The organism is Pseudomonas mendocina (assembly GCF_900636545.1).
Classification (GTDB): domain Bacteria; phylum Pseudomonadota; class Gammaproteobacteria; order Pseudomonadales; family Pseudomonadaceae; genus Aquipseudomonas; species Aquipseudomonas mendocina.
In genome coordinates this window covers 5,109,091-5,166,761 of the sequence record NZ_LR134290.1, presented here as the reverse complement: position 1 = coordinate 5,166,761, position 57,671 = coordinate 5,109,091, and the positions used below count along the sequence as shown (strand labels likewise).

Annotated in this window: 47 protein-coding genes and 2 riboswitches (2 of these 49 only partly in view); of the genes, 27 read left to right on the top strand and 20 right to left on the bottom strand. The window is 65.3% G+C overall.

All coding sequences use genetic code 11. The features are described from left to right. The 3 genes from cobW to EL191_RS24195 all read left to right on the top strand — a co-directional run. Positions 1-498, top strand: partial view of a cobalamin biosynthesis protein CobW gene (gene cobW, locus EL191_RS24205; RefSeq protein WP_041975567.1) — the end only. The gene continues 552 nt to the left of window position 1, outside the view; only the last 498 of its 1,050 coding nucleotides appear in the window; its start codon lies beyond the left edge, outside the window; it ends in the stop codon at positions 496-498. A gap of 91 nt (positions 499-589) precedes the next feature. Beyond that, the gene (gene cobN / locus EL191_RS24200) at positions 590-4,339 is read left to right on the top strand and encodes a cobaltochelatase subunit CobN (protein ID WP_041975565.1); all 3,750 of its coding nucleotides are present in this window, start codon (positions 590-592) and stop codon (positions 4,337-4,339) included. 675 nt (positions 4,340-5,014) lie between these two features. Next, positions 5,015-6,625 (top strand): ATP-binding cassette domain-containing protein, encoded by a 1,611-nt coding sequence (locus EL191_RS24195; RefSeq protein WP_041975564.1) that lies wholly within the window; start codon positions 5,015-5,017, stop codon positions 6,623-6,625. 8 nt (positions 6,626-6,633) lie between these two features. Here the strand turns inward: EL191_RS24195 and EL191_RS24190 are convergent, their stop codons facing one another. Further along, on the bottom strand, positions 6,634-7,545 hold the full coding sequence (locus tag EL191_RS24190; protein ID WP_041975558.1) for a LysR family transcriptional regulator: 912 nt from the start codon (positions 7,543-7,545) through the stop codon (positions 6,634-6,636). A 115-nt stretch (positions 7,546-7,660) separates the two neighbouring features. Here EL191_RS24190 and EL191_RS24185 point away from each other — a divergent pair, with 115 nt between their 5' ends. From EL191_RS24185 to cobF, 4 genes are all read left to right on the top strand, one after another. Next, on the top strand, positions 7,661-9,199 hold the full coding sequence (locus EL191_RS24185) for an MFS transporter (RefSeq protein ID WP_041975556.1): 1,539 nt from the start codon (positions 7,661-7,663) through the stop codon (positions 9,197-9,199). Positions 9,200-9,286: 87 nt separating this feature from the next. After that, entirely contained in the window at positions 9,287-10,288 is a 1,002-nt protein-coding gene (locus EL191_RS24180) for an ATP-binding protein (protein WP_041975554.1), read from the top strand. Next, positions 10,270-10,980, top strand: coding sequence for a vWA domain-containing protein (locus EL191_RS24175; RefSeq protein ID WP_231118686.1), 711 nt, complete (start codon positions 10,270-10,272; stop codon positions 10,978-10,980). Before EL191_RS24180 ends, EL191_RS24175 begins: the two co-directional genes overlap by 19 nt. After that, positions 10,977-11,738, top strand: a complete 762-nt coding sequence (gene cobF, locus EL191_RS24170; protein WP_041975552.1) for a precorrin-6A synthase (deacetylating) — start codon at positions 10,977-10,979, stop codon at positions 11,736-11,738. The genes EL191_RS24175 and cobF overlap by 4 nt, the downstream gene beginning before the upstream one ends. A gap of 104 nt (positions 11,739-11,842) precedes the next feature. Here the strand turns inward: cobF and EL191_RS24165 are convergent, their stop codons facing one another. From EL191_RS24165 to EL191_RS24140, 6 genes are all read right to left on the bottom strand, one after another. Continuing rightward, entirely contained in the window at positions 11,843-12,349 is a 507-nt protein-coding gene (locus EL191_RS24165; RefSeq protein ID WP_041975550.1) for a GNAT family N-acetyltransferase, read from the bottom strand. A 123-nt stretch (positions 12,350-12,472) separates the two neighbouring features. Then, on the bottom strand, positions 12,473-12,934 hold the full coding sequence (locus tag EL191_RS24160; protein ID WP_041975548.1) for a GNAT family N-acetyltransferase: 462 nt from the start codon (positions 12,932-12,934) through the stop codon (positions 12,473-12,475). Positions 12,935-12,974: 40 nt separating this feature from the next. Further along, entirely contained in the window at positions 12,975-13,724 is a 750-nt protein-coding gene (locus EL191_RS24155; protein WP_041975546.1) for a DUF3592 domain-containing protein, read from the bottom strand. Positions 13,725-13,787: 63 nt separating this feature from the next. Continuing rightward, positions 13,788-15,932 carry a TonB-dependent receptor family protein gene (locus tag EL191_RS24150; protein WP_041975544.1) on the bottom strand — a complete coding sequence of 715 codons (2,145 nt, stop codon included), beginning with the start codon at positions 15,930-15,932 and terminating at the stop codon, positions 13,788-13,790. Positions 15,933-16,093: 161 nt separating this feature from the next. Continuing rightward, a complete protein-coding gene (locus tag EL191_RS24145) occupies positions 16,094-16,582 on the bottom strand; it encodes a carboxymuconolactone decarboxylase family protein (protein WP_080764233.1) in 489 nt (162 codons plus the stop codon). Between the two features lie 110 nt (positions 16,583-16,692). After that, on the bottom strand, positions 16,693-17,646 hold the full coding sequence (locus EL191_RS24140) for a helix-turn-helix domain-containing protein (protein WP_041975541.1): 954 nt from the start codon (positions 17,644-17,646) through the stop codon (positions 16,693-16,695). A gap of 146 nt (positions 17,647-17,792) precedes the next feature. Between EL191_RS24140 and EL191_RS24135 the strand changes: the two genes are divergently transcribed. Genes EL191_RS24135 through EL191_RS24125 form a run of 3 tightly spaced genes read left to right on the top strand, consistent with a single transcriptional unit; the run spans position 17,793 to position 21,676 of the window. Next, a complete protein-coding gene (locus EL191_RS24135) occupies positions 17,793-18,182 on the top strand; it encodes a hypothetical protein (protein WP_041975538.1) in 390 nt (129 codons plus the stop codon). After that, positions 18,166-19,395 (top strand): MFS transporter, encoded by a 1,230-nt coding sequence (locus EL191_RS24130; RefSeq protein WP_041975536.1) that lies wholly within the window; start codon positions 18,166-18,168, stop codon positions 19,393-19,395. Before EL191_RS24135 ends, EL191_RS24130 begins: the two co-directional genes overlap by 17 nt. A gap of 22 nt (positions 19,396-19,417) precedes the next feature. Continuing rightward, the gene (locus tag EL191_RS24125) at positions 19,418-21,676 is read left to right on the top strand and encodes a TonB-dependent receptor (protein ID WP_041975534.1); all 2,259 of its coding nucleotides are present in this window, start codon (positions 19,418-19,420) and stop codon (positions 21,674-21,676) included. 4 nt (positions 21,677-21,680) lie between these two features. Here EL191_RS24125 and EL191_RS24120 read toward each other — a convergent pair whose 3' ends face one another. Then, a complete protein-coding gene (locus EL191_RS24120) occupies positions 21,681-22,985 on the bottom strand; it encodes an MFS transporter (RefSeq protein ID WP_017363514.1) in 1,305 nt (434 codons plus the stop codon). Positions 22,986-23,239: 254 nt separating this feature from the next. On the opposite strand from EL191_RS24120, the gene EL191_RS24115 reads away from it, so the two are divergent. Beyond that, positions 23,240-23,809, top strand: a complete 570-nt coding sequence (locus EL191_RS24115; protein ID WP_041975532.1) for a flavin reductase family protein — start codon at positions 23,240-23,242, stop codon at positions 23,807-23,809. 60 nt (positions 23,810-23,869) lie between these two features. Here EL191_RS24115 and EL191_RS24110 read toward each other — a convergent pair whose 3' ends face one another. Together EL191_RS24110 and EL191_RS24105 are read right to left on the bottom strand one after the other, a co-directional pair. Further along, complete coding sequence (locus EL191_RS24110; protein ID WP_041975529.1) at positions 23,870-24,880, bottom strand: SEL1-like repeat protein; 1,011 nt, start codon at positions 24,878-24,880, stop codon at positions 23,870-23,872. A gap of 141 nt (positions 24,881-25,021) precedes the next feature. Further along, positions 25,022-25,633, bottom strand: a complete 612-nt coding sequence (locus EL191_RS24105) for a LysE family translocator (RefSeq protein WP_041975527.1) — start codon at positions 25,631-25,633, stop codon at positions 25,022-25,024. Positions 25,634-25,727: 94 nt separating this feature from the next. Between EL191_RS24105 and EL191_RS24100 the strand changes: the two genes are divergently transcribed. Further along, on the top strand, positions 25,728-26,711 hold the full coding sequence (locus EL191_RS24100; protein WP_041975524.1) for a GlxA family transcriptional regulator: 984 nt from the start codon (positions 25,728-25,730) through the stop codon (positions 26,709-26,711). Between the two features lie 6 nt (positions 26,712-26,717). On the opposite strand, the gene EL191_RS24095 is transcribed toward EL191_RS24100, so the two are convergent. From EL191_RS24095 to cobG, 6 genes are all read right to left on the bottom strand, one after another. Further along, positions 26,718-27,338, bottom strand: a complete 621-nt coding sequence (locus EL191_RS24095) for a LysE family translocator (protein ID WP_232005500.1) — start codon at positions 27,336-27,338, stop codon at positions 26,718-26,720. A 50-nt stretch (positions 27,339-27,388) separates the two neighbouring features. After that, positions 27,389-28,228, bottom strand: coding sequence for an AraC family transcriptional regulator (locus EL191_RS24090; protein WP_041975522.1), 840 nt, complete (start codon positions 28,226-28,228; stop codon positions 27,389-27,391). Between the two features lie 190 nt (positions 28,229-28,418). Beyond that, complete coding sequence (cobJ, locus tag EL191_RS24085; protein ID WP_041975519.1) at positions 28,419-30,074, bottom strand: precorrin-3B C(17)-methyltransferase; 1,656 nt, start codon at positions 30,072-30,074, stop codon at positions 28,419-28,421. A gap of 313 nt (positions 30,075-30,387) precedes the next feature. After that, complete coding sequence (locus EL191_RS24080; RefSeq protein WP_041975517.1) at positions 30,388-31,128, bottom strand: precorrin-2 C(20)-methyltransferase; 741 nt, start codon at positions 31,126-31,128, stop codon at positions 30,388-30,390. Next, positions 31,128-31,754, bottom strand: a complete 627-nt coding sequence (locus tag EL191_RS24075; protein WP_041975515.1) for a precorrin-8X methylmutase — start codon at positions 31,752-31,754, stop codon at positions 31,128-31,130. Before EL191_RS24075 ends, EL191_RS24080 begins: the two co-directional genes overlap by 1 nt. Further along, complete coding sequence (gene cobG, locus EL191_RS24070; RefSeq protein WP_013717939.1) at positions 31,747-33,060, bottom strand: precorrin-3B synthase; 1,314 nt, start codon at positions 33,058-33,060, stop codon at positions 31,747-31,749. The genes EL191_RS24075 and cobG overlap by 8 nt, the downstream gene beginning before the upstream one ends. Before the next feature lie 97 nt (positions 33,061-33,157). Continuing rightward, positions 33,158-33,403, bottom strand: a riboswitch (cobalamin riboswitch). A 56-nt stretch (positions 33,404-33,459) separates the two neighbouring features. Here cobG and EL191_RS24065 point away from each other — a divergent pair. Next, entirely contained in the window at positions 33,460-34,662 is a 1,203-nt protein-coding gene (locus tag EL191_RS24065) for a bifunctional cobalt-precorrin-7 (C(5))-methyltransferase/cobalt-precorrin-6B (C(15))-methyltransferase (protein WP_041975513.1), read from the top strand. Continuing rightward, the gene (locus EL191_RS24060) at positions 34,659-35,384 is read left to right on the top strand and encodes a cobalt-precorrin-6A reductase (protein WP_013717937.1); all 726 of its coding nucleotides are present in this window, start codon (positions 34,659-34,661) and stop codon (positions 35,382-35,384) included. Before EL191_RS24065 ends, EL191_RS24060 begins: the two co-directional genes overlap by 4 nt. Positions 35,385-35,454: 70 nt before the next feature. On the opposite strand, the gene EL191_RS24055 is transcribed toward EL191_RS24060, so the two are convergent. From EL191_RS24055 to EL191_RS24045, 3 genes are all read right to left on the bottom strand, one after another. After that, entirely contained in the window at positions 35,455-36,168 is a 714-nt protein-coding gene (locus EL191_RS24055) for a GntR family transcriptional regulator (protein ID WP_041975511.1), read from the bottom strand. A gap of 85 nt (positions 36,169-36,253) precedes the next feature. After that, entirely contained in the window at positions 36,254-36,943 is a 690-nt protein-coding gene (locus EL191_RS24050; protein WP_041975509.1) for a FadR/GntR family transcriptional regulator, read from the bottom strand. Between the two features lie 116 nt (positions 36,944-37,059). Then, complete coding sequence (locus EL191_RS24045; RefSeq protein WP_017363500.1) at positions 37,060-38,391, bottom strand: C4-dicarboxylate transporter DctA; 1,332 nt, start codon at positions 38,389-38,391, stop codon at positions 37,060-37,062. 410 nt (positions 38,392-38,801) lie between these two features. On the opposite strand from EL191_RS24045, the gene EL191_RS24040 reads away from it, so the two are divergent. From EL191_RS24040 to EL191_RS24020, 5 genes are all read left to right on the top strand, one after another. Further along, positions 38,802-39,494 (top strand): (2Fe-2S) ferredoxin domain-containing protein, encoded by a 693-nt coding sequence (locus EL191_RS24040; protein ID WP_041975507.1) that lies wholly within the window; start codon positions 38,802-38,804, stop codon positions 39,492-39,494. 265 nt (positions 39,495-39,759) lie between these two features. Continuing rightward, a riboswitch (cobalamin riboswitch) is annotated at positions 39,760-39,953 on the top strand. Between the two features lie 320 nt (positions 39,954-40,273). Next, positions 40,274-42,322: a TonB-dependent receptor gene (locus tag EL191_RS24035; protein ID WP_394298138.1), complete on the top strand. Its 2,049-nt coding sequence runs from the start codon at positions 40,274-40,276 to the stop codon at positions 42,320-42,322. Continuing rightward, positions 42,322-43,089, top strand: a complete 768-nt coding sequence (locus EL191_RS24030; RefSeq protein WP_041975502.1) for an ABC transporter ATP-binding protein — start codon at positions 42,322-42,324, stop codon at positions 43,087-43,089. Before EL191_RS24035 ends, EL191_RS24030 begins: the two co-directional genes overlap by 1 nt. After that, positions 43,089-44,060 carry an ABC transporter substrate-binding protein gene (locus EL191_RS24025; protein ID WP_041975499.1) on the top strand — a complete coding sequence of 324 codons (972 nt, stop codon included), beginning with the start codon at positions 43,089-43,091 and terminating at the stop codon, positions 44,058-44,060. The genes EL191_RS24030 and EL191_RS24025 overlap by 1 nt, the downstream gene beginning before the upstream one ends. Before the next feature lie 44 nt (positions 44,061-44,104). Continuing rightward, positions 44,105-45,064 carry a FecCD family ABC transporter permease gene (locus EL191_RS24020; protein ID WP_232005545.1) on the top strand — a complete coding sequence of 320 codons (960 nt, stop codon included), beginning with the start codon at positions 44,105-44,107 and terminating at the stop codon, positions 45,062-45,064. Between the two features lie 9 nt (positions 45,065-45,073). On the opposite strand, the gene EL191_RS24015 is transcribed toward EL191_RS24020, so the two are convergent. Continuing rightward, complete coding sequence (locus EL191_RS24015; protein WP_041975495.1) at positions 45,074-46,996, bottom strand: methyl-accepting chemotaxis protein; 1,923 nt, start codon at positions 46,994-46,996, stop codon at positions 45,074-45,076. Positions 46,997-47,491: 495 nt separating this feature from the next. On the opposite strand from EL191_RS24015, the gene cfaB reads away from it, so the two are divergent. From cfaB to EL191_RS23975, 8 genes are all read left to right on the top strand, one after another. Next, positions 47,492-48,676 carry a C17 cyclopropane fatty acid synthase CfaB gene (cfaB, locus tag EL191_RS24010; RefSeq protein WP_041975492.1) on the top strand — a complete coding sequence of 395 codons (1,185 nt, stop codon included), beginning with the start codon at positions 47,492-47,494 and terminating at the stop codon, positions 48,674-48,676. 40 nt (positions 48,677-48,716) lie between these two features. Then, a complete protein-coding gene (locus tag EL191_RS24005; protein ID WP_041975490.1) occupies positions 48,717-50,474 on the top strand; it encodes a sensor histidine kinase in 1,758 nt (585 codons plus the stop codon). A 214-nt stretch (positions 50,475-50,688) separates the two neighbouring features. Beyond that, positions 50,689-52,029: a sigma-54-dependent transcriptional regulator gene (locus EL191_RS24000; RefSeq protein ID WP_017363491.1), complete on the top strand. Its 1,341-nt coding sequence runs from the start codon at positions 50,689-50,691 to the stop codon at positions 52,027-52,029. Positions 52,030-52,529: 500 nt separating this feature from the next. Beyond that, positions 52,530-53,483, top strand: coding sequence for a TAXI family TRAP transporter solute-binding subunit (locus EL191_RS23995; protein WP_017363490.1), 954 nt, complete (start codon positions 52,530-52,532; stop codon positions 53,481-53,483). Between the two features lie 134 nt (positions 53,484-53,617). After that, positions 53,618-55,645 carry a TRAP transporter permease gene (locus EL191_RS23990; RefSeq protein ID WP_041975489.1) on the top strand — a complete coding sequence of 676 codons (2,028 nt, stop codon included), beginning with the start codon at positions 53,618-53,620 and terminating at the stop codon, positions 55,643-55,645. Further along, positions 55,642-56,049 carry a DUF1850 domain-containing protein gene (locus EL191_RS23985; RefSeq protein WP_041975486.1) on the top strand — a complete coding sequence of 136 codons (408 nt, stop codon included), beginning with the start codon at positions 55,642-55,644 and terminating at the stop codon, positions 56,047-56,049. The genes EL191_RS23990 and EL191_RS23985 overlap by 4 nt, the downstream gene beginning before the upstream one ends. A 249-nt stretch (positions 56,050-56,298) precedes the next feature. Beyond that, positions 56,299-56,817, top strand: coding sequence for a DUF3617 domain-containing protein (locus EL191_RS23980; RefSeq protein ID WP_013717921.1), 519 nt, complete (start codon positions 56,299-56,301; stop codon positions 56,815-56,817). 162 nt (positions 56,818-56,979) lie between these two features. Continuing rightward, a protein-coding gene (locus tag EL191_RS23975; RefSeq protein ID WP_041975484.1) for a TonB-dependent siderophore receptor crosses the window boundary here: on the top strand, positions 56,980-57,671 show its 5' end (the start). Its footprint extends 1,444 nt past the window's final position; only the first 692 of its 2,136 coding nucleotides appear in the window; the start codon lies at positions 56,980-56,982; the stop codon falls past the right edge of the window.

The following is a 57,671-nucleotide window of genomic DNA, read 5'->3' as shown; positions in this document are numbered from 1 at the left end:
ATCCTCAACAAGGCCGACCTGCTCGACGCCGAAGCCCTGGCGGCGGTGCGCGCCGAGGTGGCCGAGGAGCTGCCGCCAGCGGTCAAGGTGATCGAGGCCCATGGTGGTGATCTGCCATTGAGCGTGTTGCTGGGCCTGAACAGTGAAACCGAGCTGCATATCGACAGCCGTCGCACCCACCACGACGATGAAGACGAAGACCACGATCACGAAGAATTCGACTCGTTCCACGTGGAACTACCGGAAACCGAGGAGGCGCGCCTGCTGGCTGCGCTGAAGGATACAGTGACCAAGTACGGCATTCTGCGGGTCAAGGGCTTCGCCGCCATCCCTGGCAAACCCATGCGTCTGCTGGTGCAGGGTGTCGGTCAGCGCTTCGACCGCCACTTCGACCGCGCCTGGCAAGCCGACGAGCAGCGCATCAGCCGCCTGGTGGTGATCGGCCAGCAGCTCGACCGTGCTGCCATCGAGGCCGAGTTGAAGGCGGCGCTGGCCTGAGTGATTGTGGGAGGGGCTTTAGCCGCGATCCGGTTCGCGGATAGTCGCGGCTAAAGCCCCTCCCACGATTCGCGCCTCCCTCGGAGCGAACATGCATCTCCTACGCACCCAGCCCGGCGCCCAACTGCCGGCCGACAGCATCGCCGACCTTGGCCAGACGCCTGCCGAGCTGGTGATCCTGTGCACGGGGGATTCGCACTTGTCGTTGTTGGCCGAAGCCGCCCGGCAACTGCCGGATGACTACCCCAGCCTGCGCCTGACCAGCCCGGCGCAACTGAGCAATAACGCCTCGGTGGATTATTACGTCGAGCAGGTGCTGCAGCATGCCAAGGTCATTCTGATTTCGGTGCATGGTGGCGTCAGCTACTGGCGCTACGGCGTGGAGCGTCTGGTAGAGCTGGGCGCGCGCGGCGCCACGGTGATCATGGTGCCGGGTGATGACAAGCCCGACCCGGAGTTGAATGCCCTCGGCAACGTCAGCGAAGAGGACAGCCAGCGGCTCTGGCAGTACCTGCGGCAGGGCGGCTTGGACAATGCCCGCCAGTTGTTCCGCTGCATCGGCAGCCGCTGGTTAGGGCGAGACGACACATGGCAGGAGCCGCAACCGCTGCCGCGCGTCGGTCTCTATCACCCACAACGCAGTCCTGCCCAGTTAGCCGATTGGCGGGCGCAGTGGCAACCCGCCGCGCCTGTGGTGGCGCTGTTGTTCTATCGTAACCACGTGCAATCGGCGAACACCGCGTTCGTCGATACCTTCTGCGCGCACCTCGTTCGTCAGGGCCTCAACCCGCTGCCGATGGCCGTGGCCAGCCTCAAGGAGCCGGCCTGCCTGGATCAGGTGCAGGCCTGGCTGGACGAAACCAGCGCCGCGTTGATCGTCAATACCACTGGCTTCGCCCTGTCCAACCCCGAGGCGCCGCAGGCGCGGGTGTTCCGTCGTGATATCCCGGTGCTGCAAGCCATCTGCTCGCTGGACAATCAGGCGCAATGGCAGGCCAGCGCCCAGGGCCTGGGCTCGCGTGACCTGGCCATGCATGTTGTGCTGCCCGAGCTGGATGGTCGGCTGATCGGCACCGCCATCAGTTTCAAGGGCCTGGCCTGGCGCAGCGAGCGCAGCCAGAGCGATGTGGTGTGCTACCAGGCGCATGAGCCGGGGATGGCTTATATCGCGGAACTGGCGAGTAACTGGTGCCAGTTGGCGACCAAAAGCAACGATCAGAAGCGAATCGGCCTGATCCTGGCCAACTACCCGACCCGCGATGGTCGCATCGGCAACGGCGTGGGTCTGGATACGCCGGCTGCTGCCCTGAATATCCTCCGCGCGTTACAGGCACAGGGCTATCCGGTGGATAACCTGCCCGATAGCGGCACCGCACTTGTCCACAGCCTGCTCGGCGGCGTCACCAACGACCTCGACGGCCTGGACACACGGCCCTGCGCGCAAAGCCTGGCGCTGGACGATTACCTTGGGTTTTTCCACAGCCTGCCGCTGGCCAACCAGCGGGCGGTGCGCGAGCGTTGGGGCGAGCCGCAGGATGACCCGATGTTCCGCGGCGGGCGGATGATGGTCGCCGGCCTGCGCTTCGGCCTGACCTTCGTCGGCATCCAGCCGGCGCGTGGCTATCAGCTCGACGCCGCAGCGGTGTACCACGACCCCGATCTGGTGCCGCCGCACGGCTATATCGCCTTCTACGCCTGGTTGCGCACGGCCTTTGCCGCCGATGCGCTGATCCACGTCGGCAAGCACGGCAACCTGGAGTGGCTGCCGGGCAAGAGCGTCGGCCTGTCCGAGGGCTGCTGGCCGCAGGCGCTGATCGGGCCGCTGCCGAATATCTACCCCTTTATCGTCAACGATCCGGGCGAGGGCGCGCAGGCCAAACGCCGCACCCAGGCAGTGATCATCGACCACTTGATGCCGCCGCTGACCCGTGCCGAGAGCTACGGCCCGCTGCGCGATCTGGAACGCCTGGCCGACGAATACTACGACGCCAGCCAGCTCGACCAGCGCCGCGCTGTCGAGCTGCGTGGCGAGATTCTGGCCAAGGTGCGCGAGGCCAGCCTTGACCGCGAGCTAGGCCTGCAACTCAACGACGATGCCGACAGCTGGTTGCCGCAACTCGACGCCTACCTGTGCGACCTCAAGGAATCGCAGATTCGCGATGGCCTGCACGTATTTGGCGAGTCGCCCAGTGGACAACTGCGTCGCGACACCCTGCTGGCGCTGCTGCGCATTCCCCGTGGCGACGGTCAGGGCGCCAATGCCAGCCTGCTGCGAGCGTTGGCCCGTGGCCTGGAACTGGGCCTCGATCCGCTGGATTGCGACATGGGCCAGCCCTGGGATGGGCTGCGTCCACAGGCGTTGCAGGCTGTGGATAACAGCCTGTGGCGTACCGTCGGCGATACCCGTGAACGCCTGGAGCTGCTGGCACTGGAGTTGATCGTACGGCGCCTGAACGGAGAGCAAATCGACGCTTTCGGCGCCGAGGTGGCGCTGATCCTCGACGGCTTGGCCGAGCATATCGCGCCGTTGCTGGATGCCTGCGGCGACGCTGAGATGGGCGGCCTGCTGGCGGCACTGGAAGGGCGTTTCGTCCCTGCGGGGCCCAGTGGTGCGCCCAGTCGCGGGCGTCTCGATGTGCTGCCCACCGGGCGCAACTTCTTTACCGTCGACGTGCGCCATCTGCCCACGCCGACCGCCTGGCGCCTCGGCGTGCAGGCGGCTGATCGCCTGCTCGAACGCCATCTGCAGGACGAAGGCGACCACCTGCGCCAGCTAGGCCTGTCGGTGTGGGGCACGGCGACCATGCGCACTGGCGGCGACGATATCGCCCAGGCACTGGCGCTGATGGGCGTGCGTCCGGTGTGGCAGCCCGGCAGCCAGCGCGTCGAGCGCTTCGAGGTGTTGCCGCTGGAACAGCTTGGTCGACCCCGGGTGGATGTGACTCTGCGCGTATCGGGCTTCTTCCGCGATGCCTTCAGCAATTTGATCCGCCTGTTCGACGAGGCCGTGCAGGCGGTGATCGAACTGGATGAACCGGAAGATATGAACCCGCTGTCGGCGCGGGTCTGGCGCGAGTCGCTGGCGCTCAAGGATGGCGGTCTGGATGAAGCCGAAGCGCGGCGTCAGGCCGGCTGGCGGGTGTTCGGCGCCAAGCCGGGCGCATACGGCGCCGGGGTGCAGAACGCCATCGAGGAGCGCCTGTGGCAGAGCCGCGCGGATCTCGCTGAGGTCTACCTCAACTGGGGCGGCTACGCCTACGGCAGCGGCGCCGAGGGCGCGCCGGCGCGGCAGCGCTTCGTCGAGCGCCTGGAGCAGATGCAGGCGGTGCTGCACAACCAGGACAACCGCGAGCACGACATCCTCGATTCCAACGACTACTACCAGTTCCAGGGCGGCATGCTGGCGGCGGTGGAAACCCTGCGCGGGCTAAAGGTGGCCAGCTACTTCGGCGACAACAGCCAGCCGGATACGCCGCGCATTCGCAGCCTAAAGGAAGAGCTGAGCCGCGTGGTGCGTGCCCGCGCTGCCAACCCCAAGTGGATCGAGGGCATGAAGCGCCACGGCTACAAGGGCGCCTTCGAGCTGGCCGCGACCATCGACTACCTGTTCGCCTTCGACGCCACCAGCGAGCTGGTGGACGATCACCAATACGCGCTGCTGACCGATGCCTACCTGCTCGACAGGGATACCCGCGACTTTATCCAGCAGCACAACCCCGGTGCGCTCAATGATATTCTCGAACGCCTGCTGGAAGCCCAACAGCGCGGCCTGTGGGAGAACCCTGGCGAATACCGAGAGGCGCTGGAGAATCTGCTGCTCGATAGTGAGGAGGGCGTGTGAAAGAAACACTGGCCCGTTTAGGCGTATGGTGGCGCCGACCGATTACCCGACGTGAGCGAGTTCGCTCGGCCTGCATCGGTGCTATGGCTGGCATATGGATTGGCTTGTTTTCGTTCATTCTGATCGCCAGCGGCCCTACCAGCCTTGCCGGAATCGGTATCTGGATTCTGTCTGGTGTAGTAGGTAGTGCCGGACTGGCCGCTCTGTTTCCGCGAGTTCTTGGGATCGTTCTTTTCCCTCTGAGCATATGCGGCATAGGTAACTGAGCATGATCTGCTAAACCCCGTAGGGTGGGTTAGCCGTCCGGAAAGGAGGTGGAGTTATCCTCCGACGCAATGGCGGCGTAAAACACCAGTGGAGTTACCGGAGGGCACTCATGGAGGGTTACGCGGCGCGGCACCTTAAGTGTTGGTGGATAGAGCGGTTTCAAGCGCCGCTAACCCACCCTACGGTTTCAGGGGACGCCGTGGAAGGTGCTTTAGCGGCGAAAAGTTCGCGGCTGAAGCCCCTCCTACAGAACTACCCTTGCCGTCAGCCTCCCTGGCTTTTACCCTGGCCGCTCATGTCTTTTTCGGAGTCTCGTCCAATGCGTCAGTAATGCCGTCGTGTTCGCACGACCAGTGATCGATCGCGGCCTCAGCCCGCGCGTATTCACGGCATTGCCTGGAGGCATGGATGACCGGTTCCTCCCTTGTCGCGCTCGAGCGCGTTTCTTTTCGCTTTACCGACGGCGCCACGCTGTTCGAGGCGCTCAGCGAAGTTTTCGATAAACGCCACACCGGTCTGGTGGGGCGCAATGGCGTTGGCAAGAGCGTCCTCGGTCGTTTGCTGGCCGGTGAGCTACAGCCCAGTGATGGGCGCGTTATCCGCCAGGGGCGTATCGCCTATCTGCCCCAGCGCATCGTTGTCGCGTCTGGCGACCGGGTCGTCGACCTGGCTGGTTGTGCGCAGTGGTTCGATGCCTTGCAGCGGGTCATGCGCGGTGAGCCGCATGCCGATGATATCGAGGTTCTCGATGGCCGCTGGGATATGGCCGAGCGATTGGCAAGCGCGCTGCAGGACGAGGGCCTCGGCCATCTCGACCCGCAGACACCTGCCATGCAACTGAGCGGCGGCGAATGCAGCCGCGTTGCCCTGCTCGGCGCATGGCTGGCCGAGGCGGACATGCTGATTCTCGACGAGCCCGGCAACCACCTCGATCTGCTCAGCCGCCGGCGCCTTGGCCAGCGCCTGGCGAGCTGGCGCGGCGGCCTGGTGTTGATCAGCCATGACCGTGAACTGTTGGCTGGCATGCAGCGTATCGTCGAGCTGTCCGCAGCCGGCTTGCGCAGTTACGGCGGCGGCTACGCCTTCTACCAGGCCCGCCGCGAGCAAGAACGCGAGGCCGCGCAGCAGACGTTGGACAGTGCCCGTGTCGAGCGCAAGCGTGGCGAGCGTGAACTGCGCCAGCAGCAGGAACGCCAGCAACAGCGTAGTGCCAGCGGCCGCCGTCAGGGCAAGGACAGCAACCAGGCGAAAATCCTGCTCGGCATGCAGAAAAGCCGCAGCGAGAATAGCGCCGGGCGTACTGCCAAGCGCCTGGAGGATCGCCGCCAGCAGCTCGATGCGCAGGTACGCGAAGCCGCCTCGGCGCTGGTAGAGGAACAGTCGGTGATCCTGCATGGACAAACCGAGCCTCTGCCGCCAGGGCGTCGGGTGCTGTACTGGCGTGATCTGCGTGTGCCGTTCGGTGCGACGCCGTTACCGGATTTCGAGCTGTTCGGCTCGCGCCGGGTTGCCGTGCTCGGCCCCAATGGCTGCGGCAAGTCCAGCCTGCTGGCGGTGCTGGCCGGCCGCCTGGCGCCGCTGGCGGGCGAGTGCCGCGTCGAGGTGCCCTGGGCCTTGCTCGACCAGCATCTGCACGGGCTGGATGCGCAGGAGTCGGCCCTGGAGCATCTACAGCGGTTGACGCCGGGCAGCGCCGAGAGCCTGTTGCGTACACGTCTGGTGCACTTGGGGGTGGATGCCGAGACGGCGCTGCTGCCCAGCTCCAGGCTCAGCGGCGGTCAGCGCCTGAAAGTTGCGCTGGCGGGTGTGCTGGCGCGTGACCCGACGCCGCAACTGCTGTTGCTGGACGAGCCGGACAACCATATCGACCTCGACTCGCGCCTGGCCGTGGAGGCACTGCTACGGGACTACCGTGGTGCGCTGCTGGTGGTCTCCCATGACGCCGTGTTCGTCGATGCGCTGATGCCGAGCGAGCGGTTCCTATGGACTGCCGACGGTTGGCGGCATGAACGCTGCTGAGTCGCCACTCAGGTACCGGCCAGGCAACTCGGCGTGGCCGCCACCAGGGCGTCGATGGCACAGCGGGTCTTGGCCGGCATATGGGTTGCGGTCGGCCAGATGACATGGATCGGCAGGGGCTGGCAGCGATAGGCCGCCAGCACCGGTTGCAGTTGCCCGCGCAAAACGTAGTGCGCCAGCAGCCAGCTCGGCAACCAGGCCAGGCCCATGCCGGCGATGGCGGCATCGGCCACGGATTGCAGGTCATCCAGCCACAGCGCGGAGGCGATCCGCGCATGGTGCATGCGCCCCTGCTCATCGGCCAGTTGCCAGCCTGGCGAGGGCGCAGCGCTGCCGTAGCCGATGAGGCGGTGCCGGGCCAGGTCTTCTATCCGTTCGATGGGCTCGTGACGCTGTAGGTAGGCAGGTGCAGCGCCCAGGCTCATCACTTGCTCGCCCAGGCGGCGGGCGCTCAGACGGTCGCTGTCCGGTAACGCGCCGATGCGCACCGCCAGGTCGAAACCTTCCTGCAGCATGTCCACCCGGCGGTCGGAGAAGGAAATCTCCACCTCCAGCTCGGGGTGGCTGTCCAGCAGGCGCCACAGGGCTGGCGCGGCGTAGTGATGACCGAAGGCCAGCGGCACGCTGGCTTTCAGCCGCCCGCGTGGCTGCTGGCGGCCGCTTTCCAGCACGGCTTCGGCGGCTTCCAGTTCAGCCCGGGCGCGCAGGCAGTGCTCGTAATAGGCCTGGCCGTCCTCGGTCAGCCACTGGCGCCGGGTCGAGCGTTGCAGCAGGCGTGTGCCCAGGCGTGCCTCCAGCCGCGCCAGGCCCTTGCCCACGGCGGAGCGGGTAAGGTTCAGGCGCTCTGCGGCCTCGGTCAGGCTGCCACTCTCGACAATCTGCAGAAAGAGTTCGACACCGTCGAAACGTGGAATGGCCATGCTGTGATTGGTGCCTGTTGTTCCCTTGTTGGCGGAAAAACTATCACGAATGAAGAAAGAGATTCTCTTGAGAATGCTCTACAGCCGTTGTGGCAGCCTCGAAAGGAGTTTTCTCATGTCTGGTACCAACACCTCTTCGGCCGTGGTGCTCGACCCGCCGCGTGCCGGCAGGGACGGTCTGGCCCTGACCGCCATCTGCCTGGTGGCGCTGATGTTCGGCCTGGAGATTTCCAGCGTGCCGGTGATCCTGCCGACCCTCGAGCAGCAGCTCGGGACGCGCTTTCAGGATGCCCAGTGGATCATGAACGCCTACACTCTGGCCTGTACCAGCGTGCTGATGGCGGCGGGTACCCTGGCGGATCGTTTCGGTCGGCGCCGTGTGCTGGTGCTGTGCCTGTGGCTGTTCGGCCTGGCCTCGCTGGCCTGCGGCCTGGCGAGCGATGCGAGCACGCTGATCGTGGCGCGCTTCGTCCAGGGCATCGGCGCCGGAGCCATGATGATCTGCCAGTTCGCCATTCTTTCGCACCAGTTCCGCGAACCCGCGGCCCGTGCCCGCGCATTCGCCCTGTGGGGCGTGATCGCCGGTGTCGGCCTGGGCTTCGGGCCGATGGTGGGGGCGCTGATCCTGCAACTGACGGACTGGCGCTGGGTGTTTCTCGTCCATGTACCACTGACCCTGCTGACGCTGGTGCTGCTGCACCTGAGCGTGGAGGAGTCGCGTGACCCCGCCGCGCAGCGCCTGGATATCGCCGGCATGGCGAGCCTGACCCTGAGCGTTTTCGCCCTGGTCTACTTCATTACCCAGGGCACCGAGAGCGGCTTTGCCAGCCCGAGCATGCTCGGCTGGGCCGGCCTGGCGCTGCTGGGCTTGGTGTCGTTCGTGGTCATCGAGCGGCGCAGCGCGCAGCCGATGTTCGATTTCTCGGTATTTCGCATCGCGCGCTTCAATGGCGCCCTGATGGGCTCGGTGGGGATGAACCTGGGCTTCTGGCCCTTCATCATCTTCCTGCCGATCTACTTTCAGGTCGGCCTGGGCTACAGCACTCTCGCCACCGGGCTCGCCCTCCTGGCCTATACCCTGCCGGCGTTGCTGGTGCCGCCGCTGGCCGAGCGTATGGCCCTGCGCCATGGCGCCGAGCGCATCATTCCGCTGGGTCTGGGCCTGATCGGTGCAGGGTTCGTGCTGATGGCCGGTGCCAACCTGGCCAGCCAGCCCGATGCCGTGCTGATTCTCGCCGGCTGCGTGCTCGCCGGCATCGGCCTGGGGCTGACCAACTCGCCTACCACCAACACCACCACGGGGGCGGTATCGCCTGATCGCTCCGGCATGGCCTCGGGCATCGACTTCAGCGCGCGGTTGATCACCCTGGCTCTGAACATCGCCTTGATGGGCCTGGTGCTGGTACTGGGTATTGGGCAGCACCTGGCTGAAGCGTTGCCGCCGAGCACGGCTGCGCTGTGGTCTGCCTTTAGCCAGGATATCGCGGCGGGCAAGCTGGATACCCTGAGCTGGCCAGGGCAGGTTGCAGAGCAGGGCGCGGCAATCGCCCAGGCGGCGCTGCGCCATGGCACCGGTTGGGCGATGTTCTATGCGGGCCTGGGTTCTTGCGCATTCAGTTTGTTGAGCAGGTTCTTCTTTAGTCGAGGCAGGTAGCCGGCGAGTTATCCACATGCTCTCGGGGGCGCCAGTGACGGCCCGCGCTTGCTACCATGCACGCCTTGTCACTGCCGGAACCTCCCCATGACCGACATCCACTTCCCGCTCGCTGCCGTGGTGGGCGCCGATGCGCTCAAGCTGGCGCTGTGCCTGGCGGCCATCGATCCGGCCATTGGTGGTGTGCTGATCGAAGGGCCGCGCGGCATGGCCAAGTCCACCCTGGCCCGCGGCCTGGCCGATCTGCTGGAGGGTGGGCGCTTCGTCACCCTGCCGCTGGGCGCGAGCGAGGAGCGTATCGTCGGCACTTTGGATCTGGACGCGGCGCTGGGCGAGGGCCGGGCGCAGTTTTCCCCTGGCCTGTTGGCCCGTGCCGATGGCGGCGTGTTGTATGTCGATGAGGTCAACCTGCTGCCCGATCATCTGGTCGACCTGCTGCTCGATGCCGCCGCCAGCGGCGTCAACCATGTGGAACGCGACGGCATTTCCCACCGGCATGCCGCGCGCTTCGTGCTGATCGGTACCATGAACGCAGAAGAAGGCGAACTGCGCCCGCAACTGCTCGACCGCTTCGGCCTCAACCTGGCCCTCGATGGTCAGCCGCAGCCGGCCGAGCGCGCCGAGATCGTCCGTCGCCGCCTGGCCTTCGATGCTGACGCTGCTGCCTTCCTGCAGCGCTGGCAAACCGAGCAGGCTGCCCTCGCTGCCCGTTGCCAGAATGCTCGCCAGAGGCTTGCCGATATTCCGCTGGATGACGCTGCCCTGGGCGAGATCAGTCAGCGCTGCTTCGCCGCTGGCGTTGATGGCCTGCGCGCCGATCTGGTCTGGCTGCGTGCCGCCCGTGCTCATGCCGCTTGGCGTGGGGTAGCGGGAATCGAGCCTGTGGATATCGATGCGGTGGAGGACTTCGTCCTGCGCCATCGCCGTCGTCAGCAACAGCCGCCGGCTGCCACGCCGCCCGAGCAGAGCCAGGCGCCACAACAGGCATCCGAGCAAAGCCAGGGCGAAGGCCAGTGGGGCGAGCTGCCGGCGCAGCCGCAGGCCATGGGCGAGCGGCGCGTACCGCCGCGCTGGCCAAAAAAGCCCTGAGCATCCGCCCGCGCACAGCCACAGGCGCGGATGCCCGTAACCGGCCCGGACGACTTGGCGGCGGCCTGCGTGGCGCCGCCCGCAACGGTGCGGACGGGCGTATCGACTGGGCGGCGACCCTGCGCCAGGGCCGGCCGCAACGCCGCGAACAGTTGGTGCTGCGCCCGCGCAGCCAGCAGGCCGACGAGCTGTGGCTGGTGCTGGTCGATGCCTCCGCCTCGACCCGTCGGCATGGGGCTCTGAGCCTTGCCAAGGGTGTGCTCGCCGAGTTGTTCGACAGCGCCTATCGCCAGCGCGCGCGCCTGGCCGTGCTGCAGGCCGGTGGTCGTGAGGCGCAATGGCTGTGGCAGGGGCGCAAGGCCAGCGCCGAGCTGCACCGCTGGCTGCACGAGCTGGGCGCTGGTGGTGGTACGCCGTTGCTCGATGCACTGAATCAGGCGGACGACTGGCTGTTGCGTCGGCAACGAGCGAAACCGAGCGAACGCCAGCGCCTGCTGATTCTCACCGACGGCCGCTTGCGTGATCTGCCCACGTTGGCGCCCTTGCCGTGCCCCACCCTGCTGCTCGATACCGAGCGCGCGCCCATCCGCCTGGGCCGTGCCCGCCAGCTGGCGCAGGCGCTACAGGCCGACTACCAACATATCGACGACCTGGCGCCCGGCGTGCCAGGACGCACCTGGAGAATCCCATGAAAACCCTGCTGCTGGTCGGCATCGGCGCCGGCGACCCGGATTACATCACCTACCAGGCGATCAAGGCGCTGCGTCGCAGCGACGTGATCTTCCTGATGGACAAGGGCGCGGCCAAGCACAAGCTCAACGCCCTGCGTCGCGAGATCTGCGCGCGCTTTCTCGACGGCCACACGCCACGCTTCGCCGAAGGCCTGCAACCGGAGCGCGAGCGCGAGGCGGCCGACTACCGCGCCAGTGTCGACGAGCTCAACCGCGACAAGCAGGCGGTATTCGAGCAGCTTATCGACGAGCAGATGGCCGACGGCGAAACGGCGGCCTTTATGGTCTGGGGCGACCCATCGCTGTACGACAGCAGCATCCGCATCATCGAGGCCATCGCGGCGCGGCGCGGTGACTTCGTTTATGACGTGATCCCCGGCATCACCAGCCTGCAGGCGCTGACCGCACGCCACCGTATCCCGCTCAACAGCATCGGCCGCGCTGTGGAAATCACCACCGGCCGCCTGCTCGCCGAAGGCTGGCCGCAAGGCGTGGACAGCGTGGCGGTGATGCTCGACGCCAAGGACACCTACCGCCGCTTCGTCGGCCAGGGGCTGCATATCTACTGGGGCGCCTACGTCGGTACCGCCGATGAAATCCTGATTGCCGGCCCGCTGGACGAAGTAGCCGAACGTATCGCCAGCACCCGCGCTGAGGCGCGGGGGCTTAATGGGTGGATCATGGATAGTTATTTGCTGCGTAAGGAAGGTATGGCGTAGGGCTTAGGTCAGAAGCGGTGGACAAGAAGAGCGTTGTTCACCCCACCTGCAATCGTTCACACCGCGATGATGCAGCAGTATCGGAAGGTGGTTAAAAATCTGCTTCAGCTGGGTATTTCGCAGACTTCTTCCTGATAAATTAGCATCCCACGAGCCTGATAATTAGCCAGCGCTGCGGGATGATCGAAGGTGCAGGTGTGTACCCAAACGCGCTCAGTGCCCGGCCACTGCCAGGCCGATTGAATGGCATGACTGAGCAGTGAGCCACCGAAGCCACAGTCGAGAAACTGTGGAGCCAGACCGAAGTAGCGGATCTCCGCGCTGTGCCCGTCAGGACGGAACAGCTCGTAGTAACCGGCAATGGCACCCCGGTGATAGGCGACCCAGGTTCGATGTGCTGGGTTTTCCACGATGGCCTGCCACTGCGTGTCGTTCCAGCTATCCAGATCACCCCATTCCCAGGCCGAGCCAACCAAGTGGTAAAGAAATCGATTGAACGCGCCCTGTGGCTCTTCGCACTCAACGATGTGCAGGTCGCTACGCTGAGGCTTGGCCCTCAGTTGATCCTGCGAGATCATTTCCAAGTAGTACGTGGTGTACGTCTGCGCCATCAGAGCCAACTCCAAGTAACCCCTGCATGAACCCCAAACTCTTTCCCTGAGTATGGGTAGCACTAGGCTACTGTTGAACAAGGATGCTGGACAGTAGCAAGTGATTCGGAAAGCCTCGCAGCCTTATCCACACGCCTGCAGCGTTTTTTCCATCACGATGGTGCGCTCCGCCCCGTGTGATTCCTCGCGAACTTTGCGGTAGCCCAAGCCGGAATAGAAGCCTTCTGCGGTCAGCGATGACGGCACCAGAAGCCGGGAAATACCAGCGTTCAGCGCTTCGGCATGGAGTGTCTCCATCAGCCGACGACCCACACCGCTGCCCTGGTGCGATGGATCGACGAAGACCGTTCTGACCACATCGCTATCGAGGCTGGCAGTGGCGATTGGCACTCCATGTATCGAGGCGACGAAAACCCTGCGTTTGTCGAGCAGGGTAGCGACCGCTTCGGGCGTGAAGCTTTTCTCGACCTGAGCGATCACTTCGGGTGGATAGTCCTGAGCATTCGACCCACGCAACGCGGCGATCACGATACGGCTGATCACTGTCGCGTCGCCCTTTGTTGCAAGCCTGATCATGCAGTCCATGCTGTTCTCGCTCTTTCGTCGGTCAACGATCCAATCGTCCTTAACGTATTTCCATTCCTTGAGCCCCGAAGGCCTTTTCCAGATCGGGAATGTCTTCACGAGCAAGGATCTGCTGGGCGTGGTGCACTTCCTTCAACTCGAAAAGCCGAAGTATCAAGGTCGCGAGAAGTGTGTTCCGGTCTTCCAGGTTTGAGTTGCCCATAGCGAAATCGACAGCTTCGTCGAAGCAGCGTTTGTCTATTAGCGACTCAAGATGCTCGAGTAATTCTTGCATGCTGTACCACGCTACCTGCGCTCGTATGAGCCCGAACAGGCAGAACAGTGCAAAGCCGGTCATGGCCAGCCCCAGGCCCAGCAGTAAGCCTCCTTCACCACTATCTCCCGCTAATCGCGCAGAGGTTGGACGGTACGGGAGGTATTGGACGAACATCGTTTTGGGAAGTACACCTAAGCCAGCGCTGTAGCTGGTTAGGCCGCGCGCGCCGAAAACCACCTGTTCGCCGTCTGCTGTGGTGAACAGGATGTCATAGCAGTACTCATGTCCGAAGCGCGTGCCGTTGCTGCAGATGGACTCATCGACGACCTGGCCCAAGGTGACCACCCCATGCTGCCCAAACTCTCCGTTCTGAGCCACTTCATCGCTGTACAAGATCAAAAAGAAGACACCGCCTGTGGCCAGGGCGATTAATGTGACGACCACCCAGAACTCAAATGTTCCTACGAGTCCTTTACTGCAGCTTGCGCGCACTGCACTGCGAATAGCGCGCCAGTACCTCAAAATCTGGTCCATTAGTCGTCCTTGCCTCCAGGCTCATCCTGTCCTTTATAAGGCGTTTTCTACGAGCTCACCGCCTTACAACCAACTCCAAGAAACCCCGGTATACACCCCAAACCCTTCCCCTGGCGTGGAGCGCGCCACATCCGCGCCGCTGTCGTTATAGCCCGGCGTCACGGTGGCGGCATAGCGTTTGTCGGTCAGGTTGCGCAGGTCGAGCCAGGCTTGCCAGTCGTCTTTCGGCGAGGCGTAGCCGAGGGTGGCGCCGAAGGTGGCGTAGGCATCGGCGTAGTAGGAGTTGGCGTAGTCCACCGCGACCTTGGAGGCGTACTGGGTGTTGAGGCCGGCGTAGAAGCCGCTCGGGTGGTCGTAGCGCAGCTCGGCCTGGTAGTAGTGGCGTGGTAGGCCGGGCAGGCGGTTGTCGCCGAAGGCGTCGTCGTCGCGGTAGTGGAAATCGCTGAAGGTGTAAGCCTGGCGCAGGCTCAGGGCGCCGGCCGTGCCGCCTTGCCACAGCGGGCTGTTCAGGCCGGCTTCGATACCCTGGTGCACGGTGGGGCTGGCATTGGATTCGGCGAAGACGTTGTTCTCGATCTCGACGGTCAGCAGCTCGTGACGCACCTGCGAGTAGTAGTAGGTCAACTCCCACTGGCCCAGTGCGGACTCGCCGCTGCCGCCTACCTCGAAGGTGGTGGCGGTCTGGTTGTCCATCGAGATCGGTGCGCGCTGGCGAGAGGCGTACGGCTGGTTATTGGCCGGGAAGCGTAGTGGCGAACTCCAGATCATCGACCAGGCATGTGGCGGTTCCACCGAGCGGCTGATATTGCCGTACAGCTGCACCTCAGGGTTGAGCTGGTAGCGCAGGCCGATACGCGGTGCGTAGTCCCAAGTGCTTTCGTCGAGCTTGTCGTCGGTGGCTGGCCAGGTCACCTGCACTTCGCGGCGGGTATGGATCAGCGCCAGGCCACTGGTCAGCCACAGGTCGGGCGTTAGCTCCAGCTCGTTGCCGATATGCAGCACGGTGTCCGAACCCAGGTGTTCGTAGGCGCGCATCAGTGTGCCGGCCGGATAGTCAGTGCCGCCGACGGTGATCGGTAACGCGGCGTTCTCTTTCGACTTGCTGCTGGGCAGGGTGGTGGTGCTACGGAAACCCAGAGTCGTGATGCTGTTGAGCCCGAACAGGGTGTGTCGGCGGGTGTAATTCAGCGTGCCGCTGACGTCGCTGTAGTTCACGCGAACCCGGTAGGTGTTGCCGTTGGGCGAGCTGTTCTCGACGATATCCATCGGGTAATGGTGATAAGCCAGGCCCGCCACCAGGGTCGAGTCATCGTCGATCTGCCAGGTGGTCTTGTTGGCCAGCCAGGTACTGCCGGGCTGATCGCGGTAGGCGTCGATACGCAGGTTATTGGCGGCAGCGGCACGTGGGTCATGTTCGATCTGCGCCTTGGTCAGGCGGCCCGGTACTTCGTGCTCGGTCTCGCGGTAACGCAGGTAGAAACGCGTCTCCAGGTTCTCATTGAGGCGGTAGCCGAAGTTGGCGGCGACGCCTTTGCCCTTGCCTGAGGAATGATCCTGATAGCCGTTGGTTTCGCTATCGGTGAGGGCGAAGTAGTAGTCGAAATCGCCCAGCACCTGGCCGGAGGCGATGCTGCGCTTCTGGTAGCCACGGCTGCCTGCTTCATAGCGCAGTTGCAGCTTGGGCGCGGTATAGCCGGTGTGGGTGATGTAGTCGATGGCGCCGCCCAGGGCCAGCGAACCATGGTCGAAGCCGTTGGCGCCGCGCAGCACTTCGGCGCGACTTATCCACAGCGGTTCCAGCAGTTCGTAAGGCGTGCCGCCGGGGCCGGTCAGTGGCAGGCCGTCGAGCATGATATGGGTGCCGGAAGCATGCGAGCCGGTGCCGCGGTTGATGCCCGAGCCGCGCACGCTGATCTTCACGCCTTCGTTGCCGGGAGACTGCGCGTAGACGCCGGGCTGGTAGGCCAGCACATCGGCGACGCCGGCCACGCGGCCCTGCTCGACTTTGGCCATATCCACCACATTGGTCGCGCCCGGCACGCGCTTGAGCTCTTCGCGCGCGGCCTCCACTTCGCTCATCTGCACGCCGTTGACTTGCAGGGCATCGAGCTGCACGGGCTCATCGGCGATAGCACTGTGAGCGCTCAGGCAGGCGAGGGCGAGCAGAGTGAGGTGGGCAGGTTGGCGGGAAAACGGCAGGGGCAGCATGCAAGGGCTCCGTTGAGCGGGCGGCGAGTGTGTCTGATGAGGGCTGACGAGGATTCGTCACCCACAGACCGCTGGCGCGGGGGCACATCATGCCGGTTTTGCCCGTGCTGTGCAGCGGGCCGCTCAGGGAGAAGCAGGGCGGCCGTCGCTGTGGATAACCCTCAGGCCAGGCCCGCCTTGTCCAGGCCGAACTGCTTGTCGGCAGAACCCGGCACGGTGCGGAAGGCCACGTTGAGGCGGTTCCAGCCATTGATGGCGACCACCAGGAAGGTCAGGTCGGACAGTTCCTGTTCGGAGAACTGCTCACGCACGCTGGCATAGATGGTGTCGGAGACGCCGTGCGGCGCCAGCTGGGTCAGCGCCTCCGTCCATTCCAGCGCAGCGCGCTCGGGTGGGGAAAAGAGCGGCGATTCACGCCAGATGGCCACATGGTGCAGGCGCAGCTCACGCTCTCCATGGATCTTGGCTTCCTTCACGTGCATGTCGACGCAGAAGCCGCAGCCGTTGATCTGCGACGCGCGCAGGGTGACCAGGTGGGCGATCTCGGCGAGAAACGGCGTCTTGTTCAGCAGCATGGAAAATTCCACGTACTTGCCGGAGGCCTTGGGGGAGAGTGCGAAGTAGTCGAGGCGTTGGGTCATGGTGTTCATCCGTATCTGCGTTGAGGGGCGTGATGGCCTGCCCCGGTAGCGGTGAATCTACGCAGCAGTGGCCCAGTCACATAGATCCAATTGTGCAGATTTGGATTGATCCACTTCGCTCAGCGACGAGCCTGCGACGGCGGAAATCCATACTGGCGCTTGAAGGCGGCGCTGAAGCTGCTGAGGTGTTCGTAACCGGCCAGGCTGGCGGCAGCCTCCACCGACAGGCCCTGCTGGCGCATGGCGTGATAAGCGCGGGCCAGGCGCTGGCGGCGCAGGTAGGCGGCGATGGTGGTGCCGTTGCGGCTGCGAAAGGCGTTCTGCAAGTCGACCGGGTTGGTGCCGAGCCGGCGGGCCATGTCGGCGATGCTCAGGGTGTCGGCCTCACCACTGTCGAGCCACTCCTCGAGGCGCGCCAGGCAGCGTTCGAGATGGCTGCCGAGGCGTTTCTCCTGGGGCGCATCGATGCCGCGCAGGATGTCGCAGGCCAGATCCAGGGCGAAGCTCTCGCGTTGCAGGCGCTGTAGCAGCGGCGGCAGGGTCGCGTCACGTTCGAGCAACTGGTGGGCGCGCTGGAGGATGTCCGCCGAGGGTTGCCAGGGCAGGTTGTGCCAGTGGCTGCGGCTGAAGCGCAGCAGGGCGTCGCTGCGCAGTTGGCTGCCGAGGGCGACCTGTTGCAGCCAGTCCGGGGTGATGCTCAGGCACACCTTGGTTTCTTCGCGGCCGCTGCGCCAATGACGCTGGAACTGGTCGCTATCGGTGAGGTTGACCAGCATGGCGCGCTGGCCACCTGGGCGCGCGTCGAAGTGCAGGCGCTGGCGCGGCAGGCTGACTTCGGCTTCGCCCTGCAGCAGGAAGGCGGCGGTGATGCCTGGTGCCAGGCGGTTGTCGCTGCTGGCGTCGACCAGGTCGCGGCTGTGGCTGAAGTACAGCACCAGGCCTTCGCTCAGCACCTGCACCTGTTGCTCGCCATCGAGCACCGGCTGTTCGCCCGGCAGCTCGCGCTGGAAATGCAGGTTGCCGCCGAGGGTGTGGGCGACATCGCTGAGCTGACCGCAGGTGAAGACCGTCATGGTGGCGTGACCGATGGAAGTTTCGTTGCGGCTAATTTTTCCTTCTTTTCGCCTAAGCGCGCAACATTGTTCAGAATTATTCTCATGTGCAATGAGGTCGCAATCGTTTTGGTTGCGTCACCAATGATCATGGGAATCAGACAACGATGGGTTTGCTCCTTACGCAAACGGCGGTGGTCGAGGCGGTCTTTCACGAGCATGTCGACGCGGCGCAGATAAGCCAGTGGCTGGACAGCATCGAGCGTTTGATCGAGGGCCGTCAGCCGTTCTTCTTCATTTCCAGTACCCGCGAGGGCAGCACCTTCGCCGAGGATTACCGGGCCATTCAGGGCGTCTGGTACAAGCAGCACAAGGCGGCGTTCCGCGAGGTCTGTCGGGGGCTGGTGCGCATCGCTTGTGACGCCGAGGAACAGGCCCGGCTCGATACCCCGGCGCTGCATGCCGCCTGGGGCGTGCCCTATTTCGTCACCCTGGACAGGACGCACGGCTATCGCTGGATCGCCGAGCGCATGGTGACTCATGTCGCGACCGTCTGAATCGGTGCCAGTGACCCGGCTGGCGCTGGCGGTGATCGTGGTGCTGTACCTGGCCCACGCGCTGCCGTTGTACTTCTTCAATGTGGCGATGCCGGCCATCCTGCGTAGCCAGGGTGTCGACCTGCGCTGGATCGGCATGCTTTCGCTGCTGTACGTCCCCTGGGCGTTCAAGTTTCTCTGGGCGCCGCTGGTCGACCGGCATTACCTGCACAGCCTCGGCCGTCGCCGCACCTGGCTGTGGCTGACCCAGGCGGCGCTGGTGGCCGGCATCCTGGTGCTGGCGCTGACCGGCCTGGAGCACGGCCTGCTGCTGTTCGTCTTGGTGAGCCTGTGGATATCCACCTTCGCCGCCACCCAGGATATCGCCATCGACGGCTACACCGTGGAGTCGCTGGCCAGCGACGATCATCGCCTGGGCAGCATGGCGCAAAGCATCGGCGTAGCGCTGGGCAGTATGTTCGGCGGTGCCGGCGTGCTGTGGCTGTATCAGGTGGTCGGCTGGCAGAGCGCGCTGTTGACCCTGGCCGGCCTCAGCGCCTTGACCATGCTGGCGGTGGCGCGGGTCGATGATCGCCTGCCGGCGCAGGCCGAGGCGGCCAGGCCGGGCTTCATCGCCACCTTCAAGCGCCCGGAGATCCGCTGGGCGCTGCTGCTGATCCTGGTCTATCGCCTGGTCGAGGCGCCGGCCATGGCCATGCTCACGCCGATGCTGGTGGATCGCCAGTGGTCGTTGACGCAGATCGGCCTGCTGATGTCGGTGGCCGGTGCCAGCGTCGGGCTGCTCGCCGCCGTGGCGGCTGCGCGCCTGTTGCTACGTCAGCGCGCGGCGACCCTGCTGCTGCGCGCCGGCTGGCTGCGCAGCCTGGCCTATCTGGCGGTCGCCGGGCTGCTGTTCAGCGGCCTGGCCGACGGCTCGCCCTTGTGGCTCGGCGCCATGGTGCTGGTGCTCCTGGCCATCCGCTACCTGGCGATGACCAGCCTCTACGCCCTGTTCATGCAGCTGTGCTCGCGGCAGCAGGCCGGCACCGACTTCACCGTGCTGGTGTGCTTCGAACTACTGGTGTTCTTCGTTGGCGGTTCGCTGTCGGGCTTCCTCGCCAAGGGCCTGGGCTACGAAACCTATTACCTGCTGCTGGGCGCGCTTTCCGTGCTCAGCGTCCTGCTCTGCAAACCTATCGTCCGGCGCATTCAGGCCGGCACCGACAATCATTGACGCGCTTTCTCTGGGGGAAACCATGAGGCATCTTTCGGCATCCATGCAGGTCACCTTGCTCAGCCTGGCGGTGAGCGGCGCGCTCCACGCGCAGGCCGACGACACCGCGACCAGCCAGGTTCAGGAGCTCGGCCCGGTGGTGGTCACCGCCACCCGTTCGGCCAAGAGCGTCGCCGAGATCGCCGGCACGGTGTACAGCATCGAGCACGAACAGGTTGCCGAACAGGCCGCAGCCGGGCGCTCCACCGCCGATATCCTCGGCCAGCTCGTGCCTTCCTTGGCGCCGAGCAGCGGCACCACCAGCAACTACGGCATGACTATGCGCGGGCGCACCGTGCAGGTGATGATCGACGGCGTACCGCTGACCGGCTCGCGTGATGGTTCGCGCCAGCTCAACAGCATCAACCCGGCGATGATCGAGCGCATCGAGGTGATCTCCGGTGCCACCAGCATCTACGGCGCCGGCGCCACCGGCGGCCTGATCAACATCATCACGCGCAATGCCGACGATGAAACCAGCGACTTCAGCAGCCGCATCGGCCTGCGCACCCCCGGCAAGGCGGCGCGTGACGCCATGGCCTACGAGGCCTCGCAGACCGCCGCTTTCCACCAGGGCGCGGTCAGCGGTTTCGCCGGCCTGAGTTTCACCAAGCAAGGCGAGATTCGCGATGCCGACGGTGATCGCATCGGCCCGGAAATCTCCCAGACCGACCGCCAGGACACCACCAGCTTCGACTTCAACGGCCGCCTGACCTGGCACCTGGACGACGACCAGCAACTGAGCGGCGGCGTGCGCTACTACGACGACGAGCAGGACAGCGACTACGGCCCGGATTACGGCCCCAATCTCAACGTCCTGCTCAACAGCGCTGCCCCCAGCCACAAGGCCGTGGATGGCCTGCAGCTCGACGACCAGCCGCGCACCCGTCATTACGGCGCCAATGTGCAGTACCTCAACCGCGACCTGCTGGGTGGCCAGCAACTGACCGCCGAAGCCTACTACCGCAAGGAAAAGTCGCGCTGGTTCCCCTTCGCCAGCCGTGCGGCCAATGCCGCGTTGCCCGGTGGCGTGGCCAACGTGGTGATGCAGTCGAGCACCGACATCGACGTCTGGGGCGTGCGCACCGCTTTGCAGAAAGGCTTCGAGCTGGCTGGACGCGATCTGCAACTGAGCTATGGCCTCGATCACGAGCGCGAACAGGATCGTCAGGACGGCCAGTTCTACGACTTCAACAGCTTCTTCACCAGCAACGGCCTTAACTACCGCGAGACCTACAGCTCCTCCATGGGCCCGGATGTGGAAGTGAGCAAGACCGGCGCGTTCCTCCAGGGCGACTACCAGCTTACCGAGCGCCTCAGCCTGCAGGCTGGGGTGCGCCGCGAAACCATCCGCAACGAGGTGGACGATTCCATCCCCTATGGCGAGGCCGTCACCGCGGCGACCGTGGCCGGCTACCAGGCGCGCACCCTGGAAGGCGGCAACGTGCGCCACAGCGAGACCCTGTTCAACTTAGGGGCGGTGTACAAGCTGACCGACACTCAGCAACTGTTCGCCAACTTCTCCCAGGGCTTCAGCCTGCCCGACACCCAGCGCATGCTGCGCGATGTGCCGGCCAGCTTCGTCATCGATAGCAGCAGCATCGATTCGATCAAGGTCAACAACTACGAACTGGGCTGGCGCTTGGGCGATGCCAGCGGCCTGAACGCCGGGGTCACCGCCTTCTACAACACCTCCGATAAGGTGGTGCAGTTCAACCGCGATTTCAGCGTCTCGGTGGCCGACACCGACGAGCGCGTATGGGGCGCCGAGGGTAACCTGCAGGTGCCGGTCGCCGAGGGCTGGACGCTGGGCGGCACCCTGGCCTACACCCGTGGCCAGTACAAGGACGCCGCTGGCAACTGGCGCGAGCTCAATGCCTTCCGCGTCTCGCCGCTGAAGGCCACCGTCTATAGCGACTGGCGCTTCCTCGATGGCTATGGCGTGCGCCTGCAGGCGCTCACCGTGGGTGGCAGCGACCGTGCCTACGACGACGCCCAGTCCGCCGCGATCAGCCCAACCATCCGCGCCACCCCGGCGACCAAGATCCAGGGCTATACCGTGGTCGACCTGATCGCCCATGCGCCCTGGCTGGGCGGCGAGGTCGGTTTCGGTGTCTATAACCTGGCCAACCGCGACTACAAGACCGTCTACGGCCAGCAGGCCGAGGCCACCTACGGCGCCATCTCCAGCCTGCCGGCAGCCGGGCGCACCTATGGCCTCAGCTATTCGGTGGCGTATTGATCGCTCAGCGCTGGTAGTTCAGCGGCCGTTTCGATGACTCTGGCAGCGCCAGGCCGCCAGCCAGGGCGATCAGGGCGATGACGATCAGGTAGTAGGCCGGTGACATGCGGTCGCCGGTCTGCTCGATCAGCCAGGTGGCGACCAGCGGTGCGGTGCCGCCGAAGATCGTATAGGCCAGGTTGTAGGTGAAGGCCGAGGCGGTGTAGCGCACCCGGGTAGGGAACTGCTCGGACAGCAGCACCGCCGTCACCACGCCGCAGATCACCGCGCCGACGGCCAGCAGCATGGCGCCCAGCGCCGACGGCAGCAGCGCACCGGAGGTGGCGAGGGTGAAGGCCGGGTACACCGCGACGATCAGCGCCACACCAGCGGTGAGGATGGTGCGCCGACGGCCGACGCGATCCGAATAGCGCCCGACCAAGGGACACAGCAGCCCGGCGAAGGTCAGCGCCATCAGGCTGGCCAACAGGGCGGTCGGCCGCGTGGCGCCGCCGACCACCTGCATGTAGGTGGTGAGATATGTGGTGAACATGTAGAACGACAGCGCTGTGGCCGAAATGAAGGCGCCCAGGCAGGCGATGGTCGCACCGTGCAGGCGCAGGGTTTCCATCAGCGGCGAATGTTCCGGCGCGGGTTCGGCGGCCATCGCCTTGAAGGCCGGCGATTCGTCCAGGCGCAGGCGCATATACAGGCCCACCAGGCCCAGTGGCGCGGCGATCAAAAAGGGCAGGCGCCAGCCCCAGGCCTGCATCTGCTCGCTGCTGATCAGTTGGTCGAGGCCGAACACCAGGCCGGCTGCCGAGGCGAAGGCGAGGAAGGTCGACACTGGCACGAAGCTGCCATAGCGGGCTTTCTGTTCGGTCGGCGCGTGCTCCATGACGAAGGCGCAGGCGCCGGCGTATTCGCCACCGGCGGAAAAACCTTGCAGGCAGCGCGCCAGCGCCAGCAGCAGCGGTGCGAGCAAGCCGATGCTGGCGTAGGTGGGCAGCAGGCCGATCAGCGTGGTGGCACCGGCCATCAGCAGCACGGTGATCGACAGCACGCGCTTGCGGCCGATGCGGTCGCCAAGAATGCCGAAGACGATCCCGCCCAGCGGGCGCAGGGCGAACGATACGGCGAACACGGCGAAGGTCTGCAGCAGCGCCAGGGTCGGATTGCCCGGCGGAAAGAACAGTGAGGCGATGGTTACGGCGAGAAAGCCGTAGACGGCGAAGTCGAACCACTCGACGAAGTTACCGATGGCCGAGGCGGCGATCACCTTGTGCAAGGTGGCCGGGCTGACCTGCTGACCGTGGGCTGCGGCGTTCATACGTCCTCTCCTGATGCTCGAGCCAGACGGTCTGGCGATCAGGTTAGACGTTATCGGCTGCGCCCTGCGCGCAGCGCTTCGCAGGCGACGATGGCGTTGCCGTGAGCGACCTCAGCCCAACTACGTCGACATCAACGAGATCGTCCTGCGCCCGGCCACGCAGGAGTGCTGATCCATAACCACTGTTGCAGGCGCTTGCGATGCGGGTCTTCAAGGGCCAGCATGCGGGGCCTTTTTCGCTTTCAGGAGTTTGCATGAACGCGTCGATCCGTCCCGTCGACCTGGCCAAGGCGTACCGCCTGCTCAATCATGGCCCCACCGTGCTGGTGTCGGCCCGCTACCAGGCTGTGGATAACGTCATGGCAGCAGCCTGGTGCTGCGCCCTGGATTTCGACCCGCCGAAGCTCACCGTGGTGCTAGACAAGGCCACTCGCACCCGTGCGCTGATCGAGGGCAGCGGCCTGTTCGCCATCCAGGTACCGACCGTGGCGCAACTGCAACTGACCCAAGCGGTGGGCAGCGCCAGCCTGGCCGATGACCCGGCCAAGCTGGCCCATGCCGGCGTCGAGCTGTTCACCCTGGAAGGCTACGATCTGCCGCTGGTGGCGGGCTGCTCGGCCTGGCTGGTCTGCCGGCTGATCGATGAGCGGCACAACCAGCAAGCTTACGACCTGTTCATCGGCGAGGTGATCGCGGCCTGGGCCGATGAGCGGGTGTTCCGCGACGGTCGCTGGCATTTCGAAACGGCCGACCCGAGCCTGCGCAGCCTGCATCACGTGGCAGGCGGGCATTACTACGCGATAGGTGAGGCAGTGAAAGCCTGAAACGACGCAGCCCACGGTTTGCCGTGGGCTGCGTTGCAGAGTTGCGCCAGGGTTCGAGCGTTACGGGTAGGCGGCGTCGATCACGCCCTGGGCCTGAGCTTGCGCCTCGGCCAAAGTCAGCTCGTCGTTGTGCAGAATCGCCAGTAGCTGTTCGTTGGCCAGTACGTCGGTAGTGATGCCTTTCAGCCGGGCGCTGCGCGTCATCATCATGTAGAGCGCGACCTGTTCGCGGCTCTCGATCTGATCGTTTTCGAGCGCGATGGCCAGGGTCTCCCGGATGAATTCACGGCGTTGTTCGGTGTTCATGCCGTCGAGAGCCTGCGGTACGGCGAGGTGAATGGTGGCGGAGTAACGGCCGATATCCTCTTCGCGTGCTTCCGCGTACATCGTTTCCTTGCTGGTGACTTGTTTGGTGAGGCGCTCATAGAGCTTGTCACTGGCGGCGAGCTGCTTGGCATCCATCTTCTGGCGCAGCTGGTCCTGCTGGTCGGCTTGCTCGTCGCCGAGTATGCGTGACCAGGCCAGGCTGGAAACGAGGTCACCATCCGCTTCATAGCGATAGACAAGAGCGTTCTGGGATTCGTTGTAGCCATGCAGAGCCGAGCGTTCCAGCCAGCGTTTGGCGAGTTCCGGATCACGTTCGACCCCTTTGCTGCCGATCTGGTAGACGCGCCACATGCCGTACTCTGCGCACCAGTCGTTCTGGCTCGCGGCGTAGGCCATGTAGCTGAAGGACTCCTGATCCCTGTCGGCCTGGGATTTCTGCTGGTCTCTGTCGGCAATCAACGACAGGTAGCAGAAGGCCCGGTGATGTTCGGGGGCGGCAAAGATCAGGCAGCTTTTGGCGCTTGCCACGTCATTCTCATTGAACAGCGCAGTGCCCACTCCGTAGAGAATGTCGCTATCCATGTGCCGCTTGCAGTACGCGTTTTCCTCTGCCGAGGGCAGCACGCTCTCCAGTGTCATTGCAGGTAGCTTGGCGTTGAGGTCTGCTTCGTTCTGCTCGGGTGTGACGGCGCAGCCCAGAATCAGGCTGGAAAAAACCACTGGCAGGCAGTGAACATAGCGCATGTTGATCGTCCTTAATCGGTTATCGAATTTCGCCCGGATGGCGCATCCTTGTGCCGGGGCATTCTATCGGCCATTGCCCTGCTGGCAAGGCTATGTCCCCAGGCTGTGAGGTGGATAACACTCACCCCATAGCTGTTCGCCTCAACGCGCCAGTGGCAGCGCCACGCCGATCAGCACGAAGAGCACGCCGCAACTGCGGTTGAAGGTGCGGCCGCCCCGTTGCAGCCAGGGCCGCACGCGGAAGGCCAGCAGCGCCAGCAGCAGCTCGACGAGGAACTCGACCACGGCGAAGGTCGCTGCCATCACCACGAACTGCACGGCCAGGCCGCGCTGTGGGTCGAGGAACTGCGGCAGGAAGGCGCCGTAGAACAGGATCACCTTGGGATTGGACAACGCCGACAGCAGGCCCTGGCGAAACAGCCGGGCGGCGCCGGGGCGGGTGCCGCTGTCGGTCAGGGTCAGGTTCATCGGCGGCGAACGCCACAGTTGCACGCCCAGCCAGATCAGGTAGGCGCCACCGATCCACTTCAGCGCCAGCAGCGCGGTGGGCGCGGTCTTGAGCAGCGCGCTGAGGCCGAACATAGCCAGGGCGATCAAGGTGCTGAAGCCGACCACGCCGCCAAGGATGGTGGCCAGCGCCATACGCGCGCCGTACAGTCCGCCGTGAGTCAGCGCCAGCAGGCTGTTGGGGCCGGGCGTCAGCGCCAGGCCGAGGGTGGCGACGAAGTAGACGAGCCAGAGTTCGAGGGCCATGCGGGGTCTCCTGTGAATGCGCGGCCAGTCTAGTCAGCGACAGTGTCGTGATTGAGGTAGATTCTGGTCATCTAACGGTTGATTCTGGACTGCCATGGCCGAATGCCCCGATCTGCGTTTTCTCCTGCTGCCGCTGCCGGAGTTCGCCCTGCTGCCCTTCGGTGGCTTTCTCGACAAGTTGCGCTTCAGCGCCGACGACGAGGACTACAGCCGTCAGCGCTACTGCGCCTGGACGATTCTCGGCCTGCAGCCTGGGCATGTTCAGTCCAGCAGCGGTGCGGCGCTGCGTATTGAGGCCACGCCGGAACAACTCGATCTGGCCGACTTCGACTACCTGGTGCTGTTCGGCGGGCGCAACGCGCAGGCCACTGCCGCGCTGGCTCCGGCCTTCCAGCCTTTGCTGCGGCGTGCCGCCCGCGCCGGAGTGAAGCTGGTGGCGATCGACAATGCCAGCTTCCTGCTTGCCGCCTGCGGGCTGCTCGATGGGCATCGGGTGGCGGTGCACTGGCGCCATGAGGCGGAATTTCGCGCCAGCTTTCCGCATTTGCGCCTGGCTCGTGAGCGACTGTATTGCCTCGATGGCGCACGGATTTCCTGCGCCGGTGGCACAGCCGCCATCGACCTGGCGGTGGAGCTGCTGGCCCAGGGCAGTGGTCGGGCGCGGGCGCTCAAGGGCTTGGCCGACATGCTGGTGGACGAGACACGCAGCGGCCAGCACGCACTGCGTTCGCTGCACACGGCGCCGAGTGGCGAGCGCCATGTCGACCGCGCCATCGCGCTGATGCGCCACGGCCTGGCCAGTGCCGACGGCATCGAGCAACTGGCGGCCAGTGTTGGCATCAGCCGCCGTCAGCTCGATCGCCTGTTCCAAGCCAGCCAGGGCATGAGTGCACGCGAATACTGGAATGAACTGCGCCTGCAGCACGTGCGCTGGCGTCTGCTCAACTCCAGCCACAGCCTGGCGCAGCTTGCCGACGAGATCGGCGTCAGCGATGCCAGCCATCTGGGCAAGCTGTTCCGCCAGCGCTTCGGTACCACGCCTGGGGCGATGCGCCGCCAAACCAAACCCACGGCGTAAGCAGCTTCAGCCGCGAAGCTGGGACAGCAACGGCACCCACACCGAAGTCAGCAGCAACAGGGCCATGCAGCGGTTGAACAACAGCAGCCTGGCCGGTGGTCGCAACAGGCGCGCGCTGCCGATGCCGAGCAGGCCCCAGGCTAGCAGGCAGGGCGTGGACACCAGCATGAACAGCGTCGCGTAGCTTGCTACCGCGCCGAACGAAGCCTGGCCGTCGAGAAAGATCGCCGTGACCGACAGGGTCATCAACCAGGTCTTGGGGTTGATCAACTGCAAGCCGGCGCCTTGGACGAAGCCCTGGCGCCGGTCGACGCCGTGCTCGTCCAGGCCAGCCGCATCGGCGCGCATCAGCTTGTAGGCCATCCAGCTGATCCAGGCGGCGCCGGCCCAGCTCATCGTCGTCTGCAGCAGCGGGGCGTGGGCCAGCAGTTCGCCGAGACCCAGGCCGACCACCAGCAGCATCAGGCTGGCGCTCAGGCTCGCCCCGACCGCGATGGCCAGGGCAATGGACAGGCCAAAGCGGGCAGCACTGCCGAGGATCAGCAGGTTGGTCGGGCCGGGGGTAATCGACGCCACCGAGGCGAACAGGATAAAGGGCAGCCACTGGCTCATGGCAGTGAAGGGCATTGGGAGTCGCTCCATATCGAGGCTATGGCGCGATTGTCCGAAGGGCTCGCTCAGTGGTCTTGAAGCTTTGTGCAGCGGTTGCGGTAGGCGCCTGGGGTCAGGCCATTGGCGCGGCGGAACCAGCGGCCCAGGTGGCTCTGGTCGGCGAAGCCCAGATCACTGGCGACATCCGCTGGCGCCGTACCGAGGGCCAGCAGACGGCGGGCGCGCACCAGGCGCAGTTGGATCAGATAGCCATGCGGGGCGATGCCGAAGGCCGCCTTGAATGCGCGGCTGAGGCGAAAGCGGTCGACGCCGCAGGCACGCGCCAGCTCGTCGAGGCCGATGTTCTGCTGAAAATGCGCATGCAGGTAGTCGCGGGCGCGCAGGGCCACGTGGGGAATCTGCGGGTTACCCGGCAGGCGCTGGCGCCAGTGCAGGCTGCGCGAGATGCGTTCCAGCAGCGCATCGAGTGCTGCGTCGCGCACCATGCGTGGCTCTCCGTCGCGTAATGCCTGCAGGGCGTTGGCGATGCACGGCAGCAGGCCGGGGTCGTCCGGCTGGGTGCGCGGCACGCCGGGCAGGCAGTCGCCAGGCGCCTGCTCGAACAACGCCGGCAGCGCACGCTCCAGCCAGGCCGGCTCAAGATAGAGCGTGGAGTAGGTGAAACCGCCCGGCGTCGGCGCATGGCCGTCGTGAATATCGCCGGGCTCGAGGAAGAAGGTCTGCCCGGCGACGCTGCTGAACAGCGCACGGCGGCAATGGAACTGCTGCACGCCCTGTTCGGTGAAGCCGATCAGGTAGCTGTCGTGCCAGTGCGGATCGTAGGCGTGGCCCTCGAAATGCGCGCGGATCACCTCGATGCCGGTATCGGCATCCTGCTTGAGGTCGACCCATGATTGCGCGTTCATCGCCCGGCTCACAGTGGAAAATTGAACGCCTGAGCTTAACCCGTTTGTCGGGTATGCCTAGAACGTTTGTGCAGATGGCTGGGGCTGTGGATAAAACCAATCGCTGATCCGTAGGAGCGGCTTCAGCCGCGAAATTCGCGGATAAATCCGCTCCTGCAAACGCTTGGCAATCCGGCTTGCGAGCGATGCCCTAGTCGGCCTGGGCGGGATACCAGCGAGGCGTATACACCCACTCGCCGCCGTCGGCACGCGGGAAGCGGCGGGTCTGGCTGGAGCCGATGATCACCAGGGTGCGCATGTCGACCATCTCCGGCGTCAGCTCGCCGAGGGTGAGGCTGCGCAGTGTCTCGGCGGGGCGGCCGATATCGCGGCCGAGCACCACCAGGGTCTGCGGTTCGCGGTGTTGGCGCAGCAAGTCGAGCGCGCGGCCGAGTTGCCAGGGGCGGGCCTTGGATATCGGGTTGTAGAAGGCCATAGCCAGGTCGGCGAGGGCGGCGTGCTCCAGGCGTTTCTCGATCACCGCCCAGGGCTTGAGGTTGTCCGATAGCGAGATCAGGCAGAAGTCATGACCCAGCGGCGCGCCGGCCTTGGCGGCGGTGGCCAGGGCGGCGGAGACGCCCGGCAACACTTCCAGTTCGACGCCGTGCCAGGCCTCGCTCTGCGGGCTTTCCAGCGCCTCCATCACGGCGGCGGCCATGGCGAACACGCCAGGGTCGCCGGAGGAGATCATCACCACGCGGCGGCCGCTGGCGGCCAGTTCGAAGGCGTGGGCGGCGCGCTGCAGCTCTTCGCGGTTGTCACTGGGATGCACGCACTGATCGGCGCGCAGCGGGCCGGCCATCTTCACGTAGGTGTCGTAGCCGAGCAGGTCTTCGGCCTCGTCCAGGGCGCGGCGCACGGCGGGGGTCATATGCTCGGCGGCGCCGGGGCCGAGGCCGACCACGCTGAGGCGGCCACGGCGCTGGCCGAGGCGTTCGATATCCAGCGGCTGTTCACCCAGCAGCAAGCGCAGGCCGTCGCCGGCATGGTGTTCGGGCGGTAGCTCGGATGTGCTGTGGATAAAGCGCAGTGGCAGCTTCAACTCGGCGGCGGTGGCGTGCAGTTCGGCTTTGGCCATCCAGGCTTTGTTCGCGAGCAGGCAGGCCAGCGCTTGTGGTGCCAGGTTGGTGGTGCTCAGTACTTGCTGCAGTCGAGCCGGCAGGTCGGCGCTGGGCTGCTCGATCAGCACGGCGACGCTGCGCGGGTGGATCAGCAGTTCATCGGGCTGCGCCGGGCGGGCCTCGGGGGTGATGTGGATAACCCGACTGGCGGCGTTATCCACCGGCAGTTGCGCGCTTTCCAGCCAGGGCGCCTGGCCTTCGATGCGCACCGTCTCGCCGCCGAGCAGGTCGCTGACGAAGCGCTTGCCCTGTTGTAGGTCGGCCAGTGCATAGCCGGCCGGCGGCTCCAGCAGGCAGGTGCCGAAGCGCAGCTCACCGCTGGTGGTGATGGCTGGCGTGACGCCCAGGTGTGCGGCGATCTCGCGGGCCAGGCGGTTGACCCCGGCCAGGCCACCGAGCAGCGGCACCACGGCGCTGCCGTCCTCGGCCAGGGCCAGCACCGGCGGCTCGGCACCCTTTTCCGCCAGCAGCGCGGCAAGACTGCGGATGACGATGCCGGCGGCGCACAGCACCACCAGTGGCTGACCGGCGCGATAGAGGGCGCGCAGGTGCTCGCCGAACTCGTCGTAGTGGTGTTCAGCGCCATCGGCACGGCCGCGCAGACCATGGATCACGGCTTGTGGATAAAGCGCCTTGAGGCGTTGTGCAGTGGCCAGCGCGCTGGCGCCGAGGATGACGATGTTCATGCGGTAGATCCTGTAGCCCGGATGCAATCCGGGGAATGGGGTTCCCGGATTTCATCCGGGCTACGAACTGAGTCCTGAGGTAAATGAATTGCCTCGTTCACACTCGGACTGCTCCCTCTCCCATTTATGGGGCGGAAGCGGAAATAGCGAAGCATTGCTTCGCCCGCTGAAGCGCCCTGAGCCATGCGAAGGGCTGGGGCGCAGAGCGGGGTTGGGGAGAGGGTGGCTCAGGCGATTCGGAGTTGCCGGTTAGACCCTCTCCCCCGGCCCCTCTCCCGCAAGCGGGAGAGGGGAGACAAGCATGTCGAGCGAGTTACCCCCGCCATTTCTGGCCGGGTACCAGAATCATGGAGAAGTACGGCGAATCCATCGGCTCTACCTCATCCAGCGGCACGATCTTCTGGCTGGCCATGGTCGCGCGTTCGACATAGTGGGCGCGGTCGTCCAGGCCGAGCTTGCGCAGCACGCGGCGCACCTTGTCGAAGTTGCGCCCGAGCTTCATCACCACGGCCGCTTCGGCATCTCGCAGGCGCTGCTCCAGCTCGTCTTCCGGCAGCACGCCGGAAAGCACGCTCAAGCTCTGGTTGCGATAGACCAGCGGCGTGCCGAGCACCGAGGCGCAGCCGAGCATCGAGCACACGCCGGGCACCACCTCGACGTCGTAGCGCTCGGCCAAACGGTCGTGCAGGTACATGTAGGAGCCGTAGAAGAACGGGTCGCCTTCGCAGATCACCGCCACGTCTTGGCCGGCATCGAGCAACTGGGCTATCTGCTGCGCGCAGGTGTCGTAGAAATCGGCGATCACATCCTCGTAGGACAGCGGCGGGGCGAGTTTCTCGGTGGTTACCGGATAGACCAGCGGCAGGCGCTGCTGGGCATCGCTCAGGTGCTCTTCGATGATGCTGAAGGCATTACCGCCATGGCCGGCATTGTGCTTGGCCTTGGCCACGAAGTAGGCCACCACCGGCGCCGATTTCAGCAAACGCAGAGCCTTGAGGGTAAGCAGTTCGGGGTCGCCAGGGCCGACGCCGAGGCCAAGCAGACGGCCAGCCATTATTCCACCTCCGAGGCGAGGGCGTTGACCGCCGCCACCGCCATGGCACTGCCGCCACGGCGGCCACGGACGATGACATAGGGCACGCCACGGCTGTCTGCGGCCAGGGCATCCTTGGATTCCGCCGCACCGATAAAGCCCACCGGCATGCCGATGATCAGCGCTGGCTTGGGCGCCCCGGCATCGAGCATTTCCAGCAGGTAGAACAGTGCAGTCGGCGCATTGCCGATCACCACCACGCTGCCTTCCAGATGCTCGCGCCAGTGTTCCAGGGCCACCGCCGAGCGGGTGTTGCCGACTTCGCGGGCCAGTTCCGGCACGCCGGCATCGTGCAGGGTGCAGATCACCGGGTTATTGGCCGGCAGGCGCGGGCGGGTGATGCCCTCGGCGACCATGCGCGCATCGCAGAGGATCGGCGCACCGGCCAGCAGCGCGGCACGACCCGCAGCGCCCGCGCCGGGGGAGAAGCGTAGATCCTCGACCACGTCGACCATGCCGCAGGCGTGGATCACCCGCACGGCGAGTTTTTCTAGGTCGGCGGGTATGCCGTCGAGGTTGGCCTCGGCGCGGATGGTGGCGAAGGAGCGGCGGTAGATTTCCTGGCCGTCGCGGATGTAATCAAGCATCGGGGGTTCCTGCGGGGTGTTGGCGGGCGAACCAGGCGCCGGCCTCGTCGATGGTCATGGCCGGCACCAGCAGACGGCCGAAACCGGGCGCCTCGGGTGTGCGTTGATAGAGCTGGTAGTGCTCGGGCGAGCTGGCCAGCAGGGTGTAGGGCTGCACGCGGGCGCTGGCGCAACTGCGTGGACAGGCGCTGAGGTGCACTTGCGGGCGAGCGCCGCTTTCGCGCAGCAGGTCGGCCAGGTGCAGGGCGTGGTGCTTGCTGTCGGCCAGGCCGCGGGCGCAGGCCGCCGAGCCGGTGCAGGCGATCAGGCCGAGAAGCGGCTCGGCGGTCTCGGTGAGCAGCCCGAGTTCGGCCAGCGCGGATAGCGACTCGCCGGCCTTCGCTTCGGGTACGTTGCCCAGCACCAGACCCTGCCAGGGTGTCAGGCGCAACTCGCTGTCGCCGTGGCGCTCGCTCAGTTCTGCAATGGCGAGGAGTTGGTCAGCGTGCAGGCGACCCAGCTGGGCGCCGGCCGCCACCACACGCAGGCCGCTCTGCGTCTGTGGGTAAATTCCTGCCGGAGCGCGTCCTAAGCCAGCCCTCGGCTGCCAACAGGCCGGCACCGGTTGCAAGGGGAAATCCAGTCGAGTCTGCAGGCGTTGCAGCAGGTCGCTTGCCGGGATATGCGCCAGCAAGTGACGCATGCGCGTTTGTTCCGGAGTGGCAAGTTCGAGGAACAGCAGCAGGAGCTGGCGTACCAGTTCGACTGCCTGCGTCACCTCGACTCGCGCCAGTGGTGTGTCGCTGGGGCAGCCGGCCAGGCCCAGCAGCAGGTGGGTTTCATCCTCGGCAGCCAGCCACAGGTCATGGGGGTGTTCGCGCATGGCCAGGGCCTCGCCGCCGTCCAGCTGCAGGGCGAACTTGGGTGATAGCGCATGCAATGCCGGGGTGTCCTGCAACAGGTCGAGCAACTGGCTGGCCAGCGGGCGTACATCCATCCGCATGTGCGGATCGAGGCCGGCGGCGGGGCTCAGCAGGAGGTTGCGCACGTCGTCGGCAGCGGCTACCCGGGGGCCGAGTTCAGCGGCGAGCAGGGCGTCGATCAGCGGTGCTTCCTGGCCCGGTAGCACGCCACGGATCTGCAGGTTGCTGCGGTTGGTCAGCTCCAGCACGCCCCCGGCGCACTGCTGCGCCGCCTGGGCAATCGCCCGCGCCTGGGCACTGCGCAGCACGCCGCCGGGCAGCTTGATGCGGCAGATGCCGCCATCCAGCGCAGGCACGATACGCAGCAGGCCGGGACAGGCAGAGGGGCGAACGGGCGCGAGCAAGGCATCACCTGTGGATAACGACGCGGCGACCGAACCAGCGAAATTCGCCCCAAGGGGGATTTCATGGCATCGGTACACCCCGCCCGATGTTGGCACTCGCGACCAGCGTTCGTCGGCAGGTCTCCTGGCTGGCAGGTCATGGTCCGTTGCGCCTTCCCGGTTAACAGGCCGTTGAAAAACTACCTACTTTTTCAACGGCCTTTTCCCAGTGGCCGATTGCATTGGACTCGCTGCTTACAGTTGCGGGGGCAGCTCGGTGGCGATCAGTGATCGCTCCGGATTCCCTCTTAGGCCCGTTGCGGAGTCGTATCGACTCAAGGGCACCGACGAAGGCTGTATTATGCCCGCTTTGCCCGGAGCGCGGACAGGCGCTCCGTCGGGCCCGTGCGAGGACATTGGATGAAACCCTGGTTGACCCTGGTCGGCATCGGCGAAGACGGTTATCCCGGCCTCGGCAAGGCTGCGCGCCGCGCCCTTCTGGCGGCCACCCGCATCGTCGGTGCGCCACGGCAACTGGCGCTGCTGCCGCCGTGCATCAGTGGCGAGCGGGAAACCTGGCCGAGCCCCTTCGACCTTGCGCCGCTGTTGGCCCGCCGCGGCGAAGCGGTGTGCGTATTGGCCAGTGGCGACCCGATGTTCTATGGCGTCGGCGCCAGCCTGGCGCGCCAGGTGCCGGCTGATGAGCTGTTGGTATTGCCCGCGCCGTCCTCGGTATCGCTGGCGGCGGCGCGCCTGGGCTGGCCGCTGCAGGAGGTGGAGGTGGTCTCCTTGGTCGGTCGGCCGCTGGCCACGCTCAATGCCCGGCTGTTTCCCGGCGTGCGCCTGCTGGTATTGAGCGCCGATGGCGACACACCCGCTCAGGTCGCCGAAGCCCTGCGTGCCCGTGGTTTCGGCGCCAGCCGCCTGAGCCTGCTGGAACACCTTGGCGGGCCGGATGAGCGGCGTATCGATGGCCTGGCCGAAAGCTGGAGCCTGCCGCGTGGCGCCGACCTCAATCTGCTGGCGGTGGAGTGCCTGGCCGACGCCGAGGCACAACTGCTGCCGCCGACCTGCGGCCTGCCGGACGACGCCTATCGCCACGACGGGCAACTGACCAAGCGCGACGTACGCGCGGTCACCCTGGCGCGTCTGGCTCCGTTGCCTGGCGAGCTGCTGTGGGATGTCGGCGCCGGTTGCGGCTCCATCGGCATCGAATGGATGCGCGCACATCCGGCCTGTCGCGCCATCGCTATCGAAGCCAACGAGGGGCGCCAGGCGCACATCCGCCATAACCGCGATGCACTCGGTGTACCCGGCCTGCAACTGGTCGCCGGGCATGCGCCCGAGGCGTTGGTCGGGCTGCCGGTGCCGGATGCGATCTTTATTGGCGGCGGCGTCACCGTGCCCGGCGTGCTGGAAACGTGCTGGGACGCGCTCAAGCCGGGCGGGCGCCTGCTGGCCAATGCCGTGACCATTCAGAGCGAGGCGGCGCTGGTAAGTTTTCGTGAGCAGCACGGTGGCGAGTTGCTGCGGCTGACCGTGGCCCAAGCACAACCGCTGGGCGGCTTCGACACCTGGCGTGCGGCGCTGCCGATCACACTGCTGACGGTGCGCAAGCCGTGAGTGCGCGCATTTTGTTGCTCGGCGGCACTACCGAGGCGCTGCGCCTGGCGCGCCAGCTGGGGCCGGAAACCGTCTACAGCCTGGCCGGCCTGGGTCGGGTGCCGGATGATCTGGCCTGCCAGGTTAGGGTTGGAGGCTTCGGCGGTGCCGAGGGCTTGGCCGCCTTTATCGCCGACGAAGGCATCGAGCTGTTGCTGGATCTGACCCACCCCTATGCCGCGCAGATCAGCCATAACGCTGCCCGCGCTGCCGAGCTGGGGGGCGTGCCGTGCTGGGCATTGCGTCGCTCCGGCTGGCAGCCTGGCACGGATGACAACTGGCGTGAGGTGGATGGCTGGGATGAGCTGACCTGCGCCCTGGCGCCATTCGAACGGCCCTTCTTCACCTCCGGGCGCGAACCGCTGGCGCATCTACACGAGATCCCTGAGCACCAGCACTGGACGGTGCGCTGCCTGCAGGCCGAGCCGGCGCCGCCGCGTGCCGAGATCATCGGCGCCCGTGGGCCGTTCGCGCTGGACGCGGAGCGCGCGCTGTTCGCGCGCATCCGCTGCGACGTGCTGGTGAGCAAGAACAGCGGCAGTGCTTCCACCGAGCCGAAGTTACAGGTGGCCCGTGAGTTGGGCCTGCCGGTGCTGCTATTGCGTCGGCCGTCGCTGCCAGTGGTGGATCGGGAGTTCGCCGAGATTGAGGCATTGTGGGAGGTTCTGCAGCAGCGGCTCTGATAAAGGCTGCCGCTGCTGGGCGTGGCTGATTTACCACTGTCTGCGAGAAGTGGGGCGCCGCGAAGCTTGATCAGGCCGTGCGCCTGACCTTGAAGGCGGCGTGCAGGTCAGCCGTCGGCGTGGGGGCGAAGCACATCCTGTCGAACACACCATGCAGATGGTCGATCAGCAGTTGGGTCGCGTGGGCAGTATCGCCGGCTTCCAGCGTCGTGATCAGCGCCAGATGTTCTTCGCAGGTTTGCGCCGAATAGACCGCGCCCCTGCTCAGGGCGATATTCAGCGAGGCGCGCGACAGCAGGCCGCGGAGAAACTCCAGCAGCAGCGTGTTGCCGGCCAGTTCCGCCAGTTTCAGGTGAAATTGCCCGGCCTGCTCGATCAGGCCCGCGCCATCACCATCGGCCAGGCAGGCCCGCTGGTGCTCCACCAGAGCGTGCAGTTCGCTCAGGCGCGTCTGCGCCGGACGCGTGCCGAGCAGGCGGATGACCTCCGTTTCGACCAGAAGGCGCGCTTCCAGCACCTGGCGGGCCTGCTGCTCACTGGGCCTGGTGATCTGGGCGATCTGCCTCGGCTCCAGGGTTACCGCGCCTTCTTCGGCCAGCCGGGTGAGGGCGCGCTGTACCGTCCAGCCGCTGACGCCGAAGATGCGCCCGAGGGTGTTCTTGTCCAGCTTGGCGGTGGGTGTCAGACGACGATCGAGGATCGCCGCGTAGATGCTCTGGTAGATGAAATGGCTGGTGGGTTTGCCGCCGCCGACGCGGCGGGCTGGCTGATCGGCAAGATTCATGATCACACCTGTCGATGGGTTCCGAACTGCAGGCCGCTTCGAGGTATCGGCCGGCCTCTGCCAGGCAGGCCAGATGGCGCGCGACTCACGCCTGCGGTACGCGGAGATTGATGTTCAGGCGGGTGCCTTCGTTGAGAATGTGCTGACGCATCGCCTGGCTGGCTTGCTCGCTGTCCTGGCGGCGGATGGCGCGCAGGATTGCTTCGTGCTCCTGGAGGATGTCCTCGGCGTAGTCCGGGTTGTGCCGGATCAACTGGTCGCTCTGTTCCAGGGCTCCGCCAATCTGCTTGGCCACGCTGAGGAAGATCGGGTTGGAGCTGAGTGCCACCAGCTTGCGGTGGAAGCTGGTGTAGGCGCTGGCAAGGGCGCGCATGTCGCCGTCCTCGACCGCCTCGCGCATGTCCAGCAACAACAGGCGCAACTGGCTCAATTCGGCGCCGTCGAGCGACTGGGCGACTAGGCCGACGATGAAGGGCTCCAGCGCGTAGCGCAGCTCCAGCACGTCAGCGGTGGTCGCGCTGGGCGGCGCCTGCACTTCGGGCAGCGCGGCGCCCTGGCGCTCCAGCACCATGACGCCCTTGCCGGGCAGCGAGCGCACCACGCCCAGGGTTTCCAGGATGGTGATCGCCTCGCGCAGGCTGGGGCGGCTGACCTCCATCTGCTCGGCCAGTTCGCGCTGACCCGGCAGCATCTGGCCGGCCGGCCACAGGCCCTGCTCGATGGGGGCGAGCAACTTGCGGACTACCGCATCGACCAGCTTGGATGACGAAAACATGGGGCCTCCCTAAACCGCGAAACGATGAGTGCCAGCGCACGCCCGGGCATAGTCACGCTCAGCGCCGGCCACGCTTTGCGGCTTGGCGATGAGAGCAGACCAGGCCCGGGTTGTCATCAGCTGCGCGCCTCGCTTTCCTGGCCCACCGCCACCCGCATCGGGCTGGATTCCTGGCTCGGCCCAGGGGCGCTCAGCTTGCCGTCGAGCACCGCGTGGGCGCGCTGCATGTCGATGTCGTTGTCCCAGCGGGCAATGGCCACGGTGGCGGTGCAGTTGCCGATCAGGTTGGTCAGCGCGCGGCCGATTCCCATGAACCAGTCGACCGCCAGCACCAGTACCAGGCCTGCAGCGGGAATCGCCGGCACCGCGGTAAGGGTCGCGGCGAGGATGACCAGCGCCGAGCCGGGAATGCCGTGGGCACCCTTGGAAGTGATCAGCGAGACCAGCAGGATGGTGATCAGGTCGCTCATCGCCAGGTCGGTGCCGGTGGCATGGGCGATGAACACCACCGCCAGGGTCAGGTAGATGGAGAAGCCATCGAGGTTGAACGAGTAGCCGGTGGGAATCACCAGGCCGACGGTGGAGCTGCGCACGCCCATGTGCTCGAGCTTGCGCATGATCTGCGGCAACACGGCGTCGGACGAGGCGGTGCCCATGACGATGGTTAGTTCCTCGCGGAAGTAGCGCAGGAAGGGCAGTAGAGGCACGCCCGACAGGCGCAGGACGCCGCCGAGGACGATCAGTACGAACAGGAAGCAGGTGACGTAGAACACCGCCACCAGGGCGCCGAGATGGCTGAGCGAGTCGAGGCCGTACTTGCTGGTGGTGAAGGCGACGGCGCCGAACACGCCGATTGGTGCCAGGCGCACGATCATGCCCATGATGCGGAAGATCACGTGGCTGAACTCGTTGATCAGCTTGGCCACGCCGCTAGCCTGCTCGCCGACCAGGTTCAGCGCACTACCGAACAGCACGGCGAACAGCAGCACCTGGAGAATGTTGTTGTCGGCGAATGCCCCCAGCACCGAGGTGGGGATCAAGTCCATGATGAAGGTCGCCGGGCCGTGCAGCTCCTGGGTGCGGCTGGCATAGAGCGCGGCATCGCTGGTCGACAACTCGTTGAGGTGGAGGTTGGCGCCCGAGCCCAGGCCCAAACCGTAGGCCACCACGAGGCCGAGGATCAGGGCGAAGGTGGTCAGCACCTCGAAATAGATCACCGATTTCAGGCCGATGCGACCGACTTTCTTCAGGTCACCGGCACCGGAAATGCCGCTGACCACCACGCAGAAGACGATCAGCGCAATCAGCATCTTGATCAGCTTGATGAAGCCATCGCCAAGGGGTTTCAGCTGGATGGAAAGTTCGGGCAGGCTGAGGCCGCACAACACGCCGAGCAACAGGCCTATCACGACTTGCAGGAAGAGCGAGCGGGGGAGCAGTTTGAGCATCGTCGAGGTCTCCGTTCGGCGCGTCATCCATGCCCTCACGGAGGCCCAGAAGCGAACGCCAGATTGTTTTTATGGTATTACCGGTCTGACCAGTTCAGGCTAAGCGCAATTTTTCCAACCGACAAGCCCCCGTTTGGCGCATCACGTAGGCCGAGTGGTGATTAGGCACGTTGAAACGCCTGAAGCAGACCGCCTGCATGCAGCGAATTGACCGCTGGTCAGGCCGTTTTCGTCCACGCAGGATGCTGTCGCTGGGGCAGCGCGATGCGGGGATTATTCCGTGAAAATGAGCCGCAATTGTTTGAGCCACCGGTCAGACCGGATAGCGTCCCAGCGGTACTGAGTGAACAAGCCGGGGTACGGCCATTGCGCCGAAGCGGCTAGACTGCCGGCCCGTTCTGGAGACCGTCATGAGCCAAACACCCTACGCCCGCATCCTGTTCATCGGCCCCGGCCTTGGTTGTGGTGCCTCGGCCGAGCGTTTGCAGCAGCGCGTCGAAGCGCTGTTGGGTGACGCGCATCTGCATGACAGCGAGCAGGAGGGTTTCTGGCAGGCCATCGATGAGGCGCCGCGACCATTGTTGGTGGTCGATCTGGAGCCACGCGCTGACGTCGCGCACCGCGACTGGCTGCGTGAATGCATTGCCGGGCGCGGTGATGGGGCAGATGTGTTCGTGGTCTGCACGGCGCTGGAAGACACCTGGCTCGATGGCCTGGGCGTGTTGCTGGAGCAGCGTGACGCGCATATTCCCTGCAGAGACGTGCCGCCCGTGCCGGCGCATCATGCCTGGTCGCAGATTCCGCCGCATGCGCAGCGTCTGCTGCTGTGCAACGGCCCGCGCTGTACGCGCAAGGGCGCGCTGGGCCTGTGGAAAACCCTGCGTCAGCGGCTCAAGGCAGCGGGCAGACTGGAGTGCGAAGGCGGTGTGCATATCACCCGCAGCCAGTGCCAGTTCCCCTGTGACCTGGGGCCGACCGCAAGCCTTTATCCACAGGGCGAGTGGTATGGCATCAGGGATGAAGCGGCGGTGATCCGCCTGGTCGATGAGCGCCTGGTGGCGGGCAGGGCGTTGCCGGAACTGCGTATCGACGAGCAGGGTTAAGGTTGGTGCACGTTCAGTTAAGTACAGCGCCCGTGATTGCTGTGGGTGATCGCGACATCACCTGATCAGGCAGCCGCGGATGCTGCTTGCGAACCAGAGCGTATCGCGGACAAGTCCGCTCCCACAGGAGGCCAGCTCTCGCCGCGCTGGCGCAGTTGTCTTGCGGGGGGCTCGTCCGTGAAGCCTTGGGTTCTCGGGGCTGTTTCTTTCGTGGCTGAAGCCGCGATGGGCGAAGCTCGCCTTGACTACCCTCCGCATGGGTGGTCATATCCGCCCCGCTTCAGGTGTCTCACGCCGCCGCGCGTGAGGTGAAACGGGAAGTCGGTTGAAGTCCGACGCTGCCCCCGCAACGGTAAGCGAGCGACCGCATCAATACGCCACTGTGCGCCACGCGCATGGGAAGGCGATGCGTTCATGACCCTCGCAAGCCCGGAGACCGGCCCGGAGTCGTTTTTGTCTGGCAACCCGCGGTGGGCGGGCGTTGACTCCAGTCGGGCAATCATGCCCTGTCTGCTGTTGCGCATTTCCATCGGATTGCCGTGCCTTTTCCCGACGATGGAACACTTATGGCGCGCCATTTCCGCTTCATTCAATCTTTTCCGACCGGCTCGGCCGTCGGCCCCGTTCGGCTGCTTTCCAGGCTGCGAAGATCGGTAATGTTATGTTATAACACTAGAATTTCATCCCTTGATTCTCCGCGCAACAACGGAAGTTCTGCCGTGCGAAACCCTGTCCTTCACTGCACCTGGCCACTGGCTCTGCTGCTCAGCGGCCTGGCCATGGCCAACGAAGCCGTCGATCTGCCCGAACTCACCATCCATGCCAAGGCCGCCGAGGGCGAGAGCGATCTGCATACGCCGACCAGCAGCGGCTCGCGCCTGGAGCTTTCGGCCCTGCAAACCCCGGCCAGCACCACCAGCCTGAGCGGCGCCGAGGTGCGTGAACGCAACAACCGCAGCGTGCAGGATGCGGTGACGCGTACAGCGGGTATCAGCGATATCGGTGCGCCCGGCAACGGTGGCACCGCGCTGTCGGCGCGCGGTTTCACCGGCCATGCCTCGGTGATGACGTTGTTCGATGGCATCCGCATGTACACCGGCATGGGCACCGTGTCGTTCCCGCACGATCCGTGGATGGTCGAGCGTATCGACGTGCTGCGTGGCCCGGCCTCGGTGCTGTACGGCGAAGGCGCCACGGGCGCGGTGGTCAACGTGTTGGCGAAGAAGCCCTTCGAGGGCGAGATCAAAAACCACGTGCGCTTCGGCTACGGCTCGTTCGACCGCAATCAGCAGGCGCTGGATAGCGGCGGTTCGCTGAGCGACACCCTGAGTTACCGCCTCAACCTCAACCGTGAGGCCAGCCATGGCTGGGTGGATCGCGACGACTCGCAGAACCTGGGCCTGAGCGCTGCGTTGCGCTGGCAGGTCAACGATGACCTGGCCTTCACCCTGGCTCACGACCAGGGCAAGTTGCAGCCTGGCAGCTATTTCGGTACCCCGTTGGTCGATGGCAAGTTGCGCGACAGCCTGCGCGAGAAAAACTACAACGTGCGTAACGCCGAGATCGCCTACCACGAGCAGTGGACGCGACTGACCAGCGACTGGACGCTTTCCGATCAGGTCAGTGCCAGCAACCAGCTCTACTACCTCAAAGCGCGTCGCTACTGGCGTAACGCCGAGAACTTCACCTGGGACGCCGCTCAGGGTCAGCTCAACCGCCGCGAACATCTGGAAATCAAGCACAACCAGGAACAGATCGGCGACCGCCAGACCTTCACTTTCAACCATTCGCTGTTTGGCTTGGCCAGCCGCACTCTGGTCGGTGGCGAGTTCAACCGCATCCGTTTCAACCTGGCCAACAACTCGCCTTACACCGATGTCGGCGGTGGTGAGCTCATCGACCCGTGGAACCCGGCGCCGGGCTACTACCAGAGCCTCGATGCCTATCGCCCGCATTCGCGTAGCGAGACCTGGACCTTCGCCCTGTTCGCCGAGAACCAGCTGCAGCTCAGTGAGCGCTGGTCACTGGTCAGCGGCATCCGTCGCGACCAGAACCATATCGACCGTGACGACCTGCGTGCCGGCACTCGCTCCGATCGCAGCCTGAGCGGCGGTAACTGGCGTGCCGGCCTGGTCTTCGCCGTTACCCCGCACCTGTCGCTGTACGGCCAGTACTCCACCAGCGAGGACGGGGTGAACAACCTCATCACGCTCAATCCGGGCCAGCAGCAGATGGACCTCACCGAGTCCAGGCAGACCGAGTTCGGTCTCAAGCAGGCCTTCTGGGATGGGCGTGGCGAATGGACGCTGGCGGCCTACCACATCGTCAAGAAGAAGCTGCTCAGCCGCGAAACCCCGATCTCGCCGACCGTGCAGGTCGGTCAGCAGTCGTCCGATGGTCTGGAGGCGACCCTGGAGCTGGCGCTCGACGGTGGCTGGCAGGTATCGGCCAACGCCGCGTTGGTGCGCGCCGAATACGATGACTTCGTCGAAGGCGGCGGTGATCGTAGCGGTAATCGACCGACCGATGTGCCGCGGCGCACTGCCAACCTGTGGCTGAGCAAGGATCTGGGCCGGGGAGTGGATGCCGGCATCGGCGCTCGCTATGTCGATGCCCGTTACGCCAATACGGCCAACACCGTGAAGGTGCCGGGCTATACCGTGGTCGACGCCACTCTCGGTTGGCAGGTGCAGCCGGACGTACGCCTGGGGCTTGAGTTGAACAACCTGTTCGATCGCACCTACGCCCGTAACCAGATGCACGATGGCCAGCAGTGGCTGCTCGGTGAGCCGCGCTCGTTCTTCGTCACCGCGGACTACAGCTTCTGATGGACCGTTTTCGTCTGCGCCAATTGAGCTGGTCACCGGATGGGCAGCGCACGCTGCTCGATGGCATCGACCTGGCCGTCGGCGACGGCGAGCTGGTGGGGCTGATCGGCCCCAACGGCAGCGGCAAGACCAGCCTGCTGCGCTGCGCCTATCGCTATCAGCGGCCCAGCGCCGGCAGTGTCGAACTGGACGGTGAGGCGCTGTGGCAGCGTCCGCCGCGCTGGAGCGCGCAGCGCGTGGCTGTGGTGCTGCAGGAATTCCCTCAGGACTTCGGCCTACGCGTGCACGAGCTGGCGGCCATGGGCCGCACGCCGCACAAGGGCCTGTTCGACGGCGACGATGCCGAGGATCGACGCCTGGTCGACGAAGCGCTGGCCCGCGTCGGCCTGAGTGATCTGGCGCAGCAGCCCTTTGCCCGGCTGTCCGGCGGCGAGAAGCAGCGCGTCCTGCTCGCCCGTGCTCTGGTGCAGCAGCCGCAGTTGCTGATCCTCGACGAGCCGACCAACCACCTCGACCCGCGCTACCAGCTCGAACTGCTGCGCCAGATCAAGGCGCTGGGCCTGGCGACGCTGGCCAGCTTTCACGATCTCAACCTGGCGGCAGCCTTCTGCGACCGCCTCTGTGTGCTCGACCAGGGGCGTCTGGTGGCCATCGGCACGCCCGCCGAAGTGCTGACCGTGGATCTGCTGCAGCAGGTGTTCGGCCTGCAGGCACTGGTCGATACCCATCCACTGGCGGGGCACCCGCGTATAACCTGGATCGTTTGATGAATCTCTGCCATTCGCGGCTGAAGCCGCTCCTACCCGCGGTCGTGCTTGCGGCGCTGTTGCCGGCCAACCCCGCTTGGGCCGCCACCGTCACCAGTTGTGACCGTCAGGTAACCATCGAGCAGCCGCCGCAACGGGCGGTCAGTCATGACGTCAACATGACCGCCATGCTCCTGGCCCTGGGCCTGAAGGCGCGCATGGCCGGTTACACCGGTGTCAGTGGCTGGAAGACCCTCGACCCGGACATGCGTGCGCAGTTGGGCGACCTGCCGGAGTTGGCTGCGCGCTATCCGTCGTTGGAGAACCTGCTCGACGCCGGCACCGATTTCGTCTTCGCTGGCTGGAACTACGGCATGCGCATCGGCGGCGAGGTCACTCCGGCCAGCCTGGCGCGCTTCGGTATCCCGGTGTACGAGCTGAGCGAGTCCTGCGCGCACGTGCAGCCTGGCCGCGTCGCCAGTCTCGAGGATGTCTACAACGACCTGCGCAACCTTGGCGCGATCTTCGCCGTCGAGCCGCGCGCCGATGAGCTGGTGCACGGCATGCAGCGTCACGTGAGCGCGGTACGCACGCGCCTCGGCGAGGCGCCGACGCGGCCGCGCGTATTCGTTTACGACAGCGGCGAGGATGTGCCCTTCAGTGCCGGCCGCCTGGGCATGCCGCAGCCACTCATCGAGGCGGCTGGCGGGCGCAACGTGATGGATACGGTGGCGGCCAACTGGATGACGGTGAGTTGGGAGTCGGTGGTCGAGCAGGACCCGGAGCTGATCCTGATCGTCGACTACGGCGAGCGCACGTCCGCACAGAAGCGCGACTTCCTGTTGCAGCATCCGGCGTTGCAGGGGGTGACAGCGATCCGCGAACGGCGCTTCGTGGTGCTACCTTACCTGGCCGTCACGCCGAGCCTGGATAATGCCGCGGCCATCGAAACCCTGGCCGCCGCGCTGCATCCCGAGGCGTTCGCCGAGTGAGCCGTTATCGCCTGTTGCTGCTTGGCCTGGCCCTGCTGCTGGCAATGTCCTGTGCGCTGTCGCTGGCCTTTGGTGCGGCCAAGGTGGAGCTGGATCAGGTGCTGTCGATCCTTGCCCGGCACCTATTCGGCATCGCTGTCGAAACGCCGGTCAGCGTCGGTCAGGACAGCATCGTCTGGCAGTTGCGCGCGCCGCGGGTATTGCTTGGCGCGTTGGTAGGCGCCGGGCTGGCGCTGGTCGGTACGGTATTGCAGGCGGTGACGCGCAACCCGCTGGCTGATCCGCACCTGCTCGGCGTCAGTTCCGGTGCGGCCTTCGGCGCGGTGGTCGTGGTGCTCTACCTGGGCGAGTTCGCCGGGCTGCTCAGCCTGCCGCTGGCGGCCTTCGTCGGGGCATTGGCGAGCATGCTGCTGGTGCTGGCCATCGCCAGTCGCAGCGGGCGGCTGGAGAGTGATCGCCTGTTGCTGGCCGGAGTGGCGGTGTCGTTCGTGATGATGGCGGCGAGTAACCTGCTGCTGTACCTGGGCAATCCGCATGCGGCCAGTTCGGTGCTGTTCTGGATGCTTGGCGGTCTTGGCCTGGCGCGCTGGGAGCTGCTCTGGCTGCCAGCCTTGTGTCTGGCGTTGGCGCTGGCCGTGCTGCTCGGCCTGGGTCGTGCCCTGAACGCGCTGATGGCCGGTGAGCAGAGCGCGGTGAGTCTCGGCCTTGAACCACGCCGCGTGCGTCTGCTGGTGTTCGTGGTGGCGTCACTGCTCACCGGCGTGCTGGTGTCGCTGTCCGGCGCCATCGGCTTCGTCGGCCTGATGCTGCCGCACGTGGCGCGCTTGCTGATCGGTGCCGAACACCGCCGTCTGCTGCCGGTAGCGGCACTGCTCGGTGCGCTGGTCCTGGTCTGGGTCGATGTCGCGGCGCGCACCTGGCTGGCGCCGCAGGATCTGCCCATCGGCATCGTCACCGCCGCCATCGGTGGGGTGTTCTTCGTGGCCCTGCTCAGGCGTCGTTAGCCTGCGGCCTCACAGCCGAAAACGCTGCACCTGGCTGTGCAGCGTGCTGCCCAGGCGCGCCAGTTCCTGGCTGGCCTGGCTGGTCTGCTCACTAGCGGTGTAGGCCTGTTCGGTGATGCTGCGTACGTTTATCACGCTGCGGTTGATTTCTTCGGCCACGGCGCCCTGTTGTTCGGCGGCGGCAGCGATCTGCTGAGTCATGCCCTGGGCATTGCCGATGCTCGCGGTGATGTTCTGCAGGACCTCACCAGCCTGGCGGGCCAGCGCAACGCTGTTGTAGGTCAGGCTACGGCTGCTTTCCATGCGTTGCACGGCTTTGAGCGTGCCCTGCTGCAGAGCAGCGATCAACGCCTCGATCTCCTGAGTCGATTGCTGCGTGCGCTGGGCCAGCCCACGCACCTCGTCGGCGACCACGGCGAAGCCACGCCCGGCTTCACCGGCGCGCGCGGCCTCGATGGCGGCGTTCAGCGCCAGCAGGTTGGTCTGCTCGGCCACAGACTTGATGACGTCGAGCATGCTGCCGATGCGTCCGCTTTCCTCGGCCAGGGCGCTGATCGCCTCTCCGGTCAGCTCGACTTCGCCCGACAGGCTGTCGATCTGTTCGATGGCCCGGCTGACGACCTGCGCACCACTGCTGGCATCCTGCGCGGTGAGTTCGACCGCCTGCGCGGTTTCGGCCGCGTTGCGTGCCACGTCCTGCACCGAGGTGGCCATCTCGTGCATGGCGGTGGCGACCTGGTCGGTTTCCAGCTTCTGCTCGTTGGCGCCGGCGCGGGTCTGCTGGGTGATGGCGGAGAGCTCCTCCGTGGCGCTGGCAATCTGCGTCGCCCCATCGCCGATATGCCCGATCAACTGCCTCAGGCTGTTGGTCATGGCGCTCACGCCCTGTTGCAACTGGCCGATCTCGTCCTTGCGTTGCACGCTGTCCTGCTGGCTGAGGTCGCCGCTGGCGATACGCTGTACGTTGTGCAGGGCGCTGCGCAGAGCCGGGACTATCTGCCGGGTGATCAGCGTTGCGCTGGCGATCCCGAAAACCAGTGCCAGTGCCAGGCAGGTGAGCAGTATCCAGGCGGCGTGGCGGGTGTCTTCGCTGCGCTGCTGCATCTGGTTTTCGTACAGCGCCAGGCAGTTCTCGACCATCGACAGCACCAGCTGCTGAGCCTGTTGCAGATCACCGGCGATGCGTTGCAGAGCGGCCTGGTGGCTGTCGAGCGTGTCGCGGTAGGTGCGAATGGACTGCTCCATTGTCTGGAACAGCTCGGGCGGTGCATCGCTCAGCGTTGCTCGCAGGGGCTGAAGATTGGCGAGGGTCTTGTCGATGGCGTCGAGGGTGGACTGGTACTGATCGGTCTTGCCGCTGTAGCTGTAGGCACGGGTCTCGAAGCGGGCGTAGAGGAACTGCATCTGGATGGTCTTCACGACCTTGTAGCGCTCATGCGTTCTGAGCAGGTCTTGCGTGTCGCTGCTGACATAGCCATCGAGGGCATCCAGCGCGGTGAGGGCCTGGTCGCCGCTGCTGCGGCGTGCGTTACGCGAGGTCGCGATCTGCTGGTAGGCCCCTTCCAGATCCTGAATGATGGCCTGGTAGCTAGCCAGGGCCTGATCCATCTGGGCGATTCTCTGTCGGTTGGCGTCGGTGGTGAAGTAGTTGCGAAGTTCCGCCAGGTTCTGCTCGATGCTGGCGATCTTTTGCTTCAGCTCGATGGCGCTCTTTTCATCGCCGCCGCTCTGCAGGTAGGCAGCGCGTGCCAGGCGCATTTCCGAGAGATCCTGCATCAGGTGGTTGACTGCACTCATGCGATCCATGCGGTAGGACAGGTTGCCGAGTGAATCCCAGCCAGCCCAGAAGATCAGGAGGCTCATCAGCAGCAGCAGGCCGAAACCCGTCATCAGTTTTCGGCCGACACTCAGATTGGCAAGCCAGCGATACATAGGACGCACTCCTGGTTGTAAAGGGGGATCGGACCTCTCGTGCAATGCGCTGCGCGTTCTGGAGCGGGCATGCCGAGGTTCGGCTTCCCTGTGAAGGGGAACCACTGGCGCAGGGCGAAGTGGATGGCTGGCGAAGGCAGGCAACGAGAAAAGGTCATGGATGGCTGTTGTTTGGGAGTCGGGTACGTGGCCGACATTGTTTTTATCGGTGATGGAGTGAACCTGAGCCCCGCAGGTCGGGCCTGCGCCAGGAACGCCGCATTCAGGGTAGGCACGAGGGTGCACACTCTAGGGGCACTATGGCAGGGGGCTATAAATCCATCCAATGCATTTTTCATGTCTTTTGTTTTGTTTCATGCATTAATTGTTGTGTGCTGGCCGTTTGGTGTCGCTTCTCGCAGGCTCTTTCGAGCCGTTAGTCGCCCTGAGCGAACTTGGCCCGATTGTCCCTGTCATCTGCCCTAGGTGCCATGAACACTGGCGAGGAGGGATGCCATGCTTGCGCAATTGCCCACAGCACTTCGTGATCTGCAAATACCTCTGCGCCTGAGGCTATGGGATGGCAAGCAGTTCGACCTGGGGCCCAAGCCCAGGGTGACTCTGGTGGTCAAGGATCCGAGCCTGATCACCCAGCTGGCCCACCCCAGCCTGGATGCGCTGGGCGCCGCCTATGTCGAGGGCCGCGTCGATCTGGAAGGCCCCATCGAGGAGGCCATCGAGGTTGGCGATGCGCTGAGCACCGCGCTGCTGGGCGACGAATCCGCCCCGTCCGAGCTGTCTACCGCGCACGACAAGCGCAGTGACGCCGAGGCCATCCGTTACCATTACGACCTGTCCAATGAGTTCTACCGGCTGTGGCTGGACCGCGACATGGTCTATTCCTGCGCCTACTTCGAAACCGGCGAGGAGAGCCTCGACCAGGCCCAGCAGGCCAAGTTGCGCCACCTGTGTCGCAAGCTGCGACTGCAGCCAGGTGACAGGCTGCTCGACGTGGGCTGTGGCTGGGGCGGCCTGGCGCGTTTCGCCGCGCGGGAATTCGGCGCCGAGGTCTACGGCATCACCCTGAGCGAGGCACAACTGGAGTTGGGCCGGCAACGGGTGGCCGAAGAGGGCCTGGAAGGGCAGGTAACCCTGGAACTGCTCGACTACCGCGACCTGCCGCAGGACGGCCGCTTCGACAAAGTCGTCAGTGTCGGCATGTTCGAGCACGTCGGCCACGCCAACCTGCCGCTGTATTGTGAACATCTGTTCGGCGCGGTCAGGGCCGGTGGCCTGGTGATGAACCACGGCATCACCTCACGCTTCACCGATGGTCGCCCGGTCGGCCGCGGTGCTGGCGAATTCATCGACCGCTACGTGTTCCCGCAGGGCGAGCTGCCGCACCTGGCGACCATGGCCAAGGCGATCAGCGACGCCGGGCTGGAGGTCGTCGATGTGGAAAGCCTGCGCCTGCACTACGCGCGCACCCTGCACCTGTGGAGCCAGGGGCTGGAGCGTCGACTGCAGGAAGCTGCGCAGTGGGTGCCGGAGAAATCCCTGCGCATCTGGCGCCTGTACCTGGCCGGCTGCGCCTACGGTTTCCAGCACGGTTGGATGAACCTGCACCAGATACTCGCGGTGAAGCCGCGCGACGATGGCGGCCACGATCTGCCCTGGACCCGCGCTGATCTTTACAGCTGATGCGGTAACATGCGGCTCGTATCGATTCCGCGAGCCGCCCATGCCCCTGCCGCTGCGCCCCCGCTACCGCCACCGCGTTCTGCTCACCGTACTGGCGATTGTCGCCGGCCTGCTGGTGAGCCTATGGCTGGGCGGCCGCTATGCCGAGCAGCGTGCCTGGGACGAGCGCAGCGTCGAGGCGCGCGGACAGCTGCAGCTCTACGCACAATCGATCCGCACCCTGGTCGAGCGCTTCAGCTCGGTGCCCGAGGTGCTGGCGCTGGACAGCGACATCCGCAGCCTGTTGCGTGCACCGCATGATCGCCAGCTGCGCCTGGCCCTCAACCAACGCCTGGAGCGCCTCAACGCCGCGGCCGGCTCCACCGTGCTGTACCTGCTCGATGCCCAGGGCGAAACCCTGGTGGCCAGCAACTGGCGTGACTGGAGCAGCTTCGTCGGCAACAACTACGCCTTCCGCCCGTACTTCCAGAACGCCGTGCGCGATGGCGGCGCGCGCTACTTCGCCGTGGGCGTGACCACCGGGATTCCCGGCTACTTCCTCTCCCATGTGGTGCGAGGCGACGACGGCGAGCTGCTCGGGGTGCTGGTGGTCAAGCTGGAGCTGGAAGAGCTGCAGCGCGAATGGGTCGGCCAGCCCGGTGTGCTGTTGGTCGCCGACAGCTATCAGGTGGTGATCCTCAGTAACAAGCCGATCTGGCGTTTCCGCGCCTTGCAGGCGCTTGACGAGCGTGCGCTCGCCGAGCTGGTGGAGGTGCGTCGCTACGCCGAGCAGGCGCTGCAGCCGCTGGCGCACCAGGTGCACCGACATATCGACGCTGACGCTGACTGGGCGCGCGTCGATGGTCCCGACGGTAATCGAGACTACCTCTGGCAGCGCCTGTACATGCCCGAAGAGGGCTGGACCCTGCATCTGCTCAGCGAGCCGGCAGGGTTGGCCGACAGCATGCGCAGCTATCGCCTGGCCGCTGCCGGGGTGTGGATGACCTTCGCATTCCTGCTGCTATTCCTCGCCCAGCGGCGCAAGAACCAGCGCCTGCAGGCCGGCATTCGCGAACGCCTGGAGCGCGAGGTGGCACTGCGCACCGCCGAGCTGCGCGAGGCCCAGGACGGCCTGGTGCATGCCGCCAAGATGGCTGCGCTGGGGCAGATGTCGGCGGCCCTGGCGCATGAGATCAACCAGCCTCTGACCGCCCTGCAAATGCAGCTTGGCAGCTTGCGTCTGCTGCTCGATAGCGGTCGGCCGGAGGCGGTGCGTGACGGTCTGCAACGTATCGACGGGCTGCTGCAACGCATGGCCGCGCTGACCGGCCACCTCAAGACCTTCGCCCGCAAGACCCCGGCAGGCCTCAGAGAGCGCCTGTGCCTGGGTGACGTGCTGGAGCAGGCCCTGCAGCTGTTGGCGCCGCGCATGCGCAGCGAGCAGGTGGAGCTGCGCACCCAGGTCGATGCCGAGGCCGAAGTGCTCGGCGATGCCATTCGCATCGAACAGGTGATCCTCAACCTGCTGCATAACGCCCTCGACGCCATGGCCGATAGCGAGCCGCGCATTTTGCTGGTGCGCATCGCCCGCGAAGGCGACAGCTGCCTGCTCAGCGTCGAGGACAGTGGCGGCGGCATCGCCGAGGAAACCCTCGGTCGTGTGTTCGAACCCTTCTTCACCACCAAGCCGGTGGGGCAGGGGCTGGGGCTCGGGCTGGCGGTGTCCTACGGTATCGTGCGCGATCTCGGCGGTAGCCTGGAGGCGCATAACGGCGAGCTGGGGGCGGTCTTCACCTTGCGGCTGCCGGCTGCGCCGTAACAGCCTGTTAGTGTCGGTTGCGTAGGGTGGGTTAGGCGCACTTCACGCATACCGGTGAATCCGCAATTTATGCCGCGCCGTAACCCGCCATGGTGTCTCGCGGGAAGATCGCCCGGTGGGTTACGCGCCGCAGCACTGGAGGGGGTGTGTTGAAGATAGTTGGTTCGCGGCGCTAACCCACCCTACACTGCGGCCGTTCTCAAGAGGAGGTGCCATGAGCGCTCAGGTCATAGTGGTCGACGACGAAGCGGCGATTCGCGAAGCGGTGCAGCAGTGGCTGGAGCTGTCCGGGTTCGAGGTGCGAACCTGCGCCAGTGCGGCCGAAGCCCTGGCGGTGGTGGACCGCGACTTCCCTGGCATTGTCGTCAGCGATGTGCGCATGCCGGGCAGCGATGGCCTGCAACTGCTCGACAAGCTGCTGCAGATCGACAGCGATCTGCCGGTGATCCTGGTGACCGGCCACGGCGACGTGCCCATGGCGGTGCAGGCACTGCGTCAGGGCGCCTATGACTTCATCGAGAAACCCTTCACCCCCGAGCGCCTGCTCGACAGCGTGCGCCGTGCCTTGGACAAGCGCCGCCTGGTCTGCGAGAACCGCCAGTTGCGCCAGCAGGTGGCCGACAAGGGCCGCATCGAAAGCCAGTTGATCGGCATTTCGCGGCCCATGGAAAACCTGCGCCGGCAGATCCTCGAACTCGCCGGCACCTCGGTCAACGTGTTGATCCGCGGCGAGACCGGTAGCGGCAAGGAGCGCGTGGCGCGCAGCCTGCACGACTTCAGCCCGCGCGCGAGCAAGGCTTTCGCCGCGCTCAACTGTGCGGCGATCCCCGAGACCATCTTCGAAAGCGAGCTGTTCGGCCACGAGAGCGGTGCCTTCACCGGGGCCCAGGCCAAGCGCATCGGCCGTATCGAGCATGCCGACGGTGGCACCCTGTTTCTCGACGAGGTGGAGAGCCTGCCGCTGGCGCAACAGGTCAAGCTGCTGCGTGTACTGCAGGAAAAGACCCTCGAGCGCCTGGGTTCGAACAAGAGCATTCAGGTCGATCTGCGGGTGATCAGCGCGGCCAAGCCGGACCTGCTCGACGAGGTCAAGGCCGGGCGTTTCCGCGAGGACTTGGTGTACCGCCTGAACGTCGCCACCCTGCACATTCCGCCGCTGCGCGAGCGGCGTGAGGACATTCCGCTGCTGTTCGAGCATTTCGCCCACGAGGCCGCGCAACGTCATGGCCGCGAAGCGCCGCCGCTGGCACCGAGCGAGCTGGCGCGCCTGCTCGGCCATGACTGGCCGGGCAACGTCCGCGAGCTGATCAACGCCGCCGAGCGTCACGCGCTGGGGCTTTCCAGCCCGCCGCCGGCCGAGCGCTTTGCCGGCCAGGCACTGGCGCAGCAGATGGAGGCTTTCGAGGCGCAATGCCTGCACAACGCCCTGCTGCAATGCCAGGGCAATATCGCTGCGGTGATGGAAATGCTGCAGCTGCCGCGCCGTACGCTCAACGAGAAAATGCAGCGTCACGGCCTGGCGCGCGGCGATTACCTGCCGGGTGGCGAGGAGTAGTCGGCGCAGCGTATGTAGAATGCCCGACCATGAGCCCGCCAGTGCGCCCTAGGGGCGGCGATCAGCCGGATGAATCCGGGAGCAGGTTGCACAACTATTTCCCGGATTGCGTCCGGGTTATTCGATAGGCGGATTTTTGCTTATGGCTGTTCGGGTGTAAGCGGTTTCCCGCTCAGTGACCCATCGGTCTTTAGATTCAACCTCTCTAAATCGGGCTTTTCAGCCTCTGGCACGGCATCTGCTATGTCCGTTGTAGCCGCGCAGCTTCTTGCCGACGCGGCGACCATAACAACGACAAGAGGTCAGCCCCATGAACTGTCATGCCCCTCGCGCCATGCCGCACTCGCTGCTTTGCATGGGCCGCCTCCCCACCGCGCCTGCCGCGGCTCTTGTCCAACGTTGCACCCTGCGCTGCTGATCGCGCACCGTCGATGCCGCCTCGGTGGCGTCGTCTAGAGTGAAACTCTGCATAAAGCCATAACAACGACGGAGATACTTCCATGCGACTGACCAAGAAAATCAGCCTGTTCGCCGCTGCCGCGGCCATCACTGCCAGCACCGCAGTGCTCGCTGCCCCGACCTTCATCAACGTGCTCACCGGTGGCACCAGCGGTGTGTACTACCCGATCGGCGTGGCCCTTTCGCAGCTGTACAGCAACGGCATCGAAGGCTCCAAGACCTCGGTCCAGGCGACCAAGGCGTCGGTGGAAAACCTCAACCTGCTGCAGGCCGGTCGCGGTGAGCTGGCTTTCGCCCTGGGTGACTCGGTCGCCGATGCCTGGAATGGCGTCGAAGACGCCGGCTTCAAGGCGCCGCTGAAGAAAATCCGCGCCATCGCCGGTACCTACCCGAACTACATCCAGATCGTTGCCAACGCTGAATCTGGCATCAAGACCCTGGAAGACCTCAAGGGCAAGCGCATCTCCGTCGGCGCACCGAAGTCCGGCACCGAGCTCAACGCCCGCGCCATCTTCGAAGCCGCTGGCCTGACCTACAAGGACATGGGCAAGGTCGAGTTCCTGCCGTACGCCGAGTCGGTCGAGCTGATCAAGAACCGTCAGCTGGACGCCACTCTGCAGTCCTCGGGCCTGGGCATGGCAGCCATTCGTGACCTGGCTTCGACCATGAAGATCAGCTTCGTCGCCATCCCCGCCGACGTGACCGCGAAGATCGACAACGCCGCCTACGAGGCCGCCACCATCCCGGCCGGCACCTACGACGGTCAGGACGCCGACGTACCCACCGTCGCCATCACCAACATCCTGGTCACCCACGAAGGCGTTTCCGACGAAGTGGCCTACCAGATGACCAAGCTGATGTTCGACAACCTTGGCCGTCTGGGCACCGCCCACTCCGCGGCCAAGGACATCAAGCTGGAAACCGCTGCCAAGAACCTGCCGATCCCGCTGCACCCGGGTGCCGAGCGCTTCTACAAGGAAGCCGGCGCGCTGTAATGGCGGCTCGGACTGCGGCGATCCCGCCGCGGTCCGGTCTTCACAGAATCGCGAATAAAACCGGCGCCCGTAGGCGGTAGGTTTTGTTGGCGACTCTGTCACCGCAATCGAAGTAGTCATGAGGTTTGCACTCCATGAGTGAACAAGACAACGGCCTGGCTGCCAGCCCGTCCGACTGGCCGAAGGCGCTTTTTGCCGTCGCCCTGCTGTTTTCCATTTTCCAGATCGTCACCGCGGCCTTTCACCCGGTGTCGACCCAGGTGCTGCGTGCAGTGCACGTCGGCTTCCTGCTGCTGCTGGTGTTCATCAGCTTCCCCGGGCTCGGCAAGGGCCGCCCGTGGCAGCCGCTGGCTTGGCTGCTGGGCCTGGCCGGCATGGCCACGGCCATCTACCAGTGGTACTTCGAGGCTGACCTGATCCAGCGCTCCGGTGATATGACCACCAGCGACATGATTGTCGGCCTGACCCTCATCGTGCTGGTGTTCGAGGCCGCGCGCCGGGTGATGGGCATCGCCCTGCCGATCATCTGCGCCTGCTTCCTTGCCTATGGTTTGCTCGGCCAGTACCTGCCGGGTGACCTGATGCACCGTGGCTATGGCCTCGACCAGATCGTCAACCAGCTGTCGTTCGGCACCGAAGGCCTGTACGGCACCCCGACCTACGTGTCGGCCACTTACATCTTCCTGTTCATCCTGTTCGGCGCTTTCCTCGAGCAGGCCGGGATGATCAAGCTGTTCACCGACTTCGCCATGGGCCTGTTCGGCCACAAGGTCGGCGGCCCGGCCAAGGTATCGGTCGTGTCCTCGGCACTGATGGGCACCATCACCGGTTCCGGCGTGGCCAACGTGGTCACCACCGGCCAGTTCACCATCCCGCTGATGAAGCGCTTCGGTTACCGCCCGGCCTTCGCCGGTGGTGTCGAGGCGACATCGTCGATGGGCAGCCAGATCATGCCGCCGATCATGGGCGCCGTGGCCTTCATCATGGCCGAGACCATCAACGTACCCTTCTTCGAGGTGGCCAAGGCCGCGTTGATCCCGGCGCTGCTGTACTTCGGCTCGGTGTTCTGGATGGTCCACCTGGAGGCCAAGCGCGCCAACCTGAGCGGCCTGCCCAAGGATGAATGCCCGAACCCGTGGAAGGCCGTGCGCGAACGCTGGTTCCTGCTGATCCCGCTGTTCATCCTCATCTACCTGCTGTTCTCCGGCCGTACCCCACTGTTCTCCGGTACCGTCGGCTTGGCGCTGACCGCCATGGTCATCCTCGGCTCGGCGATCATCCTGCAGGTATCGTCCAAGGTCATGCGCTTCGCCTTCTGGATTGCCCTGGGCGTGCTCTGCGCCGGCTTCTTCCAGCTGGGCATCGGCGTGGTGTTCGGCGTCATCGCCGTACTGGTGGCAGTCTGCTGGTTCGTCAAGGGCGGTCGTGAAACCCTGACCCTGTGCCTGCACGCGCTGGTCGAAGGTGCGCGCCATGCCGTACCGGTCGGTATCGCCTGCGCCCTGGTCGGCGTGATCATTGGCGTGGTGTCGCTGACCGGGGTGGCGTCCACTTTCGCCGGCTACATCCTCGCCATCGGCCAGGACAACCTGTTCCTGTCGCTGGTGCTGACCATGCTCACCTGCCTGGTGCTGGGCATGGGCATTCCGACCATCCCCAACTACATCATCACCAGCTCGATCGCTGCCCCGGCGCTGCTTGAACTGGGCGTGCCGTTGATCGTCTCGCACATGTTCGTCTTCTACTTCGGCATCATGGCCGACCTCACGCCGCCGGTCGCGCTGGCCTGCTTCGCCGCAGCGCCGATCGCCAAGGAGCGTGGTCTGAAGATCAGTTTCTGGGCGGTGCGCATCGCTGTCGCCGGCTTCGTCGTGCCGTTCATGGCGGTCTACTCGCCAGCGCTGATGCTGCAGGGCGATAGCCTGCTGGCGACGCTTTACGTCGTGTTCAAGGCGATGCTGGCGATCGGCCTGCTCGGTGCGATCTTCACCGGTTACCTGCAGGCCAAACTGAGCTGGTGGGAGCGCCTGCTGGGCTTCGCCGCTGGTGCCAGCCTGATTCTCGCCACCCCGATCAGTGACGAAATCGGCTTCGCCCTCAGTGCCATCTTCATCGCTCAGCACTTCTGGCGCGCCCGTCGTGCCGAGGCGGCGACGGCGTGATCGGCCTGTGCCTGGGTTTGGCCGGTGCGGTGTGGGCAGAGTTGCCCACGCCGTCCTTCACCCTGGCGTGGACGCACACCATCGAGAAGATTCGCTGGGAAGAGGATTACCGCGTCACCGCCGAGGGCCTGGTTCTCGGCGAGGCGCGGGTCAAGGGTTCCGGCGCCGGCATGGAAATTCCCGACGGTGCCGAACTGCGCAATGGCAGCTGGCATTACCAGCGTCAGCTACCGCCTTTGCAACCCCTGCGAGTCGGGCGTACGCCCGAAGCCGGGGATTACCAACTGTGTATCGACCAGCGTTGTCGCCCGATGAGCGACTGGCTCGGCCCGCCAAAAGCGAGCCAGCCGGCGTTGGAACTCTGGAGTTGTGAGCTGAGCTCCCCCGCGGCTGACGCGGGCTAGGTTCGCCAGAGCGGACCCAGGCTCCCGGCGCCACAAGTGCCGGGTCAAAAGAAGGAAACCCCCATGCGGCGCAAGCCTGTGGGGGTTTTGTTCATCTGCGGCCAGCGGGGCTATGCGCGCTGCGAATCTTATACGCTTATCAACTGTCCAAATCGCCGCGGGGCGCGACTCCTACAGGAGCGGCGGCCCGATGCCCTGGTGCCCCGAGGCGCCCTCGGCTTGGCCTACTATCCGCTCAGGAGACCTGTCATGCGCATTCTTTATCGTACCGCTCTACCTCTTGCTCTCTGCCTGTCGCCCGTGGTGGCTAGCGCGGTAGAGCTGCAGCCCGGCGTCTGGGAGGTCAGCGCGCACAACATGCAAGTCGGCGGTCAGGCTATGCCGGGCATGGATCAGATCCTCGCGCAGCTGCAGAACCTGCCGCCGGAGCAGCGCCAGATGATGGAAGGCATGATGGCCGAGCGCGGTGTGAAACTCGGTGCTGGAGGGGTGCAAATCTGCCTGACCGAAGAGCAGATCAAATCACAGGACATTCCCCTGCAGGATCCCAACTCTGGTTGTAACCAGCAGATCACCGAGCGCAGCGGCAACCTGTGGAAATTTCGCTTCACTTGCCCGGATGCGCAGGGCGAAGGGGAGACCCGCTTCGTCAGCGACAAGGAATTTACCACCCAGGTCAAAGGCACATACAAAGGCCAGCCGAGCAGTATGGAGAGCCAAGCCCGGTGGGTGGGGGCGGATTGTGCTGCACTCAAAAGGAACGGATAACAGGTGTTTATGTAAATAATTCGCATTGACTAGAGCGCTCTTCTGCTGCGAGAATTTTGTCGCTAATTATTTGCATTTGCTTTCCGCAGATGCGTGCCAGTGAGGCAACCAGCTGCAAAGGGACTGTCAGCGGCTATCGACAGCGCATCAGGAGTACGTCCCTTGTTCAGCAGAAGAACCCACCTGGCCGTGGCGATTGCGGCCGCCTGCAGTTTCAACCATGCCGTGGCCAGCGAGCAGGAGCAGCTCGAGCTCGATGCCCAGACCGTGGTCGGCGATAGTGAGGCGGCCGAGGTCGACAGCTACAAATCCTCGCCCAGCAGCGCTGCCACCAAGCTCGACCTGACCCCGCGGCAGACGCCTCAGTCGATTTCGACCCTGAGCGGAGCCCAACTGCGCGACTTCAAGCTCACCAGCGTCAACGATGCGCTCAAGGCCGTGCCGGGCGTACAGGTGCAGGAAGTCGAGACCGATCGTACCTACTACACCGCTCGCGGCTTCGATATCACCAACTTCCAGTACGACGGCATCGCCGTACCCTTCGTCTACGGCAACGTCGAGGGTGATCTGGACACCGCCATGTACGAGCGTGTGGAGGTGATTCGTGGCGCCAACGGCCTGATGTCCGGTACCGGTAATCCCTCGGCGACGGTCAACTTCGTGCGCAAGCGACCCACGCTGGCACCGCAGGCGCGCGTCGACCTGACGGCCGGTTCCTGGGACAAGCGGCGTATCGATACCGACGTATCAGGTGCGCTCACCGATGCCGGCAACATCCGCGGCCGCGTGGTGTATGCCAACGAAAACAAGAACTCCTACCTCGACCGCTACTCGCGTGAGAAGAACGTATTCCA

Bases quoted from the DNA above. Each gene is read 5' to 3' on its own strand.
- EL191_RS24095 (WP_232005500.1), bottom strand. From the start codon at position 27,338: ATGCCCTTCACTGCCATGAGCCAGTGGCTGCCCTTTATCCTGTTCGCC.
- EL191_RS24130 (WP_041975536.1), top strand. From the start codon at position 18,166: ATGTCGCGACCGTCTGAATCGGTGCCAGTGACCCGGCTGGCGCTGGCG.
- EL191_RS24180 (WP_041975554.1), top strand. From the start codon at position 9,287: ATGACCGACATCCACTTCCCGCTCGCTGCCGTGGTGGGCGCCGATGCG.
- EL191_RS24005 (WP_041975490.1), top strand. From the start codon at position 48,717: ATGCCCCTGCCGCTGCGCCCCCGCTACCGCCACCGCGTTCTGCTCACC.
- EL191_RS24090 (WP_041975522.1), bottom strand. From the start codon at position 28,228: ATGAACGCGCAATCATGGGTCGACCTCAAGCAGGATGCCGATACCGGC.
- EL191_RS23995 (WP_017363490.1), top strand. From the start codon at position 52,530: ATGCGACTGACCAAGAAAATCAGCCTGTTCGCCGCTGCCGCGGCCATC.
- EL191_RS24115 (WP_041975532.1), top strand. From the start codon at position 23,240: ATGAACGCGTCGATCCGTCCCGTCGACCTGGCCAAGGCGTACCGCCTG.
- EL191_RS24185 (WP_041975556.1), top strand. From the start codon at position 7,661: ATGTCTGGTACCAACACCTCTTCGGCCGTGGTGCTCGACCCGCCGCGT.
- EL191_RS24020 (WP_232005545.1), top strand. From the start codon at position 44,105: ATGTCCTGTGCGCTGTCGCTGGCCTTTGGTGCGGCCAAGGTGGAGCTG.
- EL191_RS24025 (WP_041975499.1), top strand. From the start codon at position 43,089: ATGAATCTCTGCCATTCGCGGCTGAAGCCGCTCCTACCCGCGGTCGTG.
- EL191_RS24195 (WP_041975564.1), top strand. From the start codon at position 5,015: ATGACCGGTTCCTCCCTTGTCGCGCTCGAGCGCGTTTCTTTTCGCTTT.
- cfaB (WP_041975492.1), top strand. From the start codon at position 47,492: ATGCTTGCGCAATTGCCCACAGCACTTCGTGATCTGCAAATACCTCTG.
- EL191_RS24150 (WP_041975544.1), bottom strand. From the start codon at position 15,932: ATGCTGCCCCTGCCGTTTTCCCGCCAACCTGCCCACCTCACTCTGCTC.
- EL191_RS24145 (WP_080764233.1), bottom strand. From the start codon at position 16,582: ATGAACACCATGACCCAACGCCTCGACTACTTCGCACTCTCCCCCAAG.
- EL191_RS24190 (WP_041975558.1), bottom strand. From the start codon at position 7,545: ATGGCCATTCCACGTTTCGACGGTGTCGAACTCTTTCTGCAGATTGTC.
- EL191_RS23980 (WP_013717921.1), top strand. From the start codon at position 56,299: ATGCGCATTCTTTATCGTACCGCTCTACCTCTTGCTCTCTGCCTGTCG.
- EL191_RS23990 (WP_041975489.1), top strand. From the start codon at position 53,618: ATGAGTGAACAAGACAACGGCCTGGCTGCCAGCCCGTCCGACTGGCCG.
- EL191_RS24120 (WP_017363514.1), bottom strand. From the start codon at position 22,985: ATGAACGCCGCAGCCCACGGTCAGCAGGTCAGCCCGGCCACCTTGCAC.
- EL191_RS24160 (WP_041975548.1), bottom strand. From the start codon at position 12,934: ATGGACTGCATGATCAGGCTTGCAACAAAGGGCGACGCGACAGTGATC.
- EL191_RS24140 (WP_041975541.1), bottom strand. From the start codon at position 17,646: ATGACGGTCTTCACCTGCGGTCAGCTCAGCGATGTCGCCCACACCCTC.
- EL191_RS24045 (WP_017363500.1), bottom strand. From the start codon at position 38,391: ATGCTCAAACTGCTCCCCCGCTCGCTCTTCCTGCAAGTCGTGATAGGC.
- cobF (WP_041975552.1), top strand. From the start codon at position 10,977: ATGAAAACCCTGCTGCTGGTCGGCATCGGCGCCGGCGACCCGGATTAC.
- EL191_RS24035 (WP_394298138.1), top strand. From the start codon at position 40,274: ATGGCCAACGAAGCCGTCGATCTGCCCGAACTCACCATCCATGCCAAG.
- cobN (WP_041975565.1), top strand. From the start codon at position 590: ATGCATCTCCTACGCACCCAGCCCGGCGCCCAACTGCCGGCCGACAGC.
- EL191_RS24065 (WP_041975513.1), top strand. From the start codon at position 33,460: ATGAAACCCTGGTTGACCCTGGTCGGCATCGGCGAAGACGGTTATCCC.
- EL191_RS24075 (WP_041975515.1), bottom strand. From the start codon at position 31,754: ATGCTTGATTACATCCGCGACGGCCAGGAAATCTACCGCCGCTCCTTC.
- EL191_RS24110 (WP_041975529.1), bottom strand. From the start codon at position 24,880: ATGCGCTATGTTCACTGCCTGCCAGTGGTTTTTTCCAGCCTGATTCTG.
- EL191_RS24080 (WP_041975517.1), bottom strand. From the start codon at position 31,128: ATGGCTGGCCGTCTGCTTGGCCTCGGCGTCGGCCCTGGCGACCCCGAA.
- EL191_RS24100 (WP_041975524.1), top strand. From the start codon at position 25,728: ATGGCCGAATGCCCCGATCTGCGTTTTCTCCTGCTGCCGCTGCCGGAG.
- EL191_RS24105 (WP_041975527.1), bottom strand. From the start codon at position 25,633: ATGGCCCTCGAACTCTGGCTCGTCTACTTCGTCGCCACCCTCGGCCTG.
- EL191_RS24050 (WP_041975509.1), bottom strand. From the start codon at position 36,943: ATGTTTTCGTCATCCAAGCTGGTCGATGCGGTAGTCCGCAAGTTGCTC.
- EL191_RS24165 (WP_041975550.1), bottom strand. From the start codon at position 12,349: ATGGCGCAGACGTACACCACGTACTACTTGGAAATGATCTCGCAGGAT.
- EL191_RS24040 (WP_041975507.1), top strand. From the start codon at position 38,802: ATGAGCCAAACACCCTACGCCCGCATCCTGTTCATCGGCCCCGGCCTT.
- EL191_RS24135 (WP_041975538.1), top strand. From the start codon at position 17,793: ATGGGTTTGCTCCTTACGCAAACGGCGGTGGTCGAGGCGGTCTTTCAC.
- EL191_RS24125 (WP_041975534.1), top strand. From the start codon at position 19,418: ATGAGGCATCTTTCGGCATCCATGCAGGTCACCTTGCTCAGCCTGGCG.
- EL191_RS24000 (WP_017363491.1), top strand. From the start codon at position 50,689: ATGAGCGCTCAGGTCATAGTGGTCGACGACGAAGCGGCGATTCGCGAA.
- EL191_RS24030 (WP_041975502.1), top strand. From the start codon at position 42,322: ATGGACCGTTTTCGTCTGCGCCAATTGAGCTGGTCACCGGATGGGCAG.
- EL191_RS24055 (WP_041975511.1), bottom strand. From the start codon at position 36,168: ATGAATCTTGCCGATCAGCCAGCCCGCCGCGTCGGCGGCGGCAAACCC.
- cobJ (WP_041975519.1), bottom strand. From the start codon at position 30,074: ATGAACATCGTCATCCTCGGCGCCAGCGCGCTGGCCACTGCACAACGC.
- EL191_RS24155 (WP_041975546.1), bottom strand. From the start codon at position 13,724: ATGGACCAGATTTTGAGGTACTGGCGCGCTATTCGCAGTGCAGTGCGC.
- EL191_RS24015 (WP_041975495.1), bottom strand. From the start codon at position 46,996: ATGTATCGCTGGCTTGCCAATCTGAGTGTCGGCCGAAAACTGATGACG.